The sequence below is a fragment of the Streptococcus sp. SM5 genome (assembly GCF_027497975.1).
This window is the reverse complement of the sequence record NZ_JAJNSC010000002.1, coordinates 1-57,158: the sequence shown is the minus strand read 5'-3', so window position 1 is coordinate 57,158 and position 57,158 is coordinate 1. Positions and strand designations below refer to the sequence as shown.

61 protein-coding genes, 2 pseudogenes and 1 other annotated feature are annotated in these 57,158 nt (G+C 39.1%); of the genes and pseudogenes, 10 read left to right on the top strand and 53 right to left on the bottom strand.

All coding sequences use genetic code 11. From position 1 onward, the window contains the following. Window positions 1–168: 168 nt before the first annotated feature. Entirely contained in the window at window positions 169–537 is a 369-nt protein-coding gene (gene rplL, locus PAN07_RS01560) for a 50S ribosomal protein L7/L12 (RefSeq protein ID WP_006148388.1), read from the bottom strand. A 73-nt stretch (window positions 538–610) separates the two neighbouring features. Next, window positions 611–1,111 carry a 50S ribosomal protein L10 gene (gene rplJ / locus PAN07_RS01555; RefSeq protein ID WP_001287271.1) on the bottom strand — a complete coding sequence of 167 codons (501 nt, stop codon included), beginning with the start codon at window positions 1,109–1,111 and terminating at the stop codon, window positions 611–613. Between the two features lie 38 nt (window positions 1,112–1,149). Then, window positions 1,150–1,285 (bottom strand) — a sequence feature (ribosomal protein L10 leader region). A 170-nt stretch (window positions 1,286–1,455) separates the two neighbouring features. Between rplJ and PAN07_RS01550 the strand changes: the two genes are divergently transcribed. Together PAN07_RS01550 and PAN07_RS01545 are read left to right on the top strand one after the other, a co-directional pair. Further along, window positions 1,456–1,983, top strand: a complete 528-nt coding sequence (locus PAN07_RS01550) for an ECF transporter S component (RefSeq protein WP_075567399.1) — start codon at window positions 1,456–1,458, stop codon at window positions 1,981–1,983. A gap of 18 nt (window positions 1,984–2,001) precedes the next feature. Further along, complete coding sequence (locus tag PAN07_RS01545) at window positions 2,002–2,517, top strand: transcription repressor NadR (protein ID WP_269796785.1); 516 nt, start codon at window positions 2,002–2,004, stop codon at window positions 2,515–2,517. Here PAN07_RS01545 and PAN07_RS01540 read toward each other — a convergent pair. From PAN07_RS01540 to PAN07_RS01510, 7 genes are all read right to left on the bottom strand, one after another. Further along, window positions 2,514–2,981 carry an 8-oxo-dGTP diphosphatase gene (locus PAN07_RS01540; RefSeq protein WP_269796784.1) on the bottom strand — a complete coding sequence of 156 codons (468 nt, stop codon included), beginning with the start codon at window positions 2,979–2,981 and terminating at the stop codon, window positions 2,514–2,516. The two genes, PAN07_RS01545 and PAN07_RS01540, sit on opposite strands and share 4 nt — an antisense overlap. Before the next feature lie 19 nt (window positions 2,982–3,000). Beyond that, window positions 3,001–3,435 (bottom strand): hypothetical protein, encoded by a 435-nt coding sequence (locus PAN07_RS01535; RefSeq protein ID WP_269796783.1) that lies wholly within the window; start codon window positions 3,433–3,435, stop codon window positions 3,001–3,003. A 2-nt stretch (window positions 3,436–3,437) separates the two neighbouring features. Further along, window positions 3,438–3,938 carry a hypothetical protein gene (locus PAN07_RS01530; protein ID WP_269796782.1) on the bottom strand — a complete coding sequence of 167 codons (501 nt, stop codon included), beginning with the start codon at window positions 3,936–3,938 and terminating at the stop codon, window positions 3,438–3,440. Between the two features lie 114 nt (window positions 3,939–4,052). Beyond that, window positions 4,053–4,679, bottom strand: coding sequence for an NAD(P)H-dependent oxidoreductase (locus tag PAN07_RS01525; RefSeq protein ID WP_269796781.1), 627 nt, complete (start codon window positions 4,677–4,679; stop codon window positions 4,053–4,055). A gap of 92 nt (window positions 4,680–4,771) precedes the next feature. After that, entirely contained in the window at window positions 4,772–5,269 is a 498-nt protein-coding gene (locus tag PAN07_RS01520; RefSeq protein ID WP_269796780.1) for a GNAT family N-acetyltransferase, read from the bottom strand. A gap of 14 nt (window positions 5,270–5,283) precedes the next feature. Continuing rightward, window positions 5,284–7,272, bottom strand: a complete 1,989-nt coding sequence (gene uvrB, locus PAN07_RS01515) for an excinuclease ABC subunit UvrB (RefSeq protein ID WP_269796779.1) — start codon at window positions 7,270–7,272, stop codon at window positions 5,284–5,286. Further along, on the bottom strand, window positions 7,262–7,888 hold the full coding sequence (locus PAN07_RS01510; protein ID WP_269796778.1) for a hypothetical protein: 627 nt from the start codon (window positions 7,886–7,888) through the stop codon (window positions 7,262–7,264). Before PAN07_RS01510 ends, uvrB begins: the two co-directional genes overlap by 11 nt. A gap of 255 nt (window positions 7,889–8,143) precedes the next feature. Between PAN07_RS01510 and PAN07_RS01505 the strand changes: the two are divergent. From PAN07_RS01505 to zwf, 3 genes and pseudogenes are all read left to right on the top strand, one after another. Beyond that, window positions 8,144–9,511, top strand: a pseudogene (locus PAN07_RS01505) (amino acid ABC transporter substrate-binding protein/permease); the annotation flags it as partial. Beyond that, window positions 9,511–10,251, top strand: a complete 741-nt coding sequence (locus tag PAN07_RS01500; RefSeq protein ID WP_269796776.1) for an amino acid ABC transporter ATP-binding protein — start codon at window positions 9,511–9,513, stop codon at window positions 10,249–10,251. The pseudogene PAN07_RS01505 and the gene PAN07_RS01500, both read left to right, overlap by 1 nt. A gap of 147 nt (window positions 10,252–10,398) precedes the next feature. Next, a complete protein-coding gene (gene zwf, locus PAN07_RS01495; protein WP_269796775.1) occupies window positions 10,399–11,886 on the top strand; it encodes a glucose-6-phosphate dehydrogenase in 1,488 nt (495 codons plus the stop codon). A 33-nt stretch (window positions 11,887–11,919) separates the two neighbouring features. On the opposite strand, the gene ftsY is transcribed toward zwf, so the two are convergent. The 6 genes from ftsY to rnc all read right to left on the bottom strand — a co-directional run bounded on the left by ftsY (window position 11,920) and on the right by rnc (window position 20,030). Further along, window positions 11,920–13,290, bottom strand: a complete 1,371-nt coding sequence (ftsY, locus tag PAN07_RS01490) for a signal recognition particle-docking protein FtsY (protein ID WP_269796774.1) — start codon at window positions 13,288–13,290, stop codon at window positions 11,920–11,922. A 3-nt stretch (window positions 13,291–13,293) separates the two neighbouring features. Further along, complete coding sequence (locus PAN07_RS01485) at window positions 13,294–14,112, bottom strand: Cof-type HAD-IIB family hydrolase (RefSeq protein ID WP_269796773.1); 819 nt, start codon at window positions 14,110–14,112, stop codon at window positions 13,294–13,296. Then, window positions 14,112–14,903: an HAD family hydrolase gene (locus tag PAN07_RS01480; RefSeq protein WP_269796772.1), complete on the bottom strand. Its 792-nt coding sequence runs from the start codon at window positions 14,901–14,903 to the stop codon at window positions 14,112–14,114. The genes PAN07_RS01485 and PAN07_RS01480 overlap by 1 nt, the downstream gene beginning before the upstream one ends. A gap of 150 nt (window positions 14,904–15,053) precedes the next feature. Further along, window positions 15,054–15,713, bottom strand: a complete 660-nt coding sequence (locus PAN07_RS01475; protein WP_269796771.1) for a trimeric intracellular cation channel family protein — start codon at window positions 15,711–15,713, stop codon at window positions 15,054–15,056. 88 nt (window positions 15,714–15,801) lie between these two features. After that, window positions 15,802–19,341 carry a chromosome segregation protein SMC gene (smc, locus tag PAN07_RS01470; RefSeq protein ID WP_269796770.1) on the bottom strand — a complete coding sequence of 1,180 codons (3,540 nt, stop codon included), beginning with the start codon at window positions 19,339–19,341 and terminating at the stop codon, window positions 15,802–15,804. Continuing rightward, complete coding sequence (gene rnc, locus PAN07_RS01465; RefSeq protein ID WP_269796769.1) at window positions 19,332–20,030, bottom strand: ribonuclease III; 699 nt, start codon at window positions 20,028–20,030, stop codon at window positions 19,332–19,334. Before rnc ends, smc begins: the two co-directional genes overlap by 10 nt. Before the next feature lie 153 nt (window positions 20,031–20,183). Here rnc and PAN07_RS01460 point away from each other — a divergent pair, with 153 nt between their 5' ends. Genes PAN07_RS01460 through ffh form a run of 3 tightly spaced genes read left to right on the top strand, consistent with a single transcriptional unit; the run spans window position 20,184 to window position 22,317 of the window. After that, window positions 20,184–20,516 carry a putative DNA-binding protein gene (locus tag PAN07_RS01460; RefSeq protein ID WP_269796768.1) on the top strand — a complete coding sequence of 111 codons (333 nt, stop codon included), beginning with the start codon at window positions 20,184–20,186 and terminating at the stop codon, window positions 20,514–20,516. Window positions 20,517–20,518: 2 nt separating this feature from the next. Then, complete coding sequence (locus tag PAN07_RS01455; RefSeq protein WP_269796767.1) at window positions 20,519–20,734, top strand: 2-oxoglutarate:acceptor oxidoreductase; 216 nt, start codon at window positions 20,519–20,521, stop codon at window positions 20,732–20,734. A 17-nt stretch (window positions 20,735–20,751) separates the two neighbouring features. Further along, window positions 20,752–22,317, top strand: coding sequence for a signal recognition particle protein (ffh, locus tag PAN07_RS01450; protein ID WP_269796766.1), 1,566 nt, complete (start codon window positions 20,752–20,754; stop codon window positions 22,315–22,317). A gap of 27 nt (window positions 22,318–22,344) precedes the next feature. Here the strand turns inward: ffh and PAN07_RS01445 are convergent, their stop codons facing one another. The 6 genes from PAN07_RS01445 to PAN07_RS01420 form a co-directional block, all read right to left on the bottom strand. Further along, entirely contained in the window at window positions 22,345–23,235 is an 891-nt protein-coding gene (locus PAN07_RS01445; RefSeq protein WP_269796765.1) for an RluA family pseudouridine synthase, read from the bottom strand. Then, window positions 23,225–23,686, bottom strand: coding sequence for a signal peptidase II (gene lspA, locus PAN07_RS01440; RefSeq protein ID WP_269796764.1), 462 nt, complete (start codon window positions 23,684–23,686; stop codon window positions 23,225–23,227). Before lspA ends, PAN07_RS01445 begins: the two co-directional genes overlap by 11 nt. Beyond that, window positions 23,683–24,591 (bottom strand): LysR family transcriptional regulator, encoded by a 909-nt coding sequence (locus tag PAN07_RS01435; protein WP_269796763.1) that lies wholly within the window; start codon window positions 24,589–24,591, stop codon window positions 23,683–23,685. Before PAN07_RS01435 ends, lspA begins: the two co-directional genes overlap by 4 nt. A gap of 156 nt (window positions 24,592–24,747) precedes the next feature. Further along, window positions 24,748–25,353: a superoxide dismutase SodA gene (gene sodA, locus PAN07_RS01430; RefSeq protein ID WP_269796762.1), complete on the bottom strand. Its 606-nt coding sequence runs from the start codon at window positions 25,351–25,353 to the stop codon at window positions 24,748–24,750. A gap of 69 nt (window positions 25,354–25,422) precedes the next feature. Further along, window positions 25,423–26,460 carry a DNA polymerase III subunit delta gene (gene holA, locus PAN07_RS01425; RefSeq protein ID WP_269796927.1) on the bottom strand — a complete coding sequence of 346 codons (1,038 nt, stop codon included), beginning with the start codon at window positions 26,458–26,460 and terminating at the stop codon, window positions 25,423–25,425. A 32-nt stretch (window positions 26,461–26,492) separates the two neighbouring features. After that, on the bottom strand, window positions 26,493–27,428 hold the full coding sequence (locus tag PAN07_RS01420) for a dihydroorotate oxidase (RefSeq protein ID WP_269796761.1): 936 nt from the start codon (window positions 27,426–27,428) through the stop codon (window positions 26,493–26,495). Between the two features lie 226 nt (window positions 27,429–27,654). Between PAN07_RS01420 and gdhA the strand changes: the two genes are divergently transcribed. Next, window positions 27,655–29,001: an NADP-specific glutamate dehydrogenase gene (gdhA, locus tag PAN07_RS01415; protein ID WP_269796760.1), complete on the top strand. Its 1,347-nt coding sequence runs from the start codon at window positions 27,655–27,657 to the stop codon at window positions 28,999–29,001. Between the two features lie 83 nt (window positions 29,002–29,084). Here the strand turns inward: gdhA and alaS are convergent, their stop codons facing one another. The 10 genes from alaS to budA form a co-directional block, all read right to left on the bottom strand. Further along, window positions 29,085–31,703, bottom strand: a complete 2,619-nt coding sequence (gene alaS / locus PAN07_RS01410) for an alanine--tRNA ligase (RefSeq protein WP_269796759.1) — start codon at window positions 31,701–31,703, stop codon at window positions 29,085–29,087. 16 nt (window positions 31,704–31,719) lie between these two features. Next, complete coding sequence (locus PAN07_RS01405; protein WP_269796758.1) at window positions 31,720–32,205, bottom strand: LURP-one-related family protein; 486 nt, start codon at window positions 32,203–32,205, stop codon at window positions 31,720–31,722. A gap of 251 nt (window positions 32,206–32,456) precedes the next feature. Beyond that, on the bottom strand, window positions 32,457–32,840 hold the full coding sequence (locus PAN07_RS01400; RefSeq protein WP_269796757.1) for a DUF3021 family protein: 384 nt from the start codon (window positions 32,838–32,840) through the stop codon (window positions 32,457–32,459). Between the two features lie 166 nt (window positions 32,841–33,006). After that, complete coding sequence (locus tag PAN07_RS01395) at window positions 33,007–34,077, bottom strand: ABC transporter substrate-binding protein (protein ID WP_269796756.1); 1,071 nt, start codon at window positions 34,075–34,077, stop codon at window positions 33,007–33,009. Next, complete coding sequence (locus PAN07_RS01390) at window positions 34,074–34,847, bottom strand: ABC transporter permease (RefSeq protein ID WP_269796755.1); 774 nt, start codon at window positions 34,845–34,847, stop codon at window positions 34,074–34,076. The genes PAN07_RS01395 and PAN07_RS01390 overlap by 4 nt, the downstream gene beginning before the upstream one ends. Further along, window positions 34,844–35,650, bottom strand: a complete 807-nt coding sequence (locus PAN07_RS01385; protein WP_269796754.1) for an ABC transporter permease — start codon at window positions 35,648–35,650, stop codon at window positions 34,844–34,846. Before PAN07_RS01385 ends, PAN07_RS01390 begins: the two co-directional genes overlap by 4 nt. Beyond that, window positions 35,631–36,788: an ABC transporter ATP-binding protein gene (locus PAN07_RS01380; RefSeq protein ID WP_269796753.1), complete on the bottom strand. Its 1,158-nt coding sequence runs from the start codon at window positions 36,786–36,788 to the stop codon at window positions 35,631–35,633. Before PAN07_RS01380 ends, PAN07_RS01385 begins: the two co-directional genes overlap by 20 nt. Before the next feature lie 134 nt (window positions 36,789–36,922). Next, the gene (gene murB / locus PAN07_RS01375) at window positions 36,923–37,828 is read right to left on the bottom strand and encodes a UDP-N-acetylmuramate dehydrogenase (protein ID WP_269796752.1); all 906 of its coding nucleotides are present in this window, start codon (window positions 37,826–37,828) and stop codon (window positions 36,923–36,925) included. Between the two features lie 114 nt (window positions 37,829–37,942). Further along, entirely contained in the window at window positions 37,943–38,695 is a 753-nt protein-coding gene (locus PAN07_RS01370; protein WP_269796751.1) for a YhfC family glutamic-type intramembrane protease, read from the bottom strand. A 12-nt stretch (window positions 38,696–38,707) separates the two neighbouring features. Next, window positions 38,708–39,427, bottom strand: coding sequence for an acetolactate decarboxylase (gene budA / locus PAN07_RS01365; protein ID WP_269796750.1), 720 nt, complete (start codon window positions 39,425–39,427; stop codon window positions 38,708–38,710). 140 nt (window positions 39,428–39,567) lie between these two features. Here budA and PAN07_RS01360 point away from each other — a divergent pair, with 140 nt between their 5' ends. Further along, the gene (locus PAN07_RS01360; RefSeq protein WP_269796749.1) at window positions 39,568–40,842 is read left to right on the top strand and encodes a PLP-dependent aminotransferase family protein; all 1,275 of its coding nucleotides are present in this window, start codon (window positions 39,568–39,570) and stop codon (window positions 40,840–40,842) included. Between the two features lie 17 nt (window positions 40,843–40,859). Here the strand turns inward: PAN07_RS01360 and PAN07_RS01355 are convergent, their stop codons facing one another. From PAN07_RS01355 to PAN07_RS01250, 22 genes and pseudogenes are all read right to left on the bottom strand, one after another. After that, window positions 40,860–41,672 (bottom strand): ABC transporter substrate-binding protein, encoded by an 813-nt coding sequence (locus PAN07_RS01355; RefSeq protein WP_269796748.1) that lies wholly within the window; start codon window positions 41,670–41,672, stop codon window positions 40,860–40,862. A 119-nt stretch (window positions 41,673–41,791) separates the two neighbouring features. Beyond that, window positions 41,792–42,259 (bottom strand): NUDIX domain-containing protein, encoded by a 468-nt coding sequence (locus PAN07_RS01350; RefSeq protein ID WP_075567102.1) that lies wholly within the window; start codon window positions 42,257–42,259, stop codon window positions 41,792–41,794. 92 nt (window positions 42,260–42,351) lie between these two features. After that, entirely contained in the window at window positions 42,352–43,005 is a 654-nt protein-coding gene (gene phoU, locus PAN07_RS01345) for a phosphate signaling complex protein PhoU (RefSeq protein ID WP_075567099.1), read from the bottom strand. 11 nt (window positions 43,006–43,016) lie between these two features. After that, the gene (gene pstB / locus PAN07_RS01340; RefSeq protein ID WP_269796747.1) at window positions 43,017–43,775 is read right to left on the bottom strand and encodes a phosphate ABC transporter ATP-binding protein PstB; all 759 of its coding nucleotides are present in this window, start codon (window positions 43,773–43,775) and stop codon (window positions 43,017–43,019) included. A gap of 12 nt (window positions 43,776–43,787) precedes the next feature. Further along, window positions 43,788–44,591, bottom strand: a complete 804-nt coding sequence (pstB, locus tag PAN07_RS01335) for a phosphate ABC transporter ATP-binding protein PstB (RefSeq protein WP_269796746.1) — start codon at window positions 44,589–44,591, stop codon at window positions 43,788–43,790. A gap of 10 nt (window positions 44,592–44,601) precedes the next feature. After that, the gene (gene pstA / locus PAN07_RS01330) at window positions 44,602–45,486 is read right to left on the bottom strand and encodes a phosphate ABC transporter permease PstA (RefSeq protein ID WP_000543058.1); all 885 of its coding nucleotides are present in this window, start codon (window positions 45,484–45,486) and stop codon (window positions 44,602–44,604) included. Further along, the gene (pstC, locus tag PAN07_RS01325; RefSeq protein WP_269796745.1) at window positions 45,476–46,393 is read right to left on the bottom strand and encodes a phosphate ABC transporter permease subunit PstC; all 918 of its coding nucleotides are present in this window, start codon (window positions 46,391–46,393) and stop codon (window positions 45,476–45,478) included. The genes pstA and pstC overlap by 11 nt, the downstream gene beginning before the upstream one ends. Further along, window positions 46,393–47,271 carry a phosphate ABC transporter substrate-binding protein PstS gene (locus tag PAN07_RS01320; protein WP_269796744.1) on the bottom strand — a complete coding sequence of 293 codons (879 nt, stop codon included), beginning with the start codon at window positions 47,269–47,271 and terminating at the stop codon, window positions 46,393–46,395. The genes pstC and PAN07_RS01320 overlap by 1 nt, the downstream gene beginning before the upstream one ends. A gap of 116 nt (window positions 47,272–47,387) precedes the next feature. After that, window positions 47,388–48,692 carry an RsmF rRNA methyltransferase first C-terminal domain-containing protein gene (locus PAN07_RS01315; RefSeq protein ID WP_269796743.1) on the bottom strand — a complete coding sequence of 435 codons (1,305 nt, stop codon included), beginning with the start codon at window positions 48,690–48,692 and terminating at the stop codon, window positions 47,388–47,390. Continuing rightward, window positions 48,693–49,463, bottom strand: coding sequence for an inositol monophosphatase family protein (locus PAN07_RS01310; protein ID WP_269796742.1), 771 nt, complete (start codon window positions 49,461–49,463; stop codon window positions 48,693–48,695). Next, on the bottom strand, window positions 49,453–49,731 hold the full coding sequence (locus PAN07_RS01305) for a UPF0223 family protein (RefSeq protein WP_269796741.1): 279 nt from the start codon (window positions 49,729–49,731) through the stop codon (window positions 49,453–49,455). The genes PAN07_RS01310 and PAN07_RS01305 overlap by 11 nt, the downstream gene beginning before the upstream one ends. Further along, entirely contained in the window at window positions 49,732–50,133 is a 402-nt protein-coding gene (locus PAN07_RS01300) for a Spx/MgsR family RNA polymerase-binding regulatory protein (RefSeq protein ID WP_075567073.1), read from the bottom strand. It abuts the gene before it with no gap. A gap of 194 nt (window positions 50,134–50,327) precedes the next feature. Further along, entirely contained in the window at window positions 50,328–50,954 is a 627-nt protein-coding gene (locus PAN07_RS01295; protein WP_269796740.1) for a TIGR01906 family membrane protein, read from the bottom strand. After that, on the bottom strand, window positions 50,944–51,717 hold the full coding sequence (locus PAN07_RS01290; protein WP_269796739.1) for a TIGR01457 family HAD-type hydrolase: 774 nt from the start codon (window positions 51,715–51,717) through the stop codon (window positions 50,944–50,946). Before PAN07_RS01290 ends, PAN07_RS01295 begins: the two co-directional genes overlap by 11 nt. A 10-nt stretch (window positions 51,718–51,727) precedes the next feature. After that, window positions 51,728–52,465 carry an acyl-[acyl-carrier-protein] thioesterase gene (locus PAN07_RS01285; protein WP_269796738.1) on the bottom strand — a complete coding sequence of 246 codons (738 nt, stop codon included), beginning with the start codon at window positions 52,463–52,465 and terminating at the stop codon, window positions 51,728–51,730. Between the two features lie 4 nt (window positions 52,466–52,469). Beyond that, window positions 52,470–53,600 carry a radical SAM family heme chaperone HemW gene (gene hemW / locus PAN07_RS01280; RefSeq protein WP_269796737.1) on the bottom strand — a complete coding sequence of 377 codons (1,131 nt, stop codon included), beginning with the start codon at window positions 53,598–53,600 and terminating at the stop codon, window positions 52,470–52,472. Between the two features lie 85 nt (window positions 53,601–53,685). Beyond that, on the bottom strand, window positions 53,686–54,081 hold the full coding sequence (locus PAN07_RS01275) for a YtxH domain-containing protein (protein ID WP_269796736.1): 396 nt from the start codon (window positions 54,079–54,081) through the stop codon (window positions 53,686–53,688). After that, window positions 54,054–54,480: pseudogene (locus tag PAN07_RS01270) on the bottom strand (DUF948 domain-containing protein). Before PAN07_RS01270 ends, PAN07_RS01275 begins: the two are co-directional and overlap by 28 nt. Window position 54,481: 1 nt before the next feature. Continuing rightward, a complete protein-coding gene (lgt, locus tag PAN07_RS01265) occupies window positions 54,482–55,270 on the bottom strand; it encodes a prolipoprotein diacylglyceryl transferase (RefSeq protein ID WP_269796735.1) in 789 nt (262 codons plus the stop codon). Then, window positions 55,263–56,198, bottom strand: coding sequence for an HPr(Ser) kinase/phosphatase (gene hprK, locus PAN07_RS01260; RefSeq protein WP_269796734.1), 936 nt, complete (start codon window positions 56,196–56,198; stop codon window positions 55,263–55,265). The genes lgt and hprK overlap by 8 nt, the downstream gene beginning before the upstream one ends. Window positions 56,199–56,329: 131 nt before the next feature. Beyond that, window positions 56,330–56,506, bottom strand: a complete 177-nt coding sequence (rpsU, locus tag PAN07_RS01255) for a 30S ribosomal protein S21 (RefSeq protein ID WP_000048054.1) — start codon at window positions 56,504–56,506, stop codon at window positions 56,330–56,332. A gap of 227 nt (window positions 56,507–56,733) precedes the next feature. Next, window positions 56,734–57,158, bottom strand: a 425-nt coding sequence (locus tag PAN07_RS01250) for an LPXTG cell wall anchor domain-containing protein (protein WP_269796733.1), incomplete at its 5' end; no start/stop codon positions are given.

Here is a 57,158-nt window from a genome sequence, read left to right as displayed (position 1 = left end):
ACAGGCTCGCTTAGGATTTACTGATAAGATATTCTTTCTTGACACCTATTATAACAAAAAGTAATTAAGAAGTAAAATTTTTTTATATTAAACATAAACAAAGAGAAACCGCTACTCCTAAGAATAGCGGTTTAATCATGTTTTTAAGCTACAAATGTAGTCGCTCTATTATTTAAGAGTAACTGAAGCTCCAGCTTCTTCCAATTTAGCTTTAAGTTCTTCAGCTTCTGCTGCTGCAACACCTTCTTTAACAAGTGCTGGTGCACCATCAACAAGTTCTTTAGCTTCTTTAAGACCAAGACCAGTGATTTCACGTACAACTTTGATAACGCCGACTTTCTTGTCGCCTGCAGCTGTCAACTCAACGTCAAATGAGTCTTTAGCAGCACCAGCGTCAGCAGCACCAGCTGCAGCAACAGCTACAGGAGCAGCTGCAGTTACACCAAATTCTTCTTCGATAGCTTTTACAAGGTCGTTCAATTCAAGGATTGAAGCTTCTTTAATTTCAGCAATAATGTTTTCAATGTTCAATGCCATTGTTATTTCCTCCAAATAAGTTTAAATTTAATTTTTTATTTTTTGTAGCTAGGCTACGCTGCGTAGCTTAAGATTAAGCTGCGTCTTCTTTGTTGTCTGCAACCGCTTTGACTGCAAGAGCAACGTTGCGCACTGGCGCTTGAAGTACAGAAAGGAGCATAGAAAGAAGTCCTTCGCGGTTTGGAAGAGTTGCAAGAGCAATAATCTCTTCTTTAGATGCGACAGCGCCTTCGATTGCACCACCTTTGATTTCAAGTGCTTCAGCGTTTTTAGCAAAGTCGTTCAAGATTTTCGCTGGTGCGATAACATCTTCGTTAGAAAATGCTACTGCAGATGGTCCAACAAAAACAGATGCAAGATCTTCAAGACCAGCTTTTTCAGCTGCACGACGTAAGATTGAGTTTTTAATAACTTTATACTCAACTTCGCTTCCACGAAGCTCACGACGAAGAACTGTATCTTGTTCAACTGTCAAACCACGAGCGTCTACAACGACGATTGATGCAGCAGCTTTCATTTTCTCAGCTACTACGTCAACTAGTTCCGCTTTTTTAGCAATAATTGCTTCACTCATTAGTGTGTTCACCTCCGTAATTATTTTGCTTGGGGAATTTTTCCAAAAGAAAAACGCGCCCAAACCTAGACACGAAAGTACAATACGCTTCTTTTTACATGATACGTTTTGTCCTCGGTAGGATATTTATGAGTCTTGCTCCCCTACTGTCTTAGGCAGTTTTTTCAAACCGTTTATTAGTTTAACATACTTGAGAATATAAAGCAAGAGTTTTCTCCTTTTTTTTAAAAAAATTTCTTTTTTATTTTAGATTGAGATGTACATGTGACAAGAGTTTTTATACTTGACATGTCTGTTTTTTTATTGTACTATACAACTGTATATACACTTAAAAAGGAGTTATTATGAATACACATAAGAAAACACAATTTATGACTTTGACAGCACTGCTGACTGCTATCGCAATCTTGATCCCCTTAATAATGCCCTTCAAGATTGTTATTCCACCCGCTTCTTACACTCTAGGAAGCCACGTTGCAATCTTTATTGCTATGTTCCTTTCTCCTTGGATGGCAATCTTTGTCATTATAGCTTCTAGCCTAGGATTCCTCATGGCTGGTTATCCAATTGTCATTGTACTTCGAGCTTTCTCCCATATCTTTTTCGGAACTTTGGGAGCCTTCTATCTTCAAAAACATCCTCAAACCTTAGATAATCCTAAATCCTCTTTGATTTTTAACTTTATACTAGGTTTAGTTCATGCCATCGCCGAAGTTTTTGCATGTATTATCTTTTATGCAGGAACTGGAACGAATGTAGAAAATATGTTTTATGTCTTATTTGTCTTGGTAGGTATTGGTACAATTATTCATAGTATGGTAGACTATTACTTAGCGTTAGCTGTTTATAAAGCATTGAAAAAACGCCGTTAAGCGTTAAGAAAGAAGAATATGACAAAAAATCGAAAAGAAGCACTTCTACAACTCTTAAAAGAAGCTCAAAAACCTCTAAACGGAAAAAGCTTAGCAGAACATTTTCATGTCACTCGCCAGATTATCGTTCAGGACATTGCAGTTCTTCGTGCAGACGGTGCTCCTATCTTATCAACCAATCGTGGCTATATTTATAAAGAAAGCAAAAACAATCCGTATGTTCACAAGCTGTTTAAAGTAAAGCACGAGATGGAAGAAATCGGTCAAGAACTTCTAGCTATCGTCGATAATGGGGGACGTGTTCAGAATACCTTAATTGATCATCCTGTCTACGGGGAAATTGAAACCTTGCTCAAACTCTCTTGTCGCCGTGACGTTCAGCATTTTTTAGAGCAAGTCGAACGGTCTGACTTTAGAGCACTTTCTGAATTAACAGATGGCGTCCATTATCACCTAGTCGAAGCTGAAAACGAACAAGACCTCCTCTATATCGAGAAGGCCTTGGACAAGTTAGGTTATTTAGTAAAGGATTAGAATATTTTCTTTTCCCATCCATCTTCTGTACGGTGACGGTAGAAAAATTCAGACTTGTCTGGAGCTTCCATCATCTCCATCAAAGGTAACATATCATAGGCCAGATCCAAATTTGGAATCTGGTCTTTTTGTACCCATGAAACCTCTCCTTCTTCAGATGATTGGAGAGTACCAGTATACTCAGTTGCCTTATAACAAAAGACAATGTAACGCTCACCTGTATCTAGTGGCCAATTTTTAATGCCGACCATTTGAGGATTTTGAATTGTCAAACCTGTTTCCTCGTATATCTCACGAATAACAGATTCAGCAAAAGCCTCTCCATTTTCAACATGACCTCCTGGAAAAGCGTAGCCAGACCAGTGGTTGGTTTCTGGTGATCGATACTGCATAACCACGCGCTGCTTTTCAAGGTCCTCAATCAAACAAATATTGGTAAGAATGGTTAATTGTGCTCGGGACATAGGACTCACTTTCTAATCTTCAATTCTCTATCATATATTTAATTTTAGACTTCATAATCAAGGGATTAATCCAGTCGTGATATTCTCGAATATCATCAAGAAAAGATCCTCTATTAATCCTTATCTCCTTGTCTTTAGTATTAACTTGATAGTCTATACTGACAGGAATCGATGAGTCTGGAATGAAAGATAGGAAAAAGAATATCATCAACCAGATTAAAAGAGCGAAAAAGCCACTGAGAGCCTGAAAAATTAGATGATACCATTGAAAAATTCTAGTTTTATAGAAGATTGTCCATGGATGAATAAACAAGGTTAAGCCAAGGGCAAAAAACCAGATATTCCACACAATAGGTGTAAAAGCTAATCCGAACAAGCCTAAGATAAGATGAATCAGGACAAATACTAGGAACAGAAGGTAAATTACCCTAAATATAGTTAGATGTTTTAGCATGATTAACTCCTTTTCTTTTCAATATATTTCATTACTAGAGTTAAAATAGATGCCAAACTGAAAAAGATCAGATAAGTTGCAATAGGAAACCAGATGTAGCGGTGATCTAGGGATAAGAGAGAAGGTAAAATCCCTTTACTATTTTTCCCACCAACTCCTAAAAATAGATGAACTATTAAACCGATACTATTAAGATATATAAATAATTCTGCATATCTTTTTATTGTCATCCTTGCCCCAGACAAGTCTAGAAACCAATAGTCAAATAATCGATATACCAGACAAAAAAGATTTATATATAGCGGAAAACTATAGTTGATATCTCTGTATGGTGAAGGAATAGGAAGACTTTCAAAAATTAGATTCAAACTTAGTCCTATTGCTAGGATAAGAGCGAGAATCAAGAAGAATCCTAAAAATTTATGAGAATCTAGCCAGAGCTGAAAACTTTCTCTCCTTGATAGATTCTTTTTTGTATTTGAATTTCTTTTATTCTTTTTCATTTGAGTGGATTTTCTCCATTAGCTTCTTACCCTTTTTTCAAATCGGTCTAGTTGTCTGTCTTTCTCTTTACCTTGTACTATTTCTTAATTATTTGTGTCTCTTAGAATCTTGTTTCAAGATAGTTTCTTCACTTCTTCTGCTACCTTTTTGAGATGCTGTTCCCGCATGCTAGCGGTATTCACATCGCGGCCGACTTCTCCTAAGATGCAGACGCGCTTGGTTTTAATCCCACAGTGGTTCAAGACGGCATTTTTCAAAACAGAGATACCATAACTATCAGGAATGTTGAGAGGGCCTGAAAAAATCTTGTACCACCAAGTAGGCGCCATGGAGGTCGCATAAATACTGGCCGTTTTTCCTTTGAGCAACTTCTTAAATTGCTTGCCTCTGAGGTAATTCCAGATGAAGCTTCCTTGATCATTGGCCGGGTAGGCAATTCCAGGTGTAAAGACACGATCAATCCAACCTTTCATGAGGCTCGGCATACTACTCCACCAGATTGGATAAACAAAGATGAAATAATCTGCCCATTGGATCAATTCCTGAGAACGAAGGATAAACAAATCTTCCTCCATCCGCTTTCGATAGCCATAACGTAAAACAGGATCAAAGTTCTCTTCATTAAGGTTGATAACTTCAATATCATGGTGCCTTGAGTCAATATTATCTACAATGGTTTGAAAAATAGCCTGACAGTAACTTTCCTTATCAGGGTGCCCATTAATGACTAGAATTTTCATTCATCTTCTCCTTCATCTTTGTTTCATTCTTTCTATTTCACTTTTTATACTTGATTAGTTGATAATGGTTCAAAGATTGATAGATAGGTCCTTTAGGAATTTTTATTTGAAGAACACATCATCCGCAATTCCTTAACAGGTTTTCCAAGTTCAAGTATTTTTTCTTGGCCATCAAAAGTAAAACCCATTTTTTGATAGAAAGCAATGGCTCGCTTATTATCTTTCAATACCCATAAATAAATTTCAGAGAAATGATCGAGAACGGCAAATGCAGCATGCATTAACTGTTTACTTACACCTTTTCCATAGTAATCTTTTAAAACATATAAGGCTATGATTTCACCAGCTTGAATGACCTCATCACGAAAATTTCCATAGCTGATAAATCCAACGACCTGCTTTCCATCCATAGCAATCAAGGTATTTTCTGGATATTTTTGACTAAAGAATCGACATCTTTCTAATGTCATCGTCTCCTGAAATTCCGCGGGTAAAAGATCGTCATAAGCCTCTCTCCACGTTTGCCAGTGAACGAGGGACTTACCTTCTATCTCTTCAGGACTTTCCATTGTTTTAATGATAATCTTCATTCGCTTTATCCTATCTAATCCAAGGCCTTAACTTCCAACATCATATCACGTATTTGCGCTGCCAACTCAAAGTCAAGCACTTCGACAGCTTCTTGCATTTGTTTTTCCAGTTTCTTGACAAGTTCTTTTCGTTCTTGTTTGTTAAGGCTATTGATATCGACTTCCTTGTCCTCTTCTTTAGCAACTACCTTGGTTACAGAAATCAGGTCACGGATTTCCTTCTTGATGGTTTGGGGAACAATACCATGCTCTTCATTATAGGCCATTTGGATCTTACGACGACGAGCCGTTTCATCGATGGCTTTTTGCATAGATTGAGTCATAGTATCAGCATACATAATAACATGACCTTCACTATTACGGGCTGCACGTCCAATGGTCTGAATAAGACCACGTTCGTTTCGGAGGAAGCCTTCCTTGTCAGCATCGAGTATAGCAACTAGACTCACCTCTGGGACGTCAATCCCTTCACGGAGCAGGTTAATTCCGACCAAGACATCAAAGACTCCCAATCGTAAATCTCGGATAATCTCAGTCCGTTCCAAGGTCTTGATATCCGAGTGCATGTACTTGACTTTGATCCCCATTTCCTTGAAGTAATCCGTCAAATCTTCTGCCATTTTCTTGGTCAAGGTAGTAATAAAGGTACGCTCGTTCTTTTCAACACGAGCATTGATTTCACCTAAGAGGTCATCAATTTGCCCCATAGTTGGGCGCACTTCCACTTCTGGATCCAAAAGACCAGTCGGACGAATGATTTGCTCAATAACGGTATCAGTCTGCTCGTATTCATAATCTCCAGGTGTTGCTGATACATAGACAATCTGGTGAACATGGCTTTCAAACTCTTCACGACGAAGGGGACGGTTGTCTAAGGCAGAAGGTAAACGGAAACCATAATTAACCAACATTTCCTTACGAGAACGGTCTCCATTATACATCCCCTTGATTTGTCCCATGGTCATGTGGCTCTCATCAATCATAATCAGGAAATCATCTGGGAAGAAATCAAGAAGTGTATAAGGAGGTTCTCCCTCACTTCGTCCATCCATGTGACGCGAGTAGTTTTCGACACCATTGGTATAACCCATCTCACATAGCATCTCAATATCATACTCTGTACGCTGTTTCAAACGCTGAGCTTCAAGGAGCTTACCTTCCTTTTCAAAGATAGCTAACTGCTCCTCCAACTCGGCCTGGATTTTAGCAATGGCGACTTCCATGTGGTCATCATTGGTCACAAAGTGAGTAGCTGGGAAAATCGCCAAATGATCCACTTCGCCCAGAACTTGACCAGTCAAAGCTTCGACTTCACGAATACGATCAATTTCATCTCCGAAGAACTCAACACGAAAGGCATGCTCATCACGAGAGGCTGGGAAAATCTCCACCACATCCCCACGTACACGGAATCTTCCACGCTGAAAATCAATGTCATTGCGTTCGAACTGAATGTCCACCAAATCATTTAGCAGTTTATCTCGAGAAATCTCAAGACCCGGACGCAAACTTACCACGCTATCAGCGTATTCTTTAGGAGATCCCAAACCATAGATACAAGACACAGATGCCACAATGATCACATCATTACGCTCCAACAAAGCTGATGTTGCTGAGTGGCGAAGTTTATCAATTTCATCATTGACTGAACTGTCTTTTTCTATATAAGTATCGCTTGAAGGCACATAAGCTTCTGGCTGGTAATAATCATAGTAGGATACGAAGTACTCAACCGCATTTTCAGGGAAAAATTCTTTGAACTCCCCATAGAGCTGACCCGCTAGGGTTTTATTGTGAGCGATGACCAGGGTTGGCTTATTAACTTGAGCAATGACCTGGCTCATGGTATAGGTCTTCCCCGTACCAGTCGCTCCCATCAGGATTTGGGCCTTTTCTCCACCCTCGATGTTATCTACCAACTGCTCGATGGCCTGCGGTTGGTCCCCAGACGGTTGATATTTCGATACTAGTTTAAATTTGTTATTTACTTTTCTATCTATCATGACCGTTCCTTTCGTTTATATAGTCATTCATTTCCTGGTCTGAGAAAACCTCTCCTCTATCCACGGGAATTCGTATGATTTGGTTCTTTGCAACATATTTTCTCTTCTTTGGCAACTGAAAACCAAGTTTTTTATCGAATTTGATCGCCGTCTCACTATCTTTGAATAGTATCATCAGAACCCGGTATCTTTTATTATCACCCAATTCAAATTGGGGGTATAAAAAGTATTCAATTCGCTTCAAATAATAAAGAAAAGAGGAAGAGCGCTTAATATCGGCTATGGGACTTGACCAATCTTTCATGACAAGGTCGATATCAGATAAGGGGATTTCAAACGTTTTTCGGCCAAAAAGTTTTCCATAATAGGTGAAGGTCTGCTCATCTACTTCTATTAATTTCTTTGTTTTACTAAAATTCATCATACCATCTACCGCATAAATACAGAAATATAGCGGAAGCAGAAGAAGGAAAAGGACAAAGAGTTTACCAAAATTATCCTCATACAAAGAATCATTTAAAAGGGAAGAAATAATCAACCACAATGGAACGAGAGAAAAAAACAGGCCCAATGCAATTTGAACTTTAAGCAAGCTTCTGTCAAACTTAACAATCATCTTTTTCCCCTTTCTAAGTACTCCTTCTATTTTACCATAAAAAGAAGATACTTTCTGATTCTCTTTCTTCTACCGCTCTTCTATTTATGTTATATTTTCTGACATTAAAATATAAAATATTTGCCGTTTTTCAACTTTTTTGATATAATTTGAAAACATCTTGAAAGGAGACATCACATGAAGAAAAAAATTCTAGCTTGTTTGCTAATTTTATTTCCTATTCTTTCACTAGGAATAGCAAAAGCTGACACAGAAAAAACCAAGTATGTTATCGCCAGTGACTCATCTTTTGCGCCATTTGTTTTCCAGGATTCGAGCAACCAATACACTGGTATCGATATGGATCTAATCAAAGCAATCGCTGAAGACCAAGGTTTTGAAATCGAGATTACCAATCCAGGTTTTGATGCTGCTATTAACGCAGTCCAATCTGGACAAGCAGACGGTATCATTGCAGGTATGTCAGTTACGGATGCTCGTAAAGAAACTTTTGATTTCTCTGATTCTTACTATACTGCAAACACCATTCTCGGTGTGAAAGAATCAAGTGCCATTTCTTCTTATGAAGATTTAAACGGCAAGACTGTAGGTGTGAAAAATGGTACTGCTTCACAAACCTTCCTAACAGAGAATCAAAGCAAGTACGGTTACAAGATTAAAACATTTTCAGATGCTGCATCTATGTATGATAGTTTAAATACCGGTTCAATTGATGCCGTTATGGATGACGAACCTGTTATTAAATATTCTATCAGTCAAGGACAAAAGTTAAAAACACCAATCGCTGGTACTCCAATTGGTGAAACTGCCTTTGCTGTTAAAAAAGGAAGCAATCCAGAATTGCTAGAGAAATTTAACAAAGGGCTTGCAAACCTTAAGGCAAACGGAGAATTCCAAAGAATCCTTGATAAGTATCTAGCTAGTGATTCTACTACGACAACTTCAACCGCTGATGAGACAACTATTTGGGGCTTGTTGAAAAACAACTACAAACAACTTCTCAGCGGACTTGGAATTACTCTCTCATTAGCACTTATCTCATTTATAATTGCGATTTTCATCGGAATTATCTTTGGTATGTTTAGCGTGAGTCCTTATAAACCTCTTCGCCTTATTGCAGAAATTTTTGTTGACGTTATCCGTGGTATTCCATTGATGATTCTCGCAGCCTTCATTTTCTGGGGAATTCCTAACTTTATCGAATCCCTCACAGGTCAACAAAGTCCAATCAACGACTTTGTCGCTGGTACAATCGCCCTCTCCCTAAACTCAGCAGCCTACATCGCTGAAATTGTTCGTGGTGGTATCAAGGCCGTTCCTGTCGGGCAAATGGAAGCTAGTCGAAGTCTGGGTATTTCATATGGAAAAACCATGCGTAAGATTGTCTTGCCTCAAGCAACCAAACTTATGCTTCCAAACTTCGTTAACCAATTTGTTATCGCTCTTAAAGATACAACGATCGTATCTGCAATCGGTTTGGTTGAACTATTCCAAACTGGTAAGATTATCATTGCTCGTAACTACCAAAGTTTCAAAATGTATGCAATTCTCGCAGTCTTTTACCTTGTGATTATCACTCTTCTAACTAGACTAGCAAAACGCTTAGAAAAGAGGATTCAATAATGGCAAAATTAAAAATTGATGTTCATAATTTACATAAACAATATGGAAAAAACAAAGTTCTTAAAGGAATCTCTGTAAAATTCTACGAAGGGGATGTTGTTTGTATCATCGGTCCTTCTGGGTCAGGTAAGTCAACTTTCTTGCGTAGCTTGAATCTCCTTGAGGAAGGTACAAAAGGTCATATCACAGTTAATGGTTATGATTTGACTGACAAAGCAACCAACGTGGACCATGTTCGTGAAAATGTCGGAATGGTGTTCCAGCACTTCAATCTCTTTCCACATATGACTGTCTTGGAAAATATCACTTTTGCTCCTATCGAGCATAAGTTATTAACCAAACCAGAAGCTGAAAAATTGGGGATGGAACTTCTTGAAAAAGTTGGACTTGCTGATAAGGCTAATGCTAATCCTGAAAGCCTATCAGGTGGTCAAAAACAACGTGTGGCTATCGCTCGCGGTTTGGCTATGAATCCAGATATCATGCTCTTTGATGAACCAACTTCCGCACTTGACCCTGAGATGGTCGGCGACGTTCTTAACGTTATGAAAGAATTGGCTGAACAAGGTATGACCATGATCATCGTAACCCATGAAATGGGATTTGCTCGTAAGGTTGCCAATCGAGTTATCTTTACAGCAGACGGTGAATTCCTAGAAGATGGTACACCTGATCAAATCTTTGATAACCCACAACACCCTCGTCTAAAAGAATTTTTAGACAAGGTTCTCAACGCTTAAAAAACTGCAAGATTTACCTTGCAGTTTTTTTCTTACTTATATTGGAATTTTGGATTTTTTAGAAAATTATGATAAAATAAAGGGTATAAAATGGGGATTCCTCATGCCTAGAATATCTAGGAAAGTAAATAGAAATTAGGTAGCTGGATGTCATCAAAAGTTATTGTTACAATTTTCGGTGCTAGTGGAGACTTGGCTAAACGCAAGCTCTACCCTTCACTTTTTAGACTTTACAAATCAGGTAATCTATCTGATCATTTTGCTGTTATTGGAACTGCTCGTAGACCTTGGAGTAAGGAATATTTCGAATCTGTTGTTGTCGAATCTATTTTGGACTTGGCAGATAGCGCAGAAGAAGCTCAAGCATTTGCTAGTCATTTTTACTACCAAAGTCACGATGTTAATGACACTGAGCACTATATCGAATTACGTAAGCTTCAGGCTGAATTAAACGAAAAATATCAGACTGAGCACAACAAGCTCTTCTTCCTCTCAATGGCACCTCAGTTCTTTGGAACTATTGCTAAACATCTCAAGTCAGAGCAAATCGTTGATGGTAAGGGCTTTGAACGTTTGATTGTTGAGAAACCTTTTGGAACAGACTATGAGACTGCAAGCAAACTAAACGAAGAACTCCTTGCTACTTTTAACGAAGAGCAAATCTATCGTATTGACCACTATCTCGGTAAGGAAATGATTCAGAGCATTTTTGCCATTCGCTTTGCCAATATGATTTTTGAAAATGTTTGGAATCGTGAGCACATCGATAATGTTCAGATTACCTTTGCAGAACGTCTAGGTGTTGAAGAGCGTGGCGGCTACTATGATGAGTCTGGTGCCCTTCGAGATATGGTCCAAAACCATACCCTCCAACTTCTGTCACTCCTTGCTATGGACAAGCCTGCAAGCTTTACAAAGGGTGACATTCGCGCAGAGAAAATCAAGGTCTTCAAGAACCTTTACCACCCTACAGATGAGGAACTCAAAGAACAATTCATCCGTGGTCAATATCGTTCTGGTAAAGTTGATGGCATGAAATATATTTCATACCGTAGCGAACCAAATGTCAACCCAGAATCAATGACAGAAACCTTCGCTTCAGGTGCCTTCTTTGTAGATACCGACCGCTTCCGTGATGTACCTTTCTTCTTCCGTACAGGTAAACGAATGACTGAAAAAGGAACACACGTGAACATTGTCTTCAAACAAATGGATTCTATTTTCGGAGAACCACTAGCACCGAATGTGCTTACAATCTACATCCAACCAACTGAAGGATTCTCTCTTAGCCTTAACGGTAAAGAAGTTGGAGAAGAGTTCAAACTTGCACCTAATTCGCTTGACTATAGAACCGATGCTACTGCAACAGGAGCTTCACCAGACCCATATGAAAAACTAATCTACGATGTTTTGAATAACGATTCAACTAACTTTAGCCATTGGGAAGAAGTTAGCGCTTCTTGGGAATTGATTGACCGTATAGAGAAGCTGTGGGCTGAAAACGGTGCTCCACTTCATGACTACAAGGCTGGTAGCATGGGACCTCAAGCTAGCTTTGATTTACTTAAAAAATACGGGGCCAAATGGACATGGCAACCTGATATCGCCTATCGTGAAGATGGTCGACTAGAATAAAAAAAATCCTGCAAGCATTCTTGCAGGATTTTTTTATATTAGACCTTCTAAAAGTCCCTTCATAAAGTTTTCTGAGTTGAACTCACCAATATCGTCAATCTTTTCACCAAAACCAATTAACTTAACAGGAATATTGAGTTCTTCACGGATAGCAAGGACAACCCCACCTCGAGCAGTCCCGTCTATTTTTGTTAAGACAATCCCTGTAAGAGGAGTAATTTTTGAAAACTCTTTTGCTTGTACAAGAGCATTTTGACCAGTTGAAGCATCCAGAGCTAGGAAGGTTTCATGAGGTGCTTCTGGTAAAACACGTTTAATGATACGGCCAATTTTTTCCAACTCTGCCATCAAGTTTTCTTTGTTTTGCAAACGTCCAGCTGTATCAATCATCAAAATATCAATACCTTCTGCTACCGCACGTTCCATCCCATCAAAGACAACACTGGCTGGATCAGCTTTCTCAGGTCCAGTAACCACTGGAACATCGACACGGCGCCCCCATTCAGCTAATTGGGCAACCGCACCTGCACGGAAGGTATCCGCAGCAACTAGCATAACTTTCTTCCCAGCTTGTTTGTAACGGTGAGCAAGCTTACCAATAGATGTTGTTTTCCCGACACCATTAACACCTACAAAGAGCATGACAGTCAACCCATCTTGGAAATTAATGCTTTCGTTGTAGTTGCCATCCTTTTCATAGAGCTCCACCAATTTTTCGATGATAACACGACGAAGGGCTTCAGGTTTCTTGGCATTTTCAAGCTTGGCTTCATAACGCAATTCTTCCGTTAGATTTGAAGCTACCTGAACACCAACGTCACTCATGATTAAAAGTTCTTCTAGTTCTTCAAAGAATTCTTCATCAACTGAGCGGAAATTTGCAAAGAAGGCATTCAAACGAGCCCCAAATCCCGTACGTGTTTTCTTGAGACTGCGGTCATATTTTTCCTGTACAGTCTCTTGAACTTGAGGAGTTTCTTCGATTACTAGGTCTTCTTCCACTTCCTCAGTGATTTCCGGCTCTGTTTCGTTTGATTGAGCTTGAACGATTTCTTCCTCATCACTATCATTTGAAGGGATTTCTCTGACAGGAGTCGATTCCACTTGAGGACTTTCTACCTCTTCAACTTGGTTTAGTTCCTCTTGAGGAATTTCAACTTCATCAAGATGTTCAATAGTAGCTTCTTCTACAACCTCTACTTCAGGTGAGTCTTCATTTGTTTCTTCCTGAGGTTCTGCAGGTAAGATAACTTCTTCTGGTTCTGTCACTACAGCATTTTCAGATTCCAATGCCTCGTTTTGCTCGTTATCGTCTGATAAGTCAATGTTTTCTAATGCTTCTTTGACGACATCTTCAATTTTTGGTTCTTCTATTTTCCCAAATAAACGGTCAAATAATCCCATACTTTAATTCTCCTTCAGTACATATTTTTCAATAGCCCATGCGACGGCTTCCTCGTCGTTGGTCATAGGTGTTACCACGTTTGCAACTGCTTTGACTTCAGGAACAGCATTTTGCATGGCAACACCGAGACCTGCCCACTCAATCATAGAAAGATCATTGGCTTCATCTCCACAAGCCATGACTTGAGTTCGATCAATTCCTAAATGCTCAATTAACTTAGCTAATCCTATCGCCTTATGAACATTTTTTGGTGACCACTCTAGCAAAAGTTCACGTGATTTAAAAATCTCATATTGGTCGTATAATTCAGGAGAAATATGTTTAATAGCTGCATCCAATGGTTCTTGAGGAAAGGCTGTAACACACTTATTGTAAGTAATCTGACTAGACAAATCTTCAAAGGCGGTTGGAATGAAGGTTAAAGCCGGATTAAACTGATCGTATAAACTTTCTTCGTCTGATTGAATCTGATAAACGATGCCTTCAGAAATAGCATCTAAGGGAATATTTAGTTTTTCAGTTTCTTCGTAAATACGACTCACATCATCAATGGAAAAGACTGTCTTATCAAGGATTTCGCCCGTATTTTTCTGAACCAATCCGCCATTAAAAGTAATAGTATACTCATCCTCATGACCATCTGTTCCAAGTTCTTTGAGGAAGAAATCCATAGCCTTTAGGGGACGTCCAGTTGTTAGAACTACCTTGACTCCTTGTTCACGCGCAGCTTTCAAAGTTGCCTTGGTACGTTCTGTCAATTTTTTGTCTGTCGTCAGCAAGGTTCCATCCAAGTCTAGGGCAATTAATTTAATTTCTGCCATTACAATTCCTCCATATAAGCGATAACTGATTGGTCTTTGTGGTGTCCAATAACTGTTTCAGCTAGTTCTAAAATCTCTGGACGTGCATTTTCAGGTGCGACCGGATGTCCTACAACCTGCATCATGTGAAGGTCATTGAGATTGTCACCGAAGGCTATCACTTGATCCATATCTAGATTTAATTTTTTCGCTAGCTCTACAATTGCTACTCCCTTGTCAACATAGTCTAGAACAATATCGATAGATTCAAAACCAGTAGTCATAGCCTTAACACCAGGAACATGTTCATTAACCCAAGCTTCACCAGCTTCTACTGTCTCTTCTGTAAAGTTGGTTGTGAATTTGAAAATCTCATCGGTGATATTTTCTAGACTAGCTACCTTTTGGATGTTTTCATTGTAATGACGACTAAACATGAGATAGGTTTCATCAACCGTATCTAGAACATAGCATGCTTTTTTACCAGTTAAGAGCATTTTTCTTTCATCAAAATAGGGTGAAGTCTTTAGCTTTTCAAATGTTGACAAGTAAAAATCGCGTGGCATGGTTGCTTCATAGAGGTCTTGTCCATGAAAACGAACGAGACTCCCATTTTCGGCGATAAAAATAATCTCATCTTTGACATCTGCAAAATGTTTTTCAAGTGATAAGAGACCACGACCTGATGCGACAGCAAAATAGATACCTCTCTCTTTGTATGATGAGAGGAGAGCTTTTAAACGCTCCATATCAAATTGACCGGCTTCATCTAGAAAAGTCCCATCCATATCAGTTGCGACTAGTTTAATCATAAATACGTACATTCTCCAGTTATAAATCTATCTTCTATTATACCATAGAAAAAGTAAATAGCGCCTAATCCATATGAGATTAGACGCCTGATAAAACTAGTTATTTACAAAATATGTGTCAATCGAACGATTGAAGTTTTCTACCATCAATCAATTCCAAGTCTTTTTATCCATATTTGGTAAGGACAGTCCGAATCGAATAATACACATGCGAATTACAAATCCAATAATCAAAAGAAGAATGAATACAGTAATTCTTGGGAAATGGAGAACAAAGGTTAACCAGTAATAAACTGCACCAATCACAAAGGATAAGAGGGCATAGATGTCTTCCTTTAGAACACTTGGGACTTCATTAGTCAAGAGGTCTCGGATAATTCCACCACCAGCACCTGTTAAACAGGCTAAAATCCCAGCAGACATCAAATTCAGTTTACTATCAGCTAAGGCTGTCACCCCAATAAGAGAGAAGATAATTAAACCGATAGAATCAAAGATGAGATAAGCTTCCCTCAACCACTTGTAGAATTTTTTATCTTGACTAGCATTGGCTTGTTTGGATGTCACAAAGACATACATAATAACAGCTACAAGAATTGCTACATAAATCGGGCTAGGCTCTGCTAAAGAGGCAGGAAAGCGACTGATAATGGAATCTCTTAAAATTCCTCCACCTACAGCAGTCACGATAGCCAACAAACTGATTCCAAAAATATCTAATCGTTTACTAAACCCTTTAATGGCTCCTGACGCCGCAAAGGCTATCGTACCGATATAGTTACAAACCATTAGAAATAAGTCAAAATCCATAGAATCTCCTCGTTGATGTATGTTAGCCTTCTCCTATATTGAAGGCGCTTAGAAATCTTATTGTCAGATATGATTACATGAATTTTGACTAGGCATCCATATTATCAATATCTTTTAGTTTAACAGAAACAATCTTAGAAACACCAGATTCCTGCATGGTTACCCCATAAATAGAGTCTGCGGCTGCCATGGTTCCCTTACGATGGGTAACAACGATAAACTGGCTGTCCTTATCAAATCGATTGAGATAATCACCAAAACGTTTAACGTTTGCCTCATCAAGTGCGGCCTCTACCTCATCCAAGATAACAAATGGAATGGTCTTAACACGGATGATTGAGAAAAGCAAAGCTAGAGCTGACAAAGCCTTCTCTCCACCACTCATGAGGTTGAGAGATTGGATTTTCTTACCTGGTGGTTGCACAGAGATTTCGACACCTGCTGTCAATAAATCTCCTTCTGTCAGGATTAGGTCTGCTTGACCACCACCAAACATCTGCTTAAAGGTCACTTTAAAGGACTCCCGAATGGCTTCGAATGTTGACTTAAAGCGTTCTTTCACTTCATCGTTCATTTCTGTAATGGTCTCAAGAAGTAAGTTTTTAGCAGAAAGAATGTCATCTCGCTGACTATTCAAGAATTCCAAACGTTCGTGTACTCCGTCAAACTGTTCAATGGCATCCAAATTGACCGGACCAAGTGAACGAATGGATTTTTCCAAATCCTTAACTTTTTGTTCAGCGATTGCCAAATCTTCTAACGGATTGGCTTGCTCTATAGCTTCCGTATAGCTAATCTGATATTCCTCTGTCAGCTGGCCTTGAAGATAACGAAGACGATCTGTAATCTTCTCTTTAGCCGCTTCCGCACGTGTTTGCTTACGAATCAATTCTTCATTTTGCTGGCGAGCTTGTTCTAAATGACTGGCAATATCATCCAATTGGCCTTCAATGTCATCCAGTTCAAACTGCTTACGAATCAATCCTTGTTGAATTTCTTCCTTTTGACTCTTGGCTTCTTCTTCCTGCTTGGTCAAAAGTTCCGTATCAACCTTTTCAAGATTGTCTACCTTTTCTTGCAAAAGACGTTCAATCTCTTCTTGCTCTATATCAAGATATTCAAGCTCTTTGTTAATACGCTCAATATCGGCAACTTCATAACGTTTTCGCCCTATCATTTCTGTTTTGAGCAGACGCTCTTGGGAAATTTTTTCCTGCAAGTTTTGGTAGCGTTCCTGAATAGCATTTTTATTGGACTTGATTTCTTCGATTTCAGATTCCAGCTTTTGCTTTTCAGTCGCAATAACTGCAAGACGTTCTTGGCATTTTTCTTTTTCAGTTTGCCAATCTCCACCTCTGAGATTGTTTAATTCTTTTTCCTGAAGTTCTAAAAGTGTTTCGAGTTCTTCGACCTGCTGGCTAGTTTGTTGATAGGCCAGATATAAACCTTGCTCTTCTATACGAGCTTGCTCCCCTTGGAACTTAATAGTCTCCAAAGTTTGACTGAGAGTATTCAAGGCTTCTTGAACTGACTTCAGATTTTCTTCTTCTTGACGAAGAAGTTTTTCTTCTTGAGCGATTTCTTTTTGCAACTGCTCCAATTCAGGCTTGATGAAAATACTGTTATTTTGACGATTAGCACCACCAGCATAAGAACCACCAGTTCGTAGTTCTGTACCATCTAGCGTTACCATCCGAACTTGATAGCGCACCTTGCGAGCTGCATCACGCGCATGCTCGATTGTATCAAAGATAGCTGTCGTAGCTAGCAGGTTTTTAAAGATGGCTTCAAGCTTGGCATCAAAGGTAACCAGTTCATCTGCCATACCAAGAAAACCTGGACTTGAGGCAATCACATCTTGATTCTGACCAGAAATACCACGAGCCTTAATGGTTGTCAAAGGTAGGAAAGTCGCACGACCAGATCGATTTCTTTTAAGGAAGTCGATAGCTTTAGTCGCTGCCTGTTCATTTTCAACGATGATGTGTTGGCTACTTGCACCAAGCGCAATTTCAAGAGCTGTCTGATAACGAACATCAAAGGTTAAATGTTCACTGACTGCTCCGATAATACCACCCAAGCGATTTTTTTCTTGTAGAACACTCTTAACACCTGCATAGAAATTACTATGGTTTTTAAGAATGTTTTCCAGACTTTGTGCCTTGGCCTGTTTGTTTTTCAGGCTATCCAAACGGTCAAAAAGTTGATTTTGTTGATGTTGATAAACCTGTTTTTGTGCTTCTTCTTCTTTGGCACTTGTTTGATAGTCAGCAAGTAAGCTTTGTACTTCTTGTTTAGCTGATTTAAGAGCACTTTCTTGCTCACTAGCCTTGGACTTGGCAGAAGCCAATTGTTCCTTCAAGGATTCTAATTGTTCTTCTTGCTTTTGAGTCTGTTGGCGACTATTTTCAAGGTCATTTTCAATCCTTGTCAGTTGGTTAGAGACATCCGCTTCTTCCTGTAAGAAAGCCACGAAACGTTCACGTAATTGCTCAATCATTTGATCTGGATCATCAGAAAAAGCTAATAATTCTGCTTCTAAACGATTGAGTTCCTTGGTATTGACTGCTAGATTTGCTTCTAACTGACTAAGATTTGCTTCTTTTTCTTCCTTCTCTTGAATGAGAGCATTTCTCTTTTCATCCAAACTAGCTAAACGTGCTTGAGCTTCTTGTTGATTGAGAGCGACTTGTTCTGTTTCCAGTTTTGACAAGGCTAACTTACGCTCTAATTCACTGATTAGACCAGTCAAATCCATCAGTGTGGACTGGTCTTTTGACATTTCAGCTTGCAAATCATGACGTTTCTTTTTAAGTGTTTGATTTTCTTCTTCTAACTCTTCACGTTTCTGATAGTAGCTCGTCAAAAGTTCTTGAACTTGGTTTAATTCTTCTTCTGTTAGACCCAATTCAGCTTTACTTGCTTGAATTTGTGCAACCAAAACGTCCAAGTAAATCGCCTTACGCTGACCATCTAATTCTATAAATTTACGAGCTGTTGCCGCTTGCTTTTCTAAGGGCTTGATTTGATTATCTAGCTCATAAATGATATCTTCCAAGCGGTCTAGATTGTCTTGTGTTTGTTGGAGTTTGCTTTCCGTCTCTTTGCGACGAGTCTTATACTTCAAGACTCCGGCAGCTTCTTCAAAGATAGCCCGACGTTCTTCAGGTTTAGAATTAAAAATTTCTTCGACCTTCCCTTGGGAAATAATAGAGAAGGAATCGCGCCCAAGCCCAGTATCTAAGAAGAGATCATGTATATCACGAAGACGGACTTTTTTGCCGTCAATCTTGTACTCGCTATCTCCTGTACGATAGATATGACGCTCTACCTTAATTTCCTGACCTGCATCTTTGATGAAGCCATCTTGGTTATCTAGGGTAACAACCACAGAAGCATAGTTTAAAGGTTTTCTACTTTCTGTTCCTGCAAAGATAACATCAGGCATCTTCCCACCACGTAAACTTTTTACACTAGATTCACCTAGTGCCCAACGCAGACTTTCCGTGATGTTTGATTTTCCAGAACCATTGGGTCCTACAACTGCTGTTACTCCTTGGTCAAAAACAACCTTGGTTTTGTCAGCAAAGGACTTAAATCCCTGAATCTCAATTTCCTTTAAATACATGAATCCAGCCCTTCCTCAACTGCATTTTTAGCGGCTTCTTGTTCGGCCAATTTTTTTGAACGTCCTTGACCAGTACCTAGACTCTTCCCTTCGACAAGAACTTCCACCTCAAACATCTTATCATGTGCAGGTCCATTTTCCGAAATCACCTGATAACGGATATCAACGTCCCCATTTACTTGAAGCAATTCCTGGAGGTGAGTCTTGTAGTCTTTAATCATTTCAAAATCACCAGCCTCAACCTTCGGTATCATGACCTGGTAGATAAACTCTTTTACCGTAAGTAGATCCTTATCTAAAAGGAGGGCACCCAAAAAGGCTTCAAAGGCATCTCCCAAGATGGTATCACGATTGCGGCCACCTGATTTTTCCTCTCCCTTACCAAGTTTGATAAATTGATCAAACTGGCAATCACGGGCAAAACCAGCCAAACTTTCTTCACGGACGATCATAGCACGGAGTTTAGATAGATCACCTTCTGGTTTTTTAGGATATCTCTTGTACAGATATTCTGAAATCAATAATTGCAGAACAGCGTCTCCTAAAAATTCCAAGCGTTCATTGTGTGAAATTTTTAAGAGGCGGTGCTCATTAGCATAACTAGTGTGAGTAAAAGCTGTTTCAAGTAACTGTTTATCTGAAAAAACAAGCCCAAAACGTTGTTCTAACACGTTTTCTAATTCTCTCATAAGAACCTCTTTCTAAATCATTATAATCCTATCCATTATACCAAAAAAAGGTATCTTAGTCAGAAAATAACAGTTAAAATCACTTTTCCCCACTTGTGTTTAAAATCAATCCATTACTAGCAGTTCAAGCTATTTTTTGGTATAATAAATCTTATGGAAATTGAAAAAACCAATCGAATGAATGCTCTGTTTGAATTTTATGCAGCCCTCTTGACTGATAAGCAGATGAACTATATCGAACTCTATTATGCAGATGACTATAGTTTAGCTGAAATTGCTGAAGAGTTCGGTGTTAGTCGTCAGGCTGTTTATGATAATATCAAACGAACAGAAAAGATACTGGAAGACTATGAGATGAAGCTTCATATGTACTCTGACTACATTGTCCGCAGTCAGATTTTTGATCAGATCATGGAGCGCTATCCAGAAGATGCTTTTCTCCAAGAGCAAATTGAGATTTTAACAAGTATTGACAATCGGGAGTAATCATGGGCAGTCTAGTTATTTATCAAGGAATACCTTGCAAACTATTAGCCGCAGAGGAACCATTTCCTACTCGACTACAGATTATCTCGCCCAATGATATCTCCAAAGCTATGCAAATAGGTTTTAGCTGTTGGGGATATCCAAATGAAATCATGAAAGAAGTCACACCCGAAGAACTAGAGTGTTTGCGACATTTCGGACGATTTCCACTGAATTGAATAAATAGGAGAAAAATATGGCATTTGAAAATTTGACAGAACGTTTGCAGAACGTCTTTAAAAATCTACGTAAAAAAGGAAAAATCACCGAGAGCGATATCCAAGAAGCAACCAAGGAAATTCGTCTAGCTCTTTTAGAAGCCGACGTTGCTTTGCCTGTAGTTAAGGATTTTATCAAAAAAATTCGTGAACGCGCGGTCGGGCATGAAGTCATTGATACCCTCAATCCAGCTCAACAAATCATCAAGATTGTCAATGAGGAGTTAACAGAAATTCTTGGTTCTGATACAGCTGAGATTATCAAGTCCCCAAAAATCCCGACCATTATCATGATGGTTGGTTTGCAGGGTGCTGGTAAAACAACCTTCGCTGGAAAACTTGCACACAAACTTAAAAAGGAAGAGGATGCTCGTCCTCTGATGATTGCGGCCGACATCTATCGTCCTGCGGCTATTGACCAGCTTAAAACACTGGGACAACAAATTGATGTTCCTGTCTTTGCTCTTGGCACTGAAGTTCCTGCGGTTGAGATTGTTCGCCAAGGTTTGGAGCAAGCTAAAGCCAACCATAACGACTATGTCTTGATTGATACAGCCGGTCGTTTACAAATCGACGAACTTCTCATGAACGAGCTCCGTGATGTTAAATCTCTAGCTCAACCAAATGAAATCCTTCTCGTCATCGATGCTATGATCGGTCAAGAAGCTGCTAACGTTGCACGAGAATTTAACGCTCAATTAGAAGTTACCGGTGTCATCCTTACCAAGATTGACGGGGACACTCGTGGTGGTGCTGCCCTTTCTGTTCGTCATATCACAGGAAAACCAATCAAATTCACTGGTACTGGTGAAAAGATTACCGATATTGAAACTTTCCACCCTGACCGCATGGCCAGCCGTATTCTCGGTATGGGAGATATGCTGACTCTGATCGAGAAAGCTTCCCAAGAATACGATGAACAAAAAGCCCTTGAAATGGCTGAAAAGATGAGGGAAAACACCTTTGATTTCAACGATTTCATCGATCAGTTGGATCAGGTGCAAAATATGGGGCCAATGGAAGATTTGCTCAAAATGATTCCAGGTATGGCCAACAACCCTGCCCTTCAAAACATGAAGGTGGATGAGCGCCAAATTGCTCGCAAACGTGCCATCGTCTCTTCTATGACCCCTGAAGAACGTGAAAATCCTGATTTACTAACTCCAAGCCGTCGTCGTCGTATCGCAGCTGGTTCTGGTAATACCTTTATCGATGTCAACAAGTTCATCAAAGACTTTAATCAGGCCAAACAACTCATGCAAGGTGTCATGTCTGGTGACATGAACAAGATGATGAAGCAAATGGGTATTAACCCTAACAACCTTCCTAAAAATATGCCTGGTGGCATGGATATGTCAGCCCTTGAAGGTATGATGGGACAAGGTGGTATGCCTGATATGTCAGCTTTTGGTGGGGCCGGTATGCCTGATATGAGCCAAATGCTCGGTGGAGGTCTCAAGGGTAAAATTGGTGAATTTGCAATGAAGCAATCCATGAAACGCATGGCCAACAAAATGAAAAAAGCTAAGAAAAAACGCAAATAAAAAGGACTCAATTGAGTCCTTTTTTGTTTAGTTATTTCGAAGTTTTTCCAAAGTCTCTTTAAAGATAGTTGGAATATCAGCAGTAAATTCCAGAGTTTCCCCAGTTCTTGGATGAGTAAATCCAAGCGTCTTGGCATGGAGAAATTGCCCATGTCCCTTTAGGGTTTTACGAGGACCGTATACCTCATCACCAGCGACAGGATGACCGATATAAGCCATGTGCACACGGATTTGATGAGTTCGTCCTGTTTCCAGTTGCAACTCTAATAAAGAATAGTCACCAAAGCGTTCTAAGACTTGGAAACGTGTCACTGCTGGTTTTCCTTTGGCAGTCACGGCCTGTTTCTTACGGTCTTTTTCGCTACGTCCAATCGGCGCCTCAATGACACCACGGTCGTTGGGAAGATTCCCATGAACAATAGCCCAATATTTACGAAGAGATTTCTTGTCCTTGAGTTCTTGTGCGAGCGCCATGTGAGCTTCATCATTTTTAGCAATCATCAAGAGTCCTGATGTGTCCTTATCGATACGATGGACAATCCCTGGTCTCAATACACCATTAATGCCTGATAGGTCCTTGATATGGTACATGAGGGCGTTAACCAAGGTACCACTGGTATGACCAGCACTTGGATGAACAACCATCCCTTGAGGCTTGTTAACTACTGCTACATCCTCATCTTGATAAATGATTTCTAATGGAATATCTTCAGCAACATACTCTAAAACTTCTGGTTCTGGAACTTGATAGGTGATAACATCCCCCTCTTGAACCGAGTACTTGGCTTTCTTGACCTGGCCGTTGACCAAGACCTGACCAGACTTGATTTGTTCATTAGCGAGGCTACGAGACAATTCTGTCAAATCGGACAAAGCCTTATCTAATCGTACCCCGCCGGTTTCAATTTTAATTTCCATTCATTTCCTCTTTTAGCATTGCAATCATTAAAACAATTACTCCAACTGTTAGATAACTATCAGCCACATTGAAAATCGCAAAATTGATAAAGTCTAAGTGAAACATATCCACGACAAATCCTTGGCTAATGCGATCAATGAAGTTGCCAAGACCACCAGCAATGATTAGGATTAAGCCAAAGACTGTCCAGATGGAATCCTCTATATGCTTATGCAAATACCAGATTGCCCCCGCCATAACTACTAGCGTTATAACTGTAAAAAACCACTGTTGATCTTGTAGCATAGAAAAAGCTGCCCCCCTATTTTGCAGATAGGTTAAACTAACAAAATTAGGTATCCACGTTTTAACTTCACCTAGAGCAATATTCTGAACGACATAAGCTTTTACCAATTGATCCAACACTATTAAGGCAACTATGAATCCTGCAATTACTCCTCTTTTTTTCATGCTTTCCTCTTCTGATCAAAATACTCTTGCATGACCTCTACAAATAAAGTCCCTGCTTGACTCAAGTCTACTTCTTCACGTTTCACATAAACCATGCGATTATTGAGGTTATCATTTAGTGGAATAACGGTGATCCCGTTAACGCTATCGCTATCTAAGAATCCAGAACCAGTCGCATAAGCATTTGTTCTTTCAAGAATTCCATTTAAAGTAGCGCGGTCTGTTACGTTAAACATCTGAGAGCTGGCACTTGTATCCACAAAGTTTTCTGAGTAATAGAGATATTCATCCTTTTCTTGTGTGAAACGAACTGTTGGCAAATCAACTAAATCTTCCATGACCAGTTCTTTTTTCTTAGCTAAGGGATGGCCTTCACGTAGATAAATGTGCGTTTGGAAAGGAATCAACTCAATCACTTCAAGACCTAATTTTTCAATCCGTTGCATGATACCCTTTTGGTTTTGATTGTTGAGGTAAATAATCCCAATCTCACTATGACCTTGGGCTACTTCATCCAAAATCTGAACAGTTGTAGATTCAAAAATACGGAAATTCTTATACTCTGGGTACCGTTGAGAAAAAGTTGTGATAGTCGGTGGCAAGAAATCATAGTGCTGGCTGGCTATTGAAAACTCATCCTTTTCCTCTTCAGGATTGGCATACTGGTTCTGGAAAATATCAAATCCTTTAACCAACTCTTGGGCCTTTTCATAAAATTCCATTCCACGACGAGTAAGAAAGGTACCTGAACTAGTTCTACGGAAAATCTTGAATCCTAGCTCTTTCTCCAGATCTCTTACAGAAATAGATAGACTGGGTTGGCTAACGTACATTTTCTCAGCCGCTTCACGAAAAGTACCACTATTTGCAATAGCAACAACATAACGTAATTGTTGAATATTCATGATTTCTCCTTCGATTTCTATCTTATCATTATACCATAAATCAAGCCTATCCAACAAAGGAAAATTATGTGTCCTTGACTTCTTAGCAAAGTAAACAAAAAACACCTTTAAAGCTAGACCCAAAATCCAACTAAAAAGGGGTGTTATCAAATGCGATTATTTAGCTGCTGCGTAAAGCTCGTCTACTTTGTTCCAGTTGATAACTGAGAAGAAAGCTTTGATATAGTCAGGACGAACGTTACGATATTTTACGTAGTAGGCATGTTCCCAAACGTCCAAACCTAAGATTGGTTTTTTACCTTCTGAGATTGGTGTATCTTGGTTTGCTGTTGAAGTCACTTCAAGCTTACCTTCTTTGTTAACAACCAACCATGCCCATCCAGAACCGAAACGAGTTGTTGCTGCCGCAGTAAATGCTGCTTGGAATTCTTCGAATGAACCAAATGTTGCATCGATTGCTGCTGCAAGTTCAGTTGATGGAGCTGTTTTTTCTGGAGTCATCAATTCCCAGAAAAGAGCGTGGTTCAAGTGGCCACCACCATTATTGATAAGAGCTTGACGAATATCAGCTGGGATAGATTCTACGTCAGCAAGCAAAGCTTCGAGGTCTTCACCAATTTCAGGGTGTTTTTCAAGAGCTGCGTTTGCGTTGTTTACGTATGTTTGGTGGTGTTTGTCATGATGCAAGTGCATTGTTTCAGCATCAATGTATGGTTCCAAGGCGTCGTATGCGTATGGAAGATCTGGTAAGATAATAGCCATCTGTAATACCTCTTTTTCTTTTTATATAAAAATGATAACGCAAACAACCTATTTTTTCAAGTTATTTGCTCAATTTGACTGGCTTGCAATTTGCAACAAAGCCTTCTCAAACAGGTAGCCTTTTTCGTAAACACCAGTCTTAATTTGATAATCAGCCTGGATGAGATAACGGATAGAATCCTGTAAGAAATTCAAGGACAAACCTCGTGTGTCACGAAGGGCAAATTTGATTTGGTAAGGATTAGGATTGCGACCAAGATAGTGACCTAAACTGCTGACCATCTGAGATTCTGTCTGACCAGACTCTTGCAAAATTTTCACTTGTGTATAAAGTCTGAACTGCCCCAACATAATGGCAATCAGTTTAATCTCATCTTCTCCCTGCAAAGTCAAATCTTTTACTAAATCACGTGCCTGATCAATCTTCTTAGTCAATATTAACTGAGTTAAATCAAAGATATTATCCTGCAAAGTCTTTGGTATGGCTTCAACAATGTCTTCTTCGGTAATCCGGTCATCATCCTTATAAGACTGTAAGAAGAGTAGGTTTTTCTGAATTTCACTGAATTGAAAACCTGATTTGATAAGTAACTGTTCAAAGGATTTTCCATCAAAGGTCAGTCCTTGTTCCTGAGCCCACTTTTGAAAATAAGCACGCATCTCTTGTTCTTTTGGTTCAAGAGCTTCAAAAATCTTGGCATCCCTCTTGAGTAATTTGACTAAACGTCTCTTACTATCCAGCTTCCCTTCAGCAAAAATAACTAATTTACTCGTCGGAGATGGATTTTCCAAATATTCTTCAAAAGCCTTAAGCTCGTCATCAGATAGATAGCGTTTTTTAGCTGTTGTTATATCAAGAAAATGATCTAAAATAACAATTTTTTCATCCGCAAAGAAAGGAAGACTGACCAGCTCTAGTTCCAAGCTTTTGTAGTCTACTTCTTTCATATCAAAATAAGCAAAGTTCAAATCAGCAGAATCGTAGCCGATTTGCTTTAGCACCTGAGTTTTCATGACTTCATACTGTCCTTGATCAGCGCCTGTAAACAAGGTCAAACTAGGTAAATTTGATAAGGATAGCTTTTGGCTTTCTTCTATTGCTAGCATCATTTCTCCTTTCTTTTTAGTTTCACTTTTATTTAATCAATATAATGTAATTTACCACGGAAATCATCTAAGTTTTCGTACCCTTTTTCCACCATGATTTCTTTGAGTTCCTTGGTAATACGCTCAAAAGCACCTACTCCTTCTTTATGAAGAGTAGTTCCTACCTGCACCATGCTGGCACCACATAGGATATGTTCAAAAGCATCACGCCCTGTTAATACTCCACCAGTTCCAATGATTTGAATTTCTGGATTTAAGCGTTGATAAAAAGCATGGACATTGGCAAGGGCAGTTGGTTTAATGTATTCACCACCAATTCCACCAAAGCCATTCTTAGGACGAATCACGACAGACTCATCTTGGATATAGAGACCATTTCCGATAGAGTTGACACAGTTGACAAATTTGAGCGGATATTTGTTAAAAATAGCTGCAGCCTGGTCAAAGTGAACTATATCAAAATAAGGTGGAAGCTTAATTCCTAGAGGTCTTGTAAAATACTCAAAGACTTCTGACAAGATACGGTCTGTTGTTTCAAAATCATAGGCAATCTGAGGTTTCCCTGGAACATTGGGACATGAGAGATTGAGTTCAGTTAGACCACGAAAATCACTCTCTTGAACCTTTTTCAAAATAGTGTGAGTTTCCTCTGGAGACATTCCAACTAATGATAAAAAGAAGGTACGATTTGGTTCCTTTTCTTGCAATTCCAAAAGGTAGTTCAAGTAATAGTCTAAACCATTATTTGGCAGACCCATAGAGTTGATAGAGCCAAGTGGAACATCTTGGTAGCGTGGTTCAGGATTCCCCTGACGAAATTCCAAGGTTGCTGTTTTAGTGACAAAGGTTCCTGCTGCTGAGTTTTTAACACCTTCCAATTCCTCAATGGTCATACAAGCAACTCCTGCTGCATTCATCAAGCAATTATCAAATTCAAAACCAGCAATCTGTGTTTTAGTTGATACCATGATTCTATTCCTCCAGATTCCTTTATATTGCTACTATTATACCATACTTTGGCAGGACTCTTTTAATAAAACTAATCCTATGAAAAGGTTCTTATTCAGCTAATAAAACTAGCTAATCCAAATTGAAAGAATTTTTAGAAAATTTATGTTTTTTTCTTTACACTGAAAAATTTTTCTGCTATAATGTCTCATGTAATAAAATATGACAACAAAAAAGGAGAACGATATGACATCTGCTAAAGAATATATCCAAAGCGTGTTTGAAACTGTAAAAGCTCGTAACGGGCATGAGGCTGAATTTCTCCAGGCGGTTGAAGAATTCTTCAGCACTTTGGAACCTGTCTTTGAAAAACACCCTGAGTATATTGAAGAAAATATCTTGGCACGTATCACTGAGCCTGAGCGCGTAATTTCTTTCCGTGTTCCTTGGGTTGACCGTGATGGAAAAGTTCAAGTTAACCGTGGTTACCGTGTTCAATTCAACTCAGCTGTTGGACCATATAAAGGCGGACTTCGTTTCCACCCAACTGTAAACCAAGGGATCTTGAAATTCCTCGGATTCGAACAAATCTTTAAAAACGTTTTGACAGGACTTCCAATCGGTGGAGGTAAAGGTGGATCAGACTTTGATCCTAAAGGTAAAACTGACATTGAAGTCATGAATTTCTGCCAAAGCTTCATGACAGAACTGCAAAAATACATCGGCCCTTCACTTGACGTTCCAGCTGGAGATATCGGTGTTGGGGCTCGTGAGATTGGTTACCTCTACGGTCAATACAAACGTCTCAATCAGTTTGATGCAGGCGTCTTGACTGGTAAACCACTCCCATTTGGTGGAAGTTTGATTCGTCCAGAAGCAACTGGTTACGGCCTTGTTTACTACACTGAAGAAATGCTCAAGGCTAACGGCGATAGCTTTGCAGGTAAAAAAGTAGTTATCTCTGGTTCTGGTAATGTAGCCCAGTTTGCTCTCCAGAAAGCTACAGAACTTGGCGCAACTGTGATCTCAGTATCCGACTCAAATGGTTATGTCATCGACGAGAATGGTATCGACTTCGACCTTTTGTCAGATGTTAAAAACAACCGTCGTGCTCGTTTAACTGAGTACGCTGCAGAAAAACCTACTGCTACGTATTATGAAGGTTCTGTATGGACTTACACTGGTAACTACGATATCGCTCTTCCATGTGCGACTCAAAACGAGATCAACGGTGAAGCCGCAAAACGTTTGGTTGCTCAAGGCGTTATCTGTGTCTCTGAAGGAGCTAACATGCCTAGCGACCTTGAAGCTATCAAAGTCTACAAGGAAAACGGAATCCTTTACGGACCTGCTAAAGCTGCCAATGCTGGTGGTGTAGCTGTATCTGCTCTTGAAATGAGCCAAAACAGCCTTCGTCTTTCATGGACACGTGAAGAAGTTGACGGTCGCTTAAAAGATATTATGACTAACATCTTCAACACAGCTAAAACAACTGCAGAAACATACGGTCTTGGTACTGACTACCTTGCAGGTGCAAATATTGCTGCCTTTGAAAATGTAGCAAATGCTATGATTGCCCAAGGGATTGTTTAATTCTAAAAATGAGCTCCTCACTATTCGTGGGGAGTTTTTCTGATGCAAAAAATACCTATCCAAATGGATAGGTATTTGCTTGATTACAATTTAGCTGCAACTGCATCCAATAATTCTTGGATTTTCGCTTGGTTGCTTCCTCCTGCCATGGCCATGTCTGGTTTACCACCACCACGTCCATCAACGATTGGAGCTAATTCTTTAATCACATTACCTGCATGCACTTCTTTTGTCTTGCTGGCTACAAGGACATTGACCTTGTCACCGATAGCTGCGACAAGAACAAGGACATCAGAGTAATCTTTTTGTTTCCAGTTATCCGCAAAGGTACGAAGGGCACCTGCGTCTGATACAGATACTTGGCTGGCAATGTAACGGTGTCCGTTTGCTTCTTGAACATTCTTGAAGACATCACCTGCTGCCGCCGCTGCTGCTTTTTCCTTCAATTCTGCATTTTCTTTTTGCAATTGACGGAGTTGCTCTTGAAGTCCTTCCACCTTGTGAGGGACCTCTTTGAGTTGAGGTGCTTTCAAGGTTGCTGCAACTGCTTTCAGAGCATCTTCTTGTTCACGATAAGCTTCAAAGGCTTCCTTACCAGTCACTGCCAAGATACGACGAGTTCCTGATCCGATTCCTTCTTCTTTAACAATCTTGAAGAGACCAATCTCAGAAGTATTGCCAACGTGGGTACCACCACACAGTTCCACTGAGTAGTCACCAATCGTTACAACACGGACTTCTTTACCGTATTTCTCACCAAAGAGGGCCATAGCTCCCATTTCTTTAGCAGTATCAATATCTGTCTCAACTGTTTCCACTGCGATGGCTTCCCAAATCTTCTCATTGACTTGTTGCTCAATAGCGCGTAATTCTTCTGGAGTCACGGCTTGGAAGTGTGTAAAGTCAAAGCGGAGGAATTCTACTTCGTTGAGTGAGCCTGCTTGAGTTGCATGGTGGCCAAGGATATTGTGAAGAGCCGCATGAAGCAAGTGAGTGGCTGTGTGGTTCTTCATGACACGGTGACGACGATTGCTATCGATGGCCAAAGTGTATTCTTGGTTCAAGGCAAGAGGAGCAAGAACTTCAACGGTATGGAGTGGTTGTCCGTTTGGTGCTTTTTGAACATCTGTCACTGTCGCTACAACATTTCCTTGAGCATCCATGATTTGACCGTGGTCCGCAACCTGTCCACCCATTTCAGCGTAGAATGGAGTTTCTGCAAAGATTAGTGATGCAGTTCCTTCTGAAACAGCTTCTACTTCAGCATTGTCAGCTACGATAGCCACCAATTTAGAAGACAATTGGCTAGCATTGTAGTTAAAGACACTTTCCACAGTGATATTTTGAAGGGTCTCATTTTGCATACCCATAGATCCGCCTTTAACAGCAGATGCACGCGCACGTTCTTGTTGTTCCTTCATGGCTGCTTCAAAACCTTCACGGTCAACCGTCATACCAGCTTCTTCAGCGATTTCTTCTGTCAATTCTACTGGGAATCCGTATGTATCGTACAATTTGAAGACGTCTTGACCAGCGATAACCGTTTGACCTTTTTCTTTCAAGTCTGCTACGATTGTTTCTGCAAAGTGTTGACCTGAGTGAAGAGTGCGGGCAAATGACTCTTCTTCGCTCTTCACAATTTTCTCGATAAAGTCCCGTTTTTCAAGCACTTCTGGGTAGTAGCTTTCCATGATTTTTCCAACAGTTGGAACGAGTTTGTAAAGGAAAGGCTCATTGATGCCCAATTTTTGACCATGCATTGATGCACGACGGAGGAGACGACGAAGGACATAACCACGACCTTCATTTCCTGGAAGGGCACCATCACCGATAGCAAATGAAAGAGAACGGATGTGGTCTGCGATGACCTTGAAGCTCATGTTGTCGCCGTCTTGGTCATAGACCTTACCAGACAATTTCTCCACTTCACGGATGATCGGCATGAAGAGGTCCGTTTCAAAGTTAGTCTTGGCCCCTTGGATCACCGCTACCAAACGCTCTAAACCAGCGCCCGTATCAATGTTCTTGTGTGGCAATTCCTTGTACTCGCTACGAGGAACAGCAGGGTCTGCGTTAAATTGTGACAAAACAATGTTCCAGATTTCGATGTAACGGTCGTTTTCGATATCTTCTGCAAGCAAGCGAAGACCGATATTTTCTGGGTCAAAGGCTTCTCCACGGTCAAAGAAGATCTCAGTATCAGGTCCAGAAGGTCCCGCACCGATTTCCCAGAAGTTGTCTTCGATTGGGATCAAGTGGCTTGGATCCACTCCTACTTCAATCCAGCGGTTGTAAGAATCTGTATCATCTGGATAGTAGGTCATGTAGAGTTTGTCTTTAGGGAAGTCAAACCACTCAGGACTTGTCAAGAGTTCATAAGCCCAGGTAATGGCTTCGTCACGGAAGTAATCCCCGATTGAGAAGTTCCCCAACATTTCAAACATGGTGTGGTGACGAGCCGTCTTCCCTACGTTTTCGATATCGTTGGTACGAATGGCTTTTTGCGCATTGGTAATCCGTGGGTTTTCAGGGATGATGGTCCCATCAAAGTATTTCTTAAGGGTTGCGACCCCTGAGTTGATCCACAATAGGGTTGGATCGTTTACTGGAACCAAACTTACTGATGGTTCTACTGAGTGACCTTTGGTCGCCCAGAAATCAAGCCACATTTGGCGGACTTGTGCACTAGATAATTGTTTCATATGTGTCTCCTTTTTACTAATTAGATTGGCTTTCTAGCATTTCCACATAGTCGATAGCAACGCAGAGGGAAATGACTAGGTCTGCATAAGATTCGTCATAGACTGTTACAGTGTAAGTAGAGGTTAAATGGAAAAGCTCCTTGGTAATCTCCGCAATCACTTGATCACGATCATCTAGGAGTTTAAAATTCAAATCCCAGATATTACCTTCGATACGAAGACCGAGATTGTCGAACTCATACTTATCTCTAAAGAAAGTAAATTTCTTGCGGATATAAAAGCTATCTCCGTTAGTCAGTTGAATTTCAAAACGAGGCAAGAAGGTTAAGACTTCTTTTCGAATCTCACTGACCTTTTGGTTATCAGCATCATAGATAGTAAATGTTTTAGGAATCTTAAAAAAAGAGCCCTCAACTTGATAAGAGATATTTCCTCTATCGTCCTTAATATCAAAACGTTCACCACCTAGGCGAAATTTTTGTTTGACAAGAAATATTCTCATAAGCACCTCCAAAAATAAAAGACAAATCCATATCACGAAGGGCGAAAAACCGCGGTACCACCTTCATTCAATGAACTTGTCATTCTTGATTCTTATGCAATTGTTACAATCGAGTAGCATGATTTTCTATCTTAGATGGCTCGCAGCACCGCCAATTCTCTGAACTAAGATGGGGAGAAAATCAATTCTCAACTCTAGTATTATACCGTTTTTTGATGATTGAGTCAAGGTTAATAACCATGAAGTAAAACTTATTTTTTTAACAGTTTACCAAATATTATATAGGCGATAGACCACAAGAAACTTCCAACCAATAAGAATTGACCTAAAACAATGAGATAATCCAAAATTGAGACCAACTTATACCATCCACTAAATAGAAGACAGGGAAGAACAGTAAAAAGCATAATGATAAAATGTATAATAGATTGTTTAAATAGCGACCATTTTTCAATTTCATAAATTACCGATGCTGATGCTATCGAGGTAGCAATGATGCCAACCAAAAATGTACTTTTAACTTGAAAAACATCGATCCCTTGAAGTGTCATAAAAATTGCTAAACTGGTCATAATGACAAAAGGAATCATTCCTCTAAAAATAGCTTTTTTTATCATAGCTACTACCTCAATCATAAGCATAAAATCCTTTAACTCTATCGAAATTATAGCATGATTAAGTATATTTTTCTACCAATTCATGATCTATTTTAATAAATAACCTAGCCATAACATGCTTAATTTTCTATGGCTAGGTTTTATTTTTATTTAATTGAAATTATTTCCGATAGTTGGAAATCTCCTACTTCCGGTACATCTTAAACTGTAGGAAGAGGTCGCTGTAAATTCCTGTCCATTTATGGTCAAACTTCTCATAAACTTCTAGGTGTTTCATAGTATATGCATCCGGATAGAAGGACTTGTCTTCTTTTGTCTCGTCTGGGAGCATTTCCTTAGCAGCTGTATTTGGTGTTGAGTATCCGACATACTCTGCATTTTTCAGAGCATTTTCAGGCTTCAACATGAAGTTGATAAAGGCATAGGCCGCATCCTGGTTTTTAACGGTTTTTGGAATAACCATGTTGTCAAACCAGAGGTTACTTGCTTCTGTCGGCACGACATATTTGAGGTTAGGATTCTTTTCCAACATTTGTCTAGCTTCCCCTGAGAAGGTCACACCAATAGCAGCATTGTTCTGAATCATGTAACCCTTCATCTCATCGGCTACAATTGCCTTGATATTAGGAGTCAGCTCATACAGTTTATCAACCGTTTGTGACAGTTGTTGAGGATCTTTTGAGTTAAGGATATAGCCTAGTGAGTTAAGGCCTAAACCAAGCACTTCACGCGCCCCATCAAAGAGCATGATAGAGTTTTTATACTCTGGCTTCCAAAGGTCGTCCCAATGTTCAGGTGCTTCTTCCACCATGGTTTCATTATAGACAATTCCCAAAGTTCCCCAGAAGTATGGGATAGAATATTCATTGTTTGGATCAAAGGATTGGTTGAGAAATTCTGGACCAATATTCTCAATTCCCTCAATTTTACTATAATCCAGTGGAACTAAAAGGTCTTCATCCTTCATTTTGTTAATCATGTACTCACTTGGGATGGCAATATCATAGTTTGTCCCACCCTGCTTGATTTTCGTGTACATGGCTTCGTTGGAGTCAAAGGTCTCATACTGAACTTGAATTCCTGTTTCTTCTGTAAATTTCTCCAGAAGTTCAGGGTCGATATAATCTCCCCAGTTGTAGATAACCAATTTTTGACTATCACGACTATTGATTTTACTATCAAGATGGTAAGAAATTCCCCATAAGACAAGGATAATGGCTAAAATTCCTGCTAAAAATGAATAGAGTCGTTTCATGCTTGTTCCTCCTTCTCACGTGAAATGAAGTAATATCCGACAACTAGGATAATACTAAAGAGAAAGACCAAGGCTGAAAGAGCATTGATTTCCAGCGAAATTCCCTTACGAGCCCGAGAGTAAATCTCGACTGACAAGGTTGAAAATCCATTCCCTGTTACAAAGAAGGTCACGGCAAAGTCATCTAATGAATAGGTGAAAGCCATGAAGTAACCTGCGATGATAGAAGGCGTTAGGTAAGGGAGCATGATTTCCTTGAACATTTGGAACTGACTAGCTCCAAGGTCATAGGCCGCATGAATCATATCCCCATTCATTTCTTTCAATCGTGGCAAGACCATGAGCACTACGATTGGAATCGAGAAGGCCACGTGACTGGACAACACTGTCAGAAAACCAAGTGAAAACTTGAGTTGGGTAAAGAGAATCAAGAAGCTAGCACCAATCATAACGTCTGGCGCAACCATCAAAATGTTATTGAGAGATAGAAAGGTTTCTTGGTATTTTTTGCGTGATTGGTAAATATAGATAGCCCCAAAAGTACCAATCACTGTTGCTATCAAGGCTGATAGAAAGGCTAGTAAAAAGGTCTGAACCAAGATGAGCATGAGTCTTCCATCTCCAAACATGGTTTCAAAGTGAGACAAACTAAAGCCTGTAAAGCTATTCATATCATCACCAGCATTGAAGGCATATCCGATCAGGTAAAAGATTGGCAAATAAAGGACGATAAAGACAAAGGCTAGGTAAAGATTTGATAATTTTTTCATCGTTCTCTCCTTTCCTTAGTCACCCACATAGTGATAAACATAGTCAGGATAAGAACAACACCGATAGTTGAACCCATACCGTAGTTGTCATTTGTCAAGAAGTTCTGCTCGATGGCAGTCCCCAAGGTAATCACTCGGTTCCCCCCAATTAAACGGGTCAACATGAAAAGACTCAAACTTGGGATAAAGACAGATTGAACTCCGCTTCGCACCCCGTTCATAGACAGAGGGAAGATGACATGGCGGAAGGTTTCCCACTTAGTTGCACCGAGGTCATAGCTGGCATTAATGAGATTGTTATCCATATCATCCAAAACATTGAAGATAGGCAAAATCATAAATGGAAGCTCGATATAGCTTGCGACAAAGATAAATGAGAAATCTGTAAATAGCAACTGCTGAGAACCAATTCCGATAAATTCTAGGAATTGGTTAATAGAGCCATTTTGACCAAAAATTCCGATAAAGGCATAAGCCTTAAGGAGTAGGTTGATCCAAGTTGGCAAAATGATTAGCATGAGCCAGAGTTGACGGTGTTTGAGACGAGTCAAAAAGAGGGCTGTTGGATAGCTAATCAAGAGCGTCACTAAAGTCACAATCCCTGCATAGAGCACTGAGTTGAAGCTCATTTTCAGATAGGTCAAGTTTTGTGACGCAAAGTAGGATTTATAATTATCTAAACTAAACTGACCTTCGATGTTGAAAAAGGATTGTCCAAAAATCAAGACCAAGGGTGCCAATACAAAGAGGGCGATCCAAAGCATGTAGGGCACTACAAAGAGTTTAGAGGTTGTTTTCTTCATCTCTTTCCTCCTCAATAGCGTTAATCAAACCTGCTTCTTGTTCTTCGATTTCTACGTATTCTTCGATACGAGCATCGAACTCTTCTTCCGTTTCATTGAGACGCATGATGTGGATATCCTCTGGTTCAAAGTCCAGACCGATTTCCTCACCAACGATTGCCTTACGAGTCGAGTGAATCATCCATTCATTCCCAAGTTCATCATAGGCGATAATCTCATAGTGAACTCCACGGAAGAGCTGAGTGTCGACCTTAACTTGAAGCTTCCCTTCTTCCGGAAGAGTTATGCGCAAGTCCTCTGGACGAATGACAACTTCAACTGGTTCATTTGGCTTCATACCACCATCGACCGCTTCAAATCGTTTGCCATTGAACTCGACCAAGTAGTCCTCAATCATGGTTCCTGGCAAGATGTTTGATTCACCGATAAAGGTAGCAACAAAGTGGTTGATAGGCTCATCGTAGATATCAACTGGTGTCCCAGACTGAACAATCTCACCGTCATTCATGACAAAAATCCAGTCACTCATGGCCAAGGCTTCTTCCTGATCATGGGTAACAAAGACAAAGGTGATGCCCAAGCGTTGTTGCAGTTCACGGAGTTCGTACTGCATGTCTGTCCGCAACTTCAAGTCAAGTGCTGACAAGGGCTCATCCAACAAAACCACACGGGGTTGGTTGATAATGGCACGGGCAATGGCAACACGTTGACGTTGCCCTCCAGAAAGCTTACGAATAGAACGTTTTTCAAAACCTTCCAACTGTACCATCTTGAGAACTTCTAGTACACGTTTTTCAATTTCTTTTTTATCGACCTTACGCAAACGCAATGGAAAGGCAACATTCTCAAAGACATTCATGTGCGGGAACAAGGCATAAGACTGAAAGACTGTATGAACATCACGCTTATTGGTCGGAATATCATTGATTCGCACGCCATCCAACAAAATATCACCAGTCGTTGCATCCAGCAAACCTGCAATGATATTAAGAATAGTTGATTTTCCTGAACCAGACGCTCCTAGCAGTGTGTAAAATTTTCCTTCTTCCAACTCAAAGTTAATATCCTTGAGAACCTTGGTGTCGCTGTCTTCAAAAACTTTAGAAACGTTTCTGAATTCGATAATTGGTTTTTTCAATTCCTCTAAATTCCCTTTTCTTCGTAAATTAACAGATTGGGACCTTGTTAAATGCTAGCAATAACTGTAAGGAATTGACCCAAACCATATCTAGCGATAAAATCCCAATCTTTGTATAATGTTTAATAATAATGTTATTCGTGTTCACCCAAGATACGAACTTCTCGCTCTAGTGTAACACCTGAATGTTCTTTAACTTTTTCGATAACAGACTCAATTAAGTCTTCATAGTCTCTTGCTGTCCCATCGGCTACATTTATCATAAAGCCTGCATGTTTTTCTGAGACTTCGACACCACCGATACGGTAGCCCTTCAAACCAGCTTCTGAAATCAATTGTCCTGCAAAATGCCCGACTGGACGTTTAAAGACCGAACCACATGATGGATATTCCAAAGGTTGTTTGAGTTCTCGAAGGTGAGTCAAACGTTCCATTTCTTGATTAATCGTCTCATAATTCCCTGGAGATAGTGCGAATTTAGCCGATAAGACGACTGCTCCTGATTCTTGAATGGCTGAATGACGGTAACCAAAGGCTAAGTCCTTGGCTGATAAAGTCTCGATTTCTCCATCCTTGGTCAATACTTTGCAAGACTGCAAAATATGAGCAATCTCACCTCCATAAGCACCAGCGTTCATAAAGACAGCTCCACCGACGCTTCCTGGAATTCCACAGGCAAACTCAAATCCTGTCAAACTATGGCGTAGAGCAATACGAGTGGTCTCAATCAAGTTAGCTCCCGCTTCTGCTTCAATGGTGTAACCATCGACCGAAACATTGTTGAGCTTGTCACACAAGATAACAAATCCACGGATACCACCATCCCGAACGATGATGTTGCTGGCATTTCCCAGTACCATCCAAGGAATATTTTCTTGATTGGCAAACTTAACCACTCGAGCCATCTCATAGCGATTTCGTGGAAAAACCAAATAGTCTGCCTTTCCACCTACTCTTGTATAAGCATAAGATTTTAAGGGTTCATCGAAACGAATATCGATTCCTTCTAAGGTTTCTTTTAATTTATCTAGTACTGTCATATCTCTCATCCTTTTATAAAATCCATTCTATTATACCATTTTTAGCATGATTTTTCGATGATTATGTCGCCTTTTTCAAAAGGCCATAAAAAAAGAGGCTGGGCCTCTTTGACACTATTGTTTTTTGCAAAAGATTGATTTTGTTAGGAAGATAAATCCTACAACTTCTACTGCCAGCATTCCTTCTACAATAAGTGGATTAGAAATCCAGCCAACTTGCGATAGGGCAGGGGCTAAATCAAATAAAGCATGTAAAGCGTAGGCTGCTAGTAGATAAATCCATTTCTTTTGACGAACAGCTTGATAAACCCAAACAGTCAAACCAACTTGGATCATCATAGCGAGGATTCTCTCAAGTCCCAAGAGGTAAACTTGCCAAGGAGCTAGGGTCCGAATGGTTTCCAGCATATTTTCTGTCAAGAGTTCTAAAACCTTAGGGTTTTGAGATTGGACAGCTGAAAATAGGATAAAGAGATTTATCAGGCTAGCAATCCCAACATAAAGTAATTCTAATCCACCGTGACCAAGACCATAGGCAAGGGCATCCGAAATTTCTAATTTTCTTTTCTTCTCCAACCATTTGAAGAAGATAAAGCGAGCTGTTTCTTCAAATAGAGCAGCCATTGCAATTCCGTAAATGACATAGAGAAATGGATGCTCTGTCATTAGAGCAATTGTTCCATCCCTTTGCGGGCGAAGAACAAGAAGATGAACAATCTTCTCCAAGACCTGTGCCGATACGAAAAAGGCAATCGCTCCTAATCCTAAAACTGATAGATTAATCTTGTATTTCTTCCTCGCAAACCAAATGGCTCCAATCAGAAAAATGATCAAAGCAATCATTGTTGCTATAATATGTCCATTCATATTTCTCTTCCTTTACTCCGACTGTTCAATATCTTTTTTCATTTCGTCTACATTGAACTTTGCAAACAGATACTTGCGATCTTGAACTGGGAAACGTTGATCTAATTGATCAACAGCTCCTAATTCTACAATCCCTTCCTCGATAACAAAGTCCATCACATGACCTCCAAAAGTTAGGTCATCGGAAATGAAGTGCAGATGGTAACCTGCGACACTAACCCCATGGAAAATTTCTGGGGTCCAGAAGCCAACAATAGTTCCAGACACGTTTTCACGACGATACTCTGGTTGATGAGTCGCAACCTCTGCAAACTTTCTTTCAGATGTCGACTTGGGAATCATACGTACATGCATCTGCTTGAAATCCCCATGAATCTTGATGGAACGAAATAGATTTTCCCCATCATAGTAGGACTCAATTCTTTCTTCTAATTCCTGGTCAGTCATTTCAAAGCGCTGGCGGAAAATAACTTCAGCCTGATGGGGAACAACTGCCGCATAAGGAATCAAGGCATCAGGAGAGACTTCAACAATCTCTGGTTTTTCACCTGACCCCTTGGCTTGATATGCCTTTCCATCCAAGACAATTAGCTCGCCATCTATAGAATCAAGAGTACCTATTCCTAAATCACCATGTTGAAGTAATTCACCTACTGTCAGACTTCCTCCATAAAGTCCAGCCATCAGTGCTCCTAAAGTATTGTATTGAAATAATTTTACTGGTTCACGCACCTTAGTATCCCATTCTTTCCAATGTTTTTACTTTCTAAGTATATCATAAATCTTCTTAGATTTGAATGGGTGACTGTTTCTCAACATTGCCAAACGTTCGAAAAAAAGGTACAATGTAACAAAATCAAGAGAGGTCATGGATGAAGAAACTAAGTAAGTATGAACAAGTTGTTGGCTATCTAAAAGAAGGGATTGAATCAGGAAAGTTTCCCACAGGTAGTCGCCTGCCCTCTATCCGTTCAATCAGTCAAGACTTCCATTGTAGTAAAGACACTGTCCAAAGAGCTCTTTTGGAACTAAGATACGAAAAGTACATCTACTCAAAACCACAAAGTGGCTATTATGTCTTGGAACAACAAAGCAGTCATGAAGATTTGGAAATACTAGTCAATGATGAGCACTTGGGTGCTTATGACGACTTTCGTCTTTGTGTCAATGAAACTTTAATCGGTCGTGAAAACTACCTCTACAACTATTATGAACACCAAGAAGGGTTAGAAGAGTTACGCCAGTCTGTTCAAAAACTACTCTTTGAACAAGCCATTTACAGTAAACCAGACCAATTGGTTCTTACATCAGGAACCCAACAGGCTCTCTTTATTCTCTCCCAAATAGATTTCCCAAGTCAGGCACAGGAAATTCTGGTTGAGCAACCAACCTACCATCGAATGAATCAGCTTTTGCTAGCTCAAAACCTTCCCTATCAAACCATTGAACGACGGATTGACGGGATTGATCTAAATGAACTAGAACAGCATTTTAAAACAGGCAAGATTAAATTTTTCTACACTATTCCACGGTTTCACTATCCTTTAGGGCATTCCTATTCTGAACAAGAAAAAAGAGCTATTCTTGACTTAGCAGCCAAGTATCAGATTTATATCGTCGAAGATGACTACCTGGGAGACCTAGATCCTAAAATGGGGCAAACCTTTCATTACCTTGACCAGAATGGTTTAGTCATCTATATCAAATCCTTTTCTACCAGCCTTTTTCCTGCTCTTCGCATAACTGCCCTCATTCTTCCAAATGCTATCAAAAAAGAATTTGTGTCCTATAAAAATATCCTTGACTATGATAATAATCTCATTATGCAAAAGGCTTTATCTCTCTATATTGATAGTCAATTATTCGAAAAAAATAGACTAGCTAGGCTAGTCCTTCAAGAAAAGAATCAAGCACAGATTCAAAAACTAGTAAATAGCTATCCTATTAGTCTTCCAAGCTATCCTCTCCACGATGGACTCTTACTTGATTTGAGACAGTATCCTAAAATTGCTAGCCTCAAACATAGTTCTCTATGTCTTGACTTCTTTGAGTCCTCCTATTTAGATAGCTGTCCTTATGAATTTGCTAAAATACCTCTTGAAAATATTCAAGCAACTCTTCATTACATAAAAACAGAGCTGGACTAGTGTCCAACTCTGTTATTTTATTGTTCTACTTCTGTTAACTTAGCAGCTTTTTCGAGATAAGTTTGATAGGTCCCCTCGTCTTTTAGCCTTTGGATTACCTTATCGACGACTTCTTTCAAATCTTCATTCCCTTTCCTTATCGCTACAGCATTGGCTTCCCCTTCATTCATGGTTAAAAACACAGTTGTAACTTGTAAGTCTGAGTTTTTTGTAGCATAACTAAGAGCTACTGGTTCATCCATGTGGACTGCATCTACTTTTCCAGATTGTAGCTCATTGACTGCTTCCCCCATATTACTTAGAGATGTTAATTTAGCCTCTGGAAGTTGCTCTTTGACCATAGATTCAGGAACAGTTCCTTTTTGCGCAGCAATATTAGCACTTGTCAAAGAATTCAAATCCTTGTATTTATCTAAATCTGTTTTTCTGATAAGAAAACTTGCCTTATTTTCATAGTAAGGAATTGAAAAGTCAAAGACTTCTTTTCTTTCATCGGTAGCGCTAATACCTGCAATAGCCAAATCAGCCTTTCCAGTATGAAGACTGGTTAAGACATTATCAAAACTCATGGTCGAGATTACTAGTTTTACTCCAAGTTCATCCGCAATTGCTTGAGCCATATCAATATCTGCTCCAACAACTTGGTTTCTTCCATCTAACAGGGCTTGAAACTCAAAGGGAGCATAGTCAGGGCTAGTTGCTACTACTAATTTTCCTTTTTGCTTTATAGTTTGGAGAGCAGATTGGGAGTTGGAACTAGAAGATTGACAAGCCACTAAGAAAAAACTTGCTATCAAAGTCGAAATTAGTAAAAACCATTTCTTATACATAAATAAACACCTTTTTCTCGTATTTTTGTATAATTATAATCTATCCAAAAATACTTGTCAATATTTTTCTTACATTTTCATAAAATATATTTACAAAATAAAGAAATTCAATGCTTATTTTATCTATCTATTGGGTACTTATTTTCAAAAAAATCATTTATCATATCTTGATGTTGCTGGTTTACAATTGTGATATTTTGTATGTCCCTGTGATCAAACAACCCTAATTCTAAAGTTTCGTCACTCGTAAAAACATTTGTAGAGATCGAAGTTTCAGATGTAACTAAATACAACATTGTAATAACTTGTGCCTCATCACCATTTGGATAACTATCTGAATATTTTGTATAAACATTTAAGATTTTTTCCACTGTAACTTTCACTCCAGTTTCTTCATAAAACTCTCGCTCTAATGCTTCTACAGCCGATTCACCTAATTCAATAGCGCCACCTGGTAAACCCCAAGTTCCTTTGTCTGCTCGTTTTTGTAATAATATTTTTCCTGATTGACTTAAAATTCCACACGTAAAATTTAAAATAATTTTATCTTTTCCAACTTTTTTTCTTATACTCTGTATATAGTTCATTATTCACCTCTGACAAAGTAAACTATCGATACAATGAAAGCTTACTATATTAAAAAGTAAGCTTTCACAATAATTTTTATCATCTAAATATTTTACAATTCTACAATCTTACCTGTTTCAAAGTAAACGACCCATTCACAGATATTTTTAGCATAGTCTCCGATACGCTCCAAGTAAGAAATTACTTGGAAGTATTCACGACCTGTAATGATAGCTTCTGGGTTTTTCTTGATTTCTAAAGTAGCAAGATCCCGAATGTGCTCAAAGTATTGGTTAATTTTTTCATCTAATGAAGCAACTTCATAGGCCTTATCAACTGATCCGTTAAGGTAGAGTTCAAGTGTTGTTTCTACAAAATCTTTCACATCACGTCCCATGTTTTTAATTTCTTCTTCAACTTCTGGGATACGTTCTTCACCCTTCATACGAATAGTTGCTTCAGCGATAGATACAGCGTGGTCTCCCATACGCTCCAAGTCAGAAACAGCTTTTAGAACGGTTAAAACTGTACGCAGGTCTTGTGAAACTGGCTGTTGAAGGGCAATAATTTCAAATGATTTCTTTTCAAGTTTCAATTCATATTCATTGACATCTGCGTCTTTTTCGATAACTTCCTTTGCTAAGTCACGGTCATGGGTGACAAAGGCACGTACTGTACGATTGATTTGGGAAAGAACTTCTTGTCCCATAGCGTAGAATTGGTTGTGCAATTTCTCTAAATCTTCTTCAAATTGAGATCGTAACATCTTTTCTCTCCTTATCCAAATTTACCTGAAATATAGTCCTCAGTTTCCTTATGTTGAGGGTAGAGGAACATTTCCTTGGTATCGTTAAATTCAATCAAATCTCCGTTTAGGAAGAATCCTGTCTTGTCAGAGATACGTGAAGCCTGCTGCATGGAACGAGTTACTAAAAGCATAGTGTACTTGTTCTTGAGACTATATAGGGTTTCTTCAATTTTTCCAGCTGAGATAGGGTCCAAGGCTGAGGTTGGCTCATCCAAGAGGATAATCTTTGGACTGGTTGCCAAAACACGGGCTACACAAACACGTTGTTGCTGACCACCCGACAGACCAATTGCTGAATCATGCAAGCGGTCCTTGACCTCATCCCAAATAGAAGCACCCTGTAGAGATTTCTCTACAGCTTCATCCAAAACGTTCTTATCTTTCTCCCCATTAATGCGGAGACCATAAACAACATTTTCGTAGATTGACATTGGGAATGGATTAGGTTGTTGGAAGACCATTCCGATTTCCTTACGTAATTCAACTGTATCGGTGCGTGGACTATAGATATTGTGCCCATTATAAACCACTGAGCCAGTAGTGGTCACTTCAGGATTAAGGTCACCCATACGGTTAATAGCCTTAAGTAGGGTTGACTTCCCTGATCCTGATGGTCCAATAAGAGCTGTGATTTCCTTGGGTTGGAAGGATAAGGAAACACTATTCAAAGCCTTCTTTTTATTGTAATAAACAGACAGGTCTTTAACCTGCAAAATCGGTTCTGTCATACTGTTTCCTTTCTAACCAAAGTGTCCAGTTACATAGTCATTGGTTGACTGTAGCTTAGCATTTTGGAAAATATTAGCAGTTTTATCATACTCGATTAAATCACCCAAGTAGAAAAATCCAGTATAGTCACTTGCACGCGCAGCCTGTTGCATACTGTGGGTCACGATAATAATGGTAAAATCCTTCTTCAACTCAAGCATAGTTTCCTCAAGCTGAGCTGTCGCAATCGGATCCAAGGCTGACGCCGGCTCGTCCATCAAGAGAATATCTGGTTTTACAGAAATAGCACGAGCAATGCAGAGACGTTGCTGCTGACCACCTGAAAGCATCAAGGCTGACTTATGGAGGTCGTCTTTGACCTGATCCCAAAGGGCGGCCTGACGAAGAGAGGTTTCTACAATTTCATCAAGGACTTTCTTATCCTTAACACCTGCACGTTCGTGTGCAAAGGTGATGTTACGGTAGATTGATTTAGCAAATGGATTTGGACGTTGAAAAACCATTCCAATATGTTTACGCATTTCATAAACATTGATCTCAGGACGGTTAACGTCAATTCCTTGATAGAGAATTTGACCTGTAACCTTAGCAATATCAATGGTATCATTCATACGGTTGAGACTGCGTAGGTAGGTTGATTTACCTGATCCTGATGGACCAATTAAAGCTGTAATTTTATTTTTTTCGAATTGCATATCCACGCCCTTGATGGATTCATTCTTACCGTAGTAAACATGTAAATCCTTCGTAGAGAGGGCCACTTTTTCTTCTTGAAAAGTAATGATATGCCTTTCATCCCAATTATATTTTGACATGGCTTCTCCTTTAGGCTGCGGTTAATTTCTTATGTAGATAGCTTCCGAGTTTACGTGCTCCAAAGTTAAAGATCAAGATAAAGATTAGGAGCACCGCTGCAGAACCTGCTGAAACCAAAGTTCCATCAGGAATGGTTCCTTCACTGTTGACTTTCCAGATATGGACAGCCAAGGTTTCTGCTTGACGGAAGATTGAGATTGGACTGGTTACGCTGAGAACATTCCAGTTTGACCAGTCAAGAGCTGGAGCAGATTGTCCTGCTGTGTAGATTAGGGCTGCAGCTTCACCAAAGATACGACCTGATGCAAGCACGATCCCCGTTACAATACCGGGAAGAGCTTCAGGAATGACAACATGAAGAACTGTTTCCCAACGAGAAAGTCCAAGCGCCAAACCAGCTTCACGTTGTGTATGGTGAACGTGTTTTAAACTGTCCTCAACATTTCGAGTCATCTGCGGAAGGTTAAAGACAGTCAAAGCCAAGGCACCAGAAATAATAGAAAATCCATACTCAAATTGAACTACAAAGATAAGGTAACCAAAGAGACCGACTACGACTGATGGCAGTGAAGACAAGATCTCAATACAGGTACGAACGAAATTGGTAACACGACCTTTTTTTGCATACTCAGCCAAGTAAATTCCAGCCCCCATTGATAGAGGTACAGAGATGAATAAGGTAATGACTAAAAGGAAAAAGGAATTATAAAGCTGTATCCCGATACCACCACCTGCTTGATAGGAAGATGATTTTCCTGTCAAGAATGACCAAGAAACATGCGGCAAGCCTCGAACCAAGATATAAAGAATCAAGGAAGCCAAAATAGTTACGATGATTCCTGCGATGGTATAGAGGACAGCTGTAGCAAGTTTATCTAATTTCTTAGCGTGCATAGTTTTTCTTTCCTCTTTCTTTTGTAATCAATTTAATCACACTGTTAAAGGCCAAACTCATCAAGAGCAATACTAAGGCCAGTGACCAAAGAACATTATTATCAACAGTTCCCATAACTGTATTTCCGATTCCCATGGTCAAAACAGATGTCAGAGTAGCTGCTGGTGTCGTCAAAGAAGTTGGGATAACTGCTGAGTTTCCGACAACCATCTGAATAGCCAGGGCCTCACCAAAGGCACGCGCCATTCCAAAGACTACTGCCGTAAAAATACCTGAACGTGCTGCTTTCAAGGTCACACGCCAAATGGTTTGCCAACGAGTTGCACCCATAGCTAAACTAGCTTCACGATAGTGACGGGGTACAGCACGTAGACTATCTGTAGTCATGAAAGTCACGGTTGGTAGAATCATAACGAAGAGGACAAAAATCCCCGATAAAATACCAAAACCTGTCCCACCAAAGACACTACGTACAAAAGGTACCACAACTTGCAAACCAATAAATCCATATACTACTGACGGAATCCCAACCAGAAGTTCGATAGCAGGTTGTAAAATCTTAGCTCCTTTTGGAGACACTTCTGTCATAAAGACAGCTGCACCAATGGCAAATGGTGTTGCAATAAGAGCTGACAGAATGGTAACAATAAAGGAACCTAAAATCATTGGAAGAGCACCGAATTGTTTACCAGAAGGATTCCAAGTCTGTCCAAATAGGAAATCAAAAATGTTGACTCCGTTGACAAAGAAGGTCGACAAACCTTTTTGGGCTACAAAGATTAAAATCATAGCCACAATGATAACAATCAAAGATAGGCAGGCAAAAGTCAGACTTTTCCCCAATTTCTCAAGACGAGAGTTCTTTGACGGAGAGAGCAATTTTTTAGATAATTCTTCTTGTTTCATTATTGACTCCCTTCTATCGCTGTTACGGTACCTGCAGCATCTTTTTCAACCTTCATTTCTTTGATAGAAATATAGCCCATTCCTTTAACGATTCCGTTCTGAACTTCGTCTGAAAGAACAAAGTTTAAGAATTCAGCAACCAATTCATTTGGCTCACCAAGTGTATACATGTGTTCATAAGACCACAAAGGCCAATTATTAGTAGTTACATTTTCAGAGGTTGGTTCATACCCATTGAGCTTGATAGTCCCAACCGAATCATCAACATAGGCGAAAGCTAGGTATGAGATAGCACCCGGTGTTTGAGAAACAATTGATTTAACCATACCGTTAGAATCCTGTTCCTGACTTTGTATTGCTGATTTTCCATCCATAATCACACTGTCAAAAGTCGCACGTGAACCTGAACTAGCTGCTCTGTTGATAATAGAGATAGCTAAATCCTTACCACCAACTTCTTTCCAGTTAGTAATTTCACCTGTAAAAATTTTACGAAGTTGTTCTGTCGTAAGATTATCGACATTCACCTCTTTATTAATAATAACAGCAATTCCAGCAACGGCTACCTTGTGGTCAACTAAGGCAGAAGCATCGATTCCATCTTTTTCCTCGGCAAATACATCCGAGTTACCGACATCTACTGCTCCCGATTGAACTTGGGAAAGCCCTGTACCAGAACCACCACCTTGAACGTTAACTGTTTTACCGATGTTGGTAGATGCAAACTCATCTGCTGCTGCTTCTACTAAGGGTTGGAGAGCTGTTGAACCAACAGCCGTCATAGACTCTCCTCGATCAATCCAACTAGCGCATCCCGCTAGCGAACCAGCAAGTAAAAGAGTTGCAAGAGAAATGACAAGCTTTTTTCTTTTTTTCACTATTTGTCTCCTTGAAAATAATGGTGAATAGCTTGGAAGATTTGAATATTTTCATGTATTTTACAAAATCATCCATACTTCCACTATAACATAGAATACTGGTTTTGACTAGTTTTTTACCTGAATCGTAAGCCCTTAGGGAAATAGTTTTTTAGGGTATTCCCAGTGACTTTGGCAAATCCCAAACCATTTCCTCCAACCAAAACTTGATACCAGCCATTGGAATAGTTCTGATCTAGCTGAATGGTTTCACCAGCTACGTATTTTAGAAAGTCTTCTTGACTAATCTCAATACTTTGTTTGACTTGGCTGGGCCTCATTGTTAAACCAAGAGCAAAACTTGGCTCAAAACGTTTCTTCTTAAAAGTTCCAAGATGAAGACCATTTCGAGCGATTTTAATCTTGCTCAAATCTGGTAGATCGCTTGGCAGGAGATAAAGCTGGTCTCCAAATGTCTGTAAAATACCTACCAGATGATTTTTAAGGTGGTCTTTTTCAAAATCTTGCCACAAGCTCAACTGTTCACGGCTGAGATTCGTCTTAGAAGGCTTGAACTTCCCTGCTTGATTTTGTCCCCTAAACTGAAGATGAGCAACAAACTGGCCTTCACCCTTAAAGAGATGAGGATACATACGAGCTGTTTGAGGTTGGTTGATTCCTTGTGACATACCATTGATATGTTGGATTGGAATCAATTCAAAATCGTAGGTATCTAAGAGCCAGTTAATGATTTCTTCATTTTCTTCTGGAGCCCAAGTACAAGTGGAATAGACAAGTCGACCGCCATCAGCCAACATGGTAACAGCATCTTCTAAAATCTCACGTTGTAGATTAGCGCATTGACTTGGATAATCCTCAGTCCAATAATCCATAGCATCAGGTTGTTTACGAAACATCCCCTCACCTGAGCAAGGTGCATCTAGAACAATCAAGTCAAAATAGCCTTTAAAAACCTTGGCTAAACGGTCTGCAGATTCATTGGTCACAACGACATTAGTCGCACCAAACCGTTCCATATTTTCAACTAAGACTTTCGCTCGTTTGTTTGAAATTTCGTTAGAAACTAAAATACCCTCACCAGCTAGATAAGCAGCCAGTTGAGTTGATTTACCGCCCGGCGCTGCTGCTAGGTCTAAAACCTTCATTCCAGGACTTGGCTGGGCTACCTGAGCCACCATTTGAGCAGCTGGTTCTTGAGAATAAATCAAGCCTGTCACATGCTCAGGTGATTTTCCAGAAACCTTTCCATAATAGCCCCACAGTGTATTTGGAATTTCATCTGAGTATCTTATCTGACTTTCTTTTAGAGGATTGACGCGAAAGGCAGAAATGGCTTCATCATCAAAAGAGGCAAGAAAAGCTCTTGCCTCATCTCCAAGTATTTCTTCATATTTTTTTACAAATCCTTCTGGAAAGTTCATTTATGATTTCCTTTCGTAAATATAGGATTGAATTTCTGGTAACATTTCTATTGGAGCCATCATGACTGGTTGACATGTCTGAAAATCAGGTTTTTCTCCAGAGAGAGTTATAACTTGATATCCGAGATTTTCCCCCAAGATACTTGCAGCTGCATAATCCCAAGGTTGAAGATAGGTAATATAGGTCAAGAGCTGACCAGATAAGATTTTCGAGAAACTGATAGCTGCACTTCCATAAACTCGTACTCCGAGTGAAGCATTCCCTAAATCAGCAACACCCCAAGTATTTTTTTCTAACATTCCTGCATTAATGGCCACAAGAAAATCACTTAAAGGTTTAGCTTTAAAAGGAGGCAAGAGTTCATGATTACAATAAGCAGGAAAGACACCTCCACCATAATAACAAACATCTTTCATCACATCATAAATAATGCCAAATTGTCCTTGACCATTTTCGAAATAAGCTACCATGATAGCGAAATCTTCAGCTTGAGCAACAAAATTATTGGTTCCATCAATAGGATCAATGACCCAAACAGAACCTTGATCAACAGGAGTTTTTAAGTCTCCTTCTTCTGCACAGAACAAATCATTTGGATAGCGCAAACGAATCTTATCAATCAGGAGAGTCTGTACTTCCTTATCCAACTTGGTCACCAAATCGGTCGGAGAAGATTTTCTCTCTATATGAAGGTCGTCTTTCATATGTGTTCGGATATAGCTCGCAGCCTCTCTAACAATTTCTTTAGCAAAGGCAAATTTATTTTCCAAGTGAAATCATCCCTTCCCCTTTTTCTTTAGCCATCTGAACTGCTCGATAGAAAGAATAGCCACTGGCTGTTTCAAATTCCCGTCCCAAACGTTTTTCTTCACTCTTACTTGGAACTATTGTCTTGAATTCTTTATAAGAATCTAATAATTTTTTTGCTTCTATCTTTCCTTCATAAGCAACTTCAACATCATTAAAAAAAGAAAGCACTGAAGCAAGTTCTTCAGTGCTCCACGAAAAATCTAGTGGGTAACTATATTGTTTATTCATCTAATTTATACCAGCTCTCAAGGTAGCTTCCTTCAGTTCTTGTTTTCGATAACTTCTTGAAAGAAAAGCTCGGATTTCGTCCTCATTAAAACCGATTTGCATCCGTTTGTCATCTATGATAATTGGACGACGCAAAAGACTCGGGTACTGCTCGATTAAACGAAGCAATTCCGATACTGAGATACTATCCACATCAATATTCAATTTTTGAAAAATCTTTGAACGAGTTGAAATAATGTCATCAGTACCGTTTTCGGTCAAGGAAAGAATATGTTGTAACTCTTTTCTTGTTAAAGGACTAGTCATAATATTGTGCTCTTGGAAAGGCACCTTATGATTATGAAGCCAAGCCTTTGCCTTACGGCATGATGTACAACTCGGTGATAAAAATAGTGTAATCATGCTTTTCTCTTCTTTGCATACTTTTCTGATTTTATTATACAACAAATTTAAGCGCTTGACTAGTTATTTCCATAAAAAAGGCTATTTTTATTTTAAAATAGCCTTTGTTAAAAAATCCAAGCTATTAATAGTAAATAGTTGATTTTTTCATATAGATTTTGAAATCAATTTTTAATTTATAATAAACTATTATATTAAACTCTTTCACTTCTTCTACTCTTAAAGTAAAAATATCCAAATAAGATTTCATAAATAACAAAAAAGAGGATAAAACAATGCAAGAAAAAGTTCTCTGGTAAGATTAAAATCACTGGATCCTTAGCTGGATCAAATAGCCAGGTATCATCTCCGACAAAAAGAAACTGATGAAATAGGGTAAAAAAGCGTTCAAAACCTATGAAGATACCGAATAAACCAAGTCCTATAGGAAATCCAACCATAAATACTAAGGGTTTTCGATAAAGAGACAGAAATCCTTTTCTGACAACCTGGTTCCAGAAAATGCAGAAGAAAGGTAATGTAACAAGAGCAACCCCTTGTGCTACATGAAAGAGACCTTTTACAACCGCAAAATGATGTAAACCTGATTCAGACGAATGGAAATCTGGCATTTTCAATACTTGATTGAAAGGATTGGTTAAATAATTCATCAAGATATGGAAATTATACTGAATGATATCTGATTTCAAATGAACTCGACTTGTTAGATTTAACCAAGAAATCTCAAAAGGGTATAAAATCCAAGCAAGATAAATAGTTAATAAGATAGCAAGTGACAATAGAAATAGCAGACTTGCTCCAGAAGTTAGTTTAGTTTTCATCGAAATTCCACTCTGATAAGCTTGATAGAACATGAGTTGGTGCAATAGGAAGATTAGGCACTTCTTCAGGTTTTGTAAAACCAGTAGTTACTAACAAAGTTGGAATTCCATTATCAATACCAGCTCGAATATCTGTCAGATAATTATCCCCTACCATGAGTAAATCTTCACGTGCAAGTCCTAAATGCTCAACTGCTTTTTCCATAATAATAGCATTTGGTTTACCAATATAAACAGGCTTAACTCGAGTCGCGGCTTCTAACAAAGTAATGATTGAACCAGCGCCTGGTAATAGTCCTCGCTCAGTTGGTATGTTTAAATCAGGATTTGTCCCAATAAAGTGTGCACCTTTTTGAATGGCAAGTGTTGCAGTAGCTAGCTTTTCGTAGTCTACTTGCCAGTCCAAACCTACAACCACATAGGCAGGATTTTCTTTGTCTTCGAGATAGCCTGCTGCTTGAATAGCTTCTTTTAAACCCTCTTCACCAATTACATAAACACTCTTTTCAAGTCCAAGGTCATTCATATAATCAATTGTTGCAAGTGTTGCAGTATAAATGGTTGAGACAGGAGTATCAATATTAAACTGCTTGGTCAACATTTCCTGAACACTTTCAGGTGTGCGAGTTGTATTGTTAGTTACAAAAAGATAGGGAATCCCACGCTTTTGCAAGTCATGAACAAAAGCTTCTCCTTCAGGGATGCTGTCTTTACCCTTGTAAATTGTTCCATCTAAATCGATTAAATAACCTTTATAAGTCATACATTTCTTTCTAATCTTTGTTAATTTTTTGCCAAGTTATCTTTGCCTGAGCATTGATGTCGCCTTCACTTGTGACTTGGTGATTGCTTTCTAGTTGATTCAATTCGTAACTAGAAGTAATCATACCACCTGGTCGAACTTCCTTGACATACTTTAGATTGATTTTTTTAGGGATATGATTGGTTAGGAACTCTGCTCCCATGACCTCAAAAATCCAGTCTAGGTATTTGCTATTATTGACATGGCCATTCATATCTAAGTCGTAAAAACGGACATGATAGTCCTTGCTAATCGCTTCTTCCAACTCAGCGTATTTTGGTCCACGGATCAGTTTCTTAGAAAACTCAGATTGATAAGGTGCGACTATTTCAGGTTCTACAGGATGAACCTTCCGACTATCACGATCCATAAGGACAAATGTAGCTACCATGCGAATGATTTCTTGACCATCTTCATCATAAATAGTAAATCGGCGGTAGCAAAATAGACGATTGTAGCTCAAGGCCTCTGTTTCGATGGTAATTTCCTCAGCAAAACGAGGAAGTCTAATCACATCGATATCATAATCAGTGATAATCCAAACTAGATTATACTGTTCTAAAACATCCTTGTCACTCACTCCTAGATTAATTGATTGCATTCCTGATACTTGTAAGGATAACAAGATAACATCTGGTAGCTTGATATGACCGTTTATGTCAGCCATATCAAAAGGGATTTTAGTTTTCATTTGATAAGTTAAGCCCATAATATTACTCCAATATAAATCTTTCTGCTACTGTATCTCCTAAAAAGAGACCTTTTTTTGTCATTCGTATTTGTTGACCTTCTACTTGTAAAAGACCTTGATGACATAAATCTCTTACAACTTGGTCATATAAATTGTCAAAAGATGTGCCAAATTTCTCTTCAAATCGTTTCATGGAAACTCCTGTCTTCTTGCGAAGTCCAAGAAACATCTCTTCTTCCATTTGTTCCCTTTGACTCAGATGTTCTTCATGGATGCGAGCATTGCCTTCTTCTACTGCCTTCAAATAATGGCGGATAGGCCCATGGTTTTTATAGCGAACACCATTGACGTAACCAGAAGCACCAGCACCTATACCATAATACTCAGCATTATCCCAATACATAAGATTGTGACGACTTTCAAAACCTGGTTTTGAAAAATTTGAAATTTCGTAATGCTCAAAACCAGCACGCTCTAATTCAGCAATGATATATTCAAACATTTCAGCTTCTACTTCTTCTTTAGGAAGCGGTAATTTCCCACGACGCATACGATTCATAAAGACCGTATGGTTTTCCAAAATCAAGCTATAAAGACTCATGTGGGGAATGTCCAAAGTGATGGCCTTGGCAACATTATCCTTGACTTGTTCCATGGTTTGACCGGGAAGAGCATAAATCAGGTCAATGGAAATATTATCAAACCCTGCTAACTTTAGACGATCAATGTTTTCATAGATATCCTTCTCCAAGTGACTTCGACCAATTTTTTTCAGCATTTTATCATCGAATGTTTGCACACCCAGTGAGACACGGTTGACAGCTGAATTCTTTAAAACTGCAATCTTATCCTCATCCAAATCACCTGGATTAGCCTCAATGGTTAATTCTTCTAAGACTGACAAATCTAAGTTTTTAGTCAATCCATCCAGAAGCACCTCTAACTGTGGCGCAGACAAGGCTGTAGGAGTTCCTCCTCCAATATAAAGAGTTCGCAACTTATGAATATCATAGGAACGATACTCTCCCAATAAATGCTCTAGATAACTATCTACCGGTTGATTTTTAATAAAGACCTTAGAAAAGTCACAATAATAACAGATTTGTGTGCAAAATGGAATGTGCACGTAAGCTGATGTTGGTTTCTTCTGCATAGTATTTATTATACCACAAAGACTTCACTCAAGAAAAAAATCACCATCTCCGACTCTAAGGGAATCAAAAATGGTGATTTCAATTTTAATCTTCTTTGATTTCGATGATGATTTCTTGACCGTCTTCTGGGTCTTCAACAACTACTTTTTCTTCCAATTGTTCCCTGAGACTATTCAAGGTCTCTTTTGAAACTTCAGTAGCTTGTTGAGCTAAAGATTTAGATTTTTCAAGAACTGAATCAAAGGTAATTTCGCCTGATTCTACTTGTTCTTTTGTCTTTAGAACAAAATCTCTAGTTTGTTCTTTAACTTCTGTCAATTTTTCAAGAGCTTGTTCCTTAGCATATTCTGGATCTTCTCTTAAATCGTCAATAAAGTCTTGCGCTTGGCTTTTAACTTGTTTACCTTTGTCACTTGTTAAGAACAAGGCAACTGCAACACCAGACACGGTTCCTAAAAGGATTGATGATAATTTTCCCATGAGCTTACTCCTTTATTATTTTTTGAAAAACTTACTTGCGACACGAATAGCTGATAGGCCAGCGCTAGTCTTTAATGTTTTTGAACCTGCAGATGATGCTTTTTTACTCAAGACACGAGCCTGCTCATTTAAATCAGAAACAGAAACAGAAAGGTCTGCAACTGCTGTAAAGAGTGGATCAATGGTTGCAACTTTGATATTGATATCATCAGCAAGAACATTGACCTTGGCAAGAAGTTCGTTTGTGTGATGTAAAGTAACATTTACATCTGAAGTTAGCGTTTTAACAGTATTTTCTGTTTCATCAATTACACGTCCAACTTTTTGAAGAGTAATAATCAAATAAACTATAAATACAATCAAGGCAATCGCCACAATAATATAAGCAACTTCTAACATTTTAATTCTCCTTTTTTACATTATAAAATGGTGCTTTTTTCCGATTTTGATAAACGATAATATAAATACCAAGTCCAATTAATAGAACGGACAACCACTGAGATACTCGAATTCCTAAGAACATGAGACTATCTGTGCGCATACCTTCAATAATCATACGACCAAAACCATACCAAATCAGATAAAAAGCTGTGATATGACCACGACGAATACCAATTAATCGGCGTCTAAAAATAACAATTAAAATAAAACCAATAAGGTTCCAAATAGATTCGTACAGGAAGGTTGGTTGTCGATATGAGCCATCAATATACATTTGATTTTTAATAAATCCAGGTAAGTAATCAAGGCTTTCTACAACTGCGCCATAAGCTTCTTGGTTAAAGAAATTCCCCCAACGTCCAAGACTCTGGGCAATCAAGACACTTGGTGCTGCAATATCTAGGAAGTCCCAGGTATTAATCAGCTTGCGATCCGCAAAGATGTATAGAACAATAGCACCTGTAATTAAACCACCATAAATAGCAAGACCACCATTCCATATAGCAAATATTTCTCCAATATGTTGACTATAATAGTCAAACTTAAAGATGACATAGTAGAGTCTTGCACCAATAATGGACAGAGGAAAGGCTATTAGTATAAAGTCAATAATATCATCAGATAAAATTTTCTTTTTAGGTGCTTCTCTCATTGCAAGAAGAACTGCTAGCATTAATCCAGATACAATGCAGATAGCATACCAGCGAACAGCAAAGGGGCCAATTTGAAAAGCTATTGGATTAATCATTTCGCACCTCATTTTGAGCAATTAGATTTGTTAAACGTTCTTCAAAAAGACGAGTTGCATCAAAGCCCATTTCCTTAGCACGATAATTCATTGCAGCCGCTTCTATTACTACCGAAATATTACGTCCTGTTTTAACAGGAATGCGAATACGTGGTACAGTTACACCAGAAATCTCTAGTTCTTCAGGATTATTTCCCAATCTGTCAAATTCCTTATCTATACCATAATTTTCAAGGTAAACTGCAAGTTGAACTTGTGAAGAATCTTTAACTGCACTAGCACCATAAAGGCTCATAACATCGATAATACCAACTCCTCGGATTTCCAACAAATGTTTTAAGACTTCAGCCGGCTCACCCCATAGTGTCATTTCATCCTTAGCATAGATATCAACACGGTCATCAGCAACTAGTCGATGGCCTCTCTTAACCAATTCAAGACCTGTTTCACTTTTACCGATACCACTATCTCCTTGGATGAGTACTCCCATACCATAGATATCCATTAAGACTCCATGTACACTAGTTCTCTCAGCCAATCTAGAATCCAGATAACTAGATAGTTGTCCTGACAGACGACTGGTTGAAGTACGACTCGTCAAAATTGCCACTCCACATTCTCTAGCAGCCTTTAACATTTCTTCAGGGACTACCAAACCACGAGCAACGACGACAGCAGGTGTTTCTGATAAAAACATCTTCTTCAAAACTTGATAACGGTTTTTGGAGGGCATTGTGACCAGATAGGACCACTCCTTCATCCCCAAAAGTTGAATTCGTTCTGGAGTATAGTAATCAAAATAGCCTGTCATTTCAAGACCAGGTCTCGTAATGTCCGCAGTGATGATTTCTTTTTCAAGCACTTCACCTTCACCGTAGACAATGTCTAGTCTGAGCTTTTCAATTACTTCTCTTACTAAAACCGACATAATATCCTCCTTAAATCGAGTTCTCCCTACTATTATATCAGATTGTAGTCAGATGTTTCTAATTTTAACTGATTTTCCACCATTTATTTAAAATTGAAAAAAGGCTAGATAAATCTAGCCTTTCACTTCAATTAGAATTTTTTACGTTTACGAGCTGCTTCTGATTTACGTTTACGTTTTACAGAAGGTTTTTCATAGAATTCACGTTTGCGTGTTTCTTGAAGAGTACCAGCTTTAGTAACCGCACGTTTGAAACGACGAAGTGCATCGTCAAGAGATTCATTCTTACGTACCACTGTTTTAGACATTTTTTTCACTCCCTTCAAGTTCAAGATCTATTCTATTTTACATGGATAAGAGATATTTGTCAAGACTAAAATGCTTTATTCCATTAATTTTCACTATTAATTTCAAACTTGCTTTTATTACTATTTTATAAAAAGTAATTTATTGGATAGGAGGATTAATAAACTCATTAAATTGAAAAGAGAGCCTTTCGGCTCTCTTTAAGATTGTGTAGTTTTTCTAAAAATTATTATTTAGTAAATTTACGTTTCATAACTACAGTACCTGACAAGATTACCACACCTGCCAATACAAGTACTAGGCTTGTAGCCTCACCAGTAAATGGAAGACTTGGTCCTTCTTCTGTTGTAGTTGAACGACCTGGTTCTGGAGTCGTAGTTGAACGACCTGGTTCTGGTGTTGTAGTAGGACGACCTGGTTCTTCAGTAGTAGTGGTTGTTGTAGTTGTTGTTGTAGTTGTTGTTGTAGTGCTACCGTCACCTCTACCATGTGGGTTATGATATTCTGTCGTTGTAGTAGTTTCTGTCGTTGTTGGAGCTTCAGTTGTTGGAGCTTCAGTTGTTGGAGCTTCAGTTGTTGGAGCTTCAGTTGTTGGAGCTTCAGTTGTTGGAGCCTCAGTTGTTGGAGCTTCAGTTGTTGGAGCTTCAGTTGTTG

Bases quoted from the DNA above. Each gene is read 5' to 3' on its own strand.
- rplL (WP_006148388.1), bottom strand. From the start codon at position 537: ATGGCATTGAACATTGAAAACATTATTGCTGAAATTAAAGAAGCTTCA.
- rplJ (WP_001287271.1), bottom strand. From the start codon at position 1,111: ATGAGTGAAGCAATTATTGCTAAAAAAGCGGAACTAGTTGACGTAGTA.
- PAN07_RS01550 (WP_075567399.1), top strand. From the start codon at position 1,456: ATGAATACACATAAGAAAACACAATTTATGACTTTGACAGCACTGCTG.
- PAN07_RS01545 (WP_269796785.1), top strand. From the start codon at position 2,002: ATGACAAAAAATCGAAAAGAAGCACTTCTACAACTCTTAAAAGAAGCT.
- PAN07_RS01540 (WP_269796784.1), bottom strand. From the start codon at position 2,981: ATGTCCCGAGCACAATTAACCATTCTTACCAATATTTGTTTGATTGAG.
- PAN07_RS01535 (WP_269796783.1), bottom strand. From the start codon at position 3,435: ATGCTAAAACATCTAACTATATTTAGGGTAATTTACCTTCTGTTCCTA.
- PAN07_RS01530 (WP_269796782.1), bottom strand. From the start codon at position 3,938: ATGAAAAAGAATAAAAGAAATTCAAATACAAAAAAGAATCTATCAAGG.
- PAN07_RS01525 (WP_269796781.1), bottom strand. From the start codon at position 4,679: ATGAAAATTCTAGTCATTAATGGGCACCCTGATAAGGAAAGTTACTGT.
- PAN07_RS01520 (WP_269796780.1), bottom strand. From the start codon at position 5,269: ATGAAGATTATCATTAAAACAATGGAAAGTCCTGAAGAGATAGAAGGT.
- uvrB (WP_269796779.1), bottom strand. From the start codon at position 7,272: ATGATAGATAGAAAAGTAAATAACAAATTTAAACTAGTATCGAAATAT.
- PAN07_RS01510 (WP_269796778.1), bottom strand. From the start codon at position 7,888: ATGATTGTTAAGTTTGACAGAAGCTTGCTTAAAGTTCAAATTGCATTG.
- PAN07_RS01500 (WP_269796776.1), top strand. From the start codon at position 9,511: ATGGCAAAATTAAAAATTGATGTTCATAATTTACATAAACAATATGGA.
- zwf (WP_269796775.1), top strand. From the start codon at position 10,399: ATGTCATCAAAAGTTATTGTTACAATTTTCGGTGCTAGTGGAGACTTG.
- ftsY (WP_269796774.1), bottom strand. From the start codon at position 13,290: ATGGGATTATTTGACCGTTTATTTGGGAAAATAGAAGAACCAAAAATT.
- PAN07_RS01485 (WP_269796773.1), bottom strand. From the start codon at position 14,112: ATGGCAGAAATTAAATTAATTGCCCTAGACTTGGATGGAACCTTGCTG.
- PAN07_RS01480 (WP_269796772.1), bottom strand. From the start codon at position 14,903: ATGATTAAACTAGTCGCAACTGATATGGATGGGACTTTTCTAGATGAA.
- PAN07_RS01475 (WP_269796771.1), bottom strand. From the start codon at position 15,713: ATGGATTTTGACTTATTTCTAATGGTTTGTAACTATATCGGTACGATA.
- smc (WP_269796770.1), bottom strand. From the start codon at position 19,341: ATGTATTTAAAGGAAATTGAGATTCAGGGATTTAAGTCCTTTGCTGAC.
- rnc (WP_269796769.1), bottom strand. From the start codon at position 20,030: ATGAGAGAATTAGAAAACGTGTTAGAACAACGTTTTGGGCTTGTTTTT.
- PAN07_RS01460 (WP_269796768.1), top strand. From the start codon at position 20,184: ATGGAAATTGAAAAAACCAATCGAATGAATGCTCTGTTTGAATTTTAT.
- PAN07_RS01455 (WP_269796767.1), top strand. From the start codon at position 20,519: ATGGGCAGTCTAGTTATTTATCAAGGAATACCTTGCAAACTATTAGCC.
- ffh (WP_269796766.1), top strand. From the start codon at position 20,752: ATGGCATTTGAAAATTTGACAGAACGTTTGCAGAACGTCTTTAAAAAT.
- PAN07_RS01445 (WP_269796765.1), bottom strand. From the start codon at position 23,235: ATGGAAATTAAAATTGAAACCGGCGGGGTACGATTAGATAAGGCTTTG.
- lspA (WP_269796764.1), bottom strand. From the start codon at position 23,686: ATGAAAAAAAGAGGAGTAATTGCAGGATTCATAGTTGCCTTAATAGTG.
- PAN07_RS01435 (WP_269796763.1), bottom strand. From the start codon at position 24,591: ATGAATATTCAACAATTACGTTATGTTGTTGCTATTGCAAATAGTGGT.
- sodA (WP_269796762.1), bottom strand. From the start codon at position 25,353: ATGGCTATTATCTTACCAGATCTTCCATACGCATACGACGCCTTGGAA.
- holA (WP_269796927.1), bottom strand. From the start codon at position 26,460: ATGCTAGCAATAGAAGAAAGCCAAAAGCTATCCTTATCAAATTTACCT.
- PAN07_RS01420 (WP_269796761.1), bottom strand. From the start codon at position 27,428: ATGGTATCAACTAAAACACAGATTGCTGGTTTTGAATTTGATAATTGC.
- gdhA (WP_269796760.1), top strand. From the start codon at position 27,655: ATGACATCTGCTAAAGAATATATCCAAAGCGTGTTTGAAACTGTAAAA.
- alaS (WP_269796759.1), bottom strand. From the start codon at position 31,703: ATGAAACAATTATCTAGTGCACAAGTCCGCCAAATGTGGCTTGATTTC.
- PAN07_RS01405 (WP_269796758.1), bottom strand. From the start codon at position 32,205: ATGAGAATATTTCTTGTCAAACAAAAATTTCGCCTAGGTGGTGAACGT.
- PAN07_RS01400 (WP_269796757.1), bottom strand. From the start codon at position 32,840: ATGATTGAGGTAGTAGCTATGATAAAAAAAGCTATTTTTAGAGGAATG.
- PAN07_RS01395 (WP_269796756.1), bottom strand. From the start codon at position 34,077: ATGAAACGACTCTATTCATTTTTAGCAGGAATTTTAGCCATTATCCTT.
- PAN07_RS01390 (WP_269796755.1), bottom strand. From the start codon at position 34,847: ATGAAAAAATTATCAAATCTTTACCTAGCCTTTGTCTTTATCGTCCTT.
- PAN07_RS01385 (WP_269796754.1), bottom strand. From the start codon at position 35,650: ATGAAGAAAACAACCTCTAAACTCTTTGTAGTGCCCTACATGCTTTGG.
- murB (WP_269796752.1), bottom strand. From the start codon at position 37,828: ATGACAGTACTAGATAAATTAAAAGAAACCTTAGAAGGAATCGATATT.
- PAN07_RS01370 (WP_269796751.1), bottom strand. From the start codon at position 38,695: ATGAATGGACATATTATAGCAACAATGATTGCTTTGATCATTTTTCTG.
- PAN07_RS01360 (WP_269796749.1), top strand. From the start codon at position 39,568: ATGAAGAAACTAAGTAAGTATGAACAAGTTGTTGGCTATCTAAAAGAA.
- PAN07_RS01355 (WP_269796748.1), bottom strand. From the start codon at position 41,672: ATGTATAAGAAATGGTTTTTACTAATTTCGACTTTGATAGCAAGTTTT.
- PAN07_RS01350 (WP_075567102.1), bottom strand. From the start codon at position 42,259: ATGAACTATATACAGAGTATAAGAAAAAAAGTTGGAAAAGATAAAATT.
- phoU (WP_075567099.1), bottom strand. From the start codon at position 43,005: ATGTTACGATCTCAATTTGAAGAAGATTTAGAGAAATTGCACAACCAA.
- pstB (WP_269796747.1), bottom strand. From the start codon at position 43,775: ATGACAGAACCGATTTTGCAGGTTAAAGACCTGTCTGTTTATTACAAT.
- pstB (WP_269796746.1), bottom strand. From the start codon at position 44,591: ATGTCAAAATATAATTGGGATGAAAGGCATATCATTACTTTTCAAGAA.
- pstA (WP_000543058.1), bottom strand. From the start codon at position 45,486: ATGCACGCTAAGAAATTAGATAAACTTGCTACAGCTGTCCTCTATACC.
- pstC (WP_269796745.1), bottom strand. From the start codon at position 46,393: ATGAAACAAGAAGAATTATCTAAAAAATTGCTCTCTCCGTCAAAGAAC.
- PAN07_RS01315 (WP_269796743.1), bottom strand. From the start codon at position 48,692: ATGAACTTTCCAGAAGGATTTGTAAAAAAATATGAAGAAATACTTGGA.
- PAN07_RS01305 (WP_269796741.1), bottom strand. From the start codon at position 49,731: ATGAATAAACAATATAGTTACCCACTAGATTTTTCGTGGAGCACTGAA.
- PAN07_RS01300 (WP_075567073.1), bottom strand. From the start codon at position 50,133: ATGATTACACTATTTTTATCACCGAGTTGTACATCATGCCGTAAGGCA.
- PAN07_RS01295 (WP_269796740.1), bottom strand. From the start codon at position 50,954: ATGAAAACTAAACTAACTTCTGGAGCAAGTCTGCTATTTCTATTGTCA.
- PAN07_RS01290 (WP_269796739.1), bottom strand. From the start codon at position 51,717: ATGACTTATAAAGGTTATTTAATCGATTTAGATGGAACAATTTACAAG.
- PAN07_RS01285 (WP_269796738.1), bottom strand. From the start codon at position 52,465: ATGGGCTTAACTTATCAAATGAAAACTAAAATCCCTTTTGATATGGCT.
- hemW (WP_269796737.1), bottom strand. From the start codon at position 53,600: ATGCAGAAGAAACCAACATCAGCTTACGTGCACATTCCATTTTGCACA.
- PAN07_RS01275 (WP_269796736.1), bottom strand. From the start codon at position 54,081: ATGGGAAAATTATCATCAATCCTTTTAGGAACCGTGTCTGGTGTTGCA.
- lgt (WP_269796735.1), bottom strand. From the start codon at position 55,270: ATGATTAATCCAATAGCTTTTCAAATTGGCCCCTTTGCTGTTCGCTGG.
- hprK (WP_269796734.1), bottom strand. From the start codon at position 56,198: ATGTCGGTTTTAGTAAGAGAAGTAATTGAAAAGCTCAGACTAGACATT.
- rpsU (WP_000048054.1), bottom strand. From the start codon at position 56,506: ATGTCTAAAACAGTGGTACGTAAGAATGAATCTCTTGACGATGCACTT.